Source organism: Comamonas sp. FG99 (genome assembly GCF_057808605.1).
Map to the genome: position 1 here is coordinate 1 of NZ_JBMDII010000003.1, position 55,743 is coordinate 55,743.

Below are 55,743 nucleotides of genomic sequence, written 5' to 3' on the forward strand. Positions count from 1 at the left end.
CTGGCGCTGGTGCTGCTGGGGCTGGGCGTGGGGCAGGCGCTGTCGATCACGCCGCAGTCGGCGCTGGTGGCCGATCTGGCCCGCAGCCTGCCGCCGCGCCAGGGCGCGGGCGTGCTGGGGCTGTTCCGGCTGACCGAGCGCAGCGGCAGCGCGCTCGGGCCGGCCGCGGCCGCGCTGCTGCTGCCGGCCATCGGCTTCGGCCCGGCGCTGGCGGCCATCGGCGCGCTGGCCGCGGGCGGCAGCCTGCTCTACGGCTGGAGCCTGCGCCGCGCCAGCACCTGAGGCAGGGTGATTTTCTGCGCCAAGGCCGCCAACTGTAAAAGATTGTGAGAGACTTGGGGGCTATGTCACGCCGCCGCTTTCTCCACCGTTGCCTGCAGGGCGCGAGCCTGCCGCTGCTGGGGCCGCTGGCCGCCCCCCGGGGTGTGGCGGCGGCGCCGGTGCTGCACCCCGAGGGGCGGCCGTTCCGGGTGCTGATGATCACCTTCCGCGGCGAAACCGATGTGGACCGCGGCTTTCGCGCCTACCTCGCCGATACCGGGCTGCGGGTGGACTACACCGTGCGCGATGCGCAGCAGGACGTGGCGCGCCTGCCCGCCATCGTGCAGGAGGCGCGCGCGCTGGCGCCCGACCTGATCTACGTCTGGGGCACGCCCGCCACGCTGGCCGTGGTGGGGCCGTACGACGATCCCGACACCGCGCAGCGCTACCTGCACGACATTCCGGTGGTGTTCGCGCTGGTGGCCGCGCCCCTGCAGTCGCGCATCGTGCCGCGCCTCGATGCGCCGGGGCGCAACGTGACGGGCGCGGTGCACGTGGTGCCGCCCGAGGTGCAGCTGCGGGTGATGCAGAACTACCGTCCTTTCCGCAAGCTGGGCGTGCTCTACAACGGCGCCGAGCCCAACTCCCGCGCCATCGTGGCGCAGGCCCGCACCTTCTGCGAGCGCCAGGGGGCCGAGCTGGTGGAGCGCACCTTCCGCACCGGCAGCCAGGGCCAGCCGGTGGGCGATGGCGTGGAGGAGCTGGTGGCGCAGATCCACGGCGCCGGCGCGCAGTGGCTGTACCTGCTGCCCGACACCTTCCTGGGCACGCTGTACCAGCGCATCGCGCCGGCCGCGCTGCAGCTGCAGCTGCCCTCGTTCGGCGCGGCCGAGCTGGCGGTGCGCTCGGGCGGTGCGCTGCTCGGGCTGATCAGCCGCTACTATTCGGTGGGCCAATTGGCCGGCGCCAAGGCGGTCGAGATCCTGGCCGGCGGCAAGCCGGCCGGCTCGCTGCCGGTGGAGACGCTCAAGCGCTTCGCGCTGCTGGTCAACATGCGCGTGGCCCACAGCCTGGGCATGTACCCGCCGATCGACATGCTCAACTACGCCGAAGTCATTGCCGTGGGCGACACGCCCGCCGCCGCCTCATGAAGCCGCGGCCCGACGCCAGCGCCCTGCAGTGGCGCCTGCTGCAGCCGCACGATCTGGCGGCCATGCACGCGCTGCACCTGCTCAGCATCGCCGGCATGGCCGCGCCCACGGTCAAGCCCGAGTCGCGCGAATTCCTGCACGGCCTGCTGCACGGCCGCGGCCGCGTCATCGGCGCCTGGCATGGCGCGGAGCTGGCGGCCTACGGCGTGCTGCAGCACGATTTGCTGGCGCACGACGACCCGCGCTCCATGCTGGGCCTGGACGCGGCGCATGCGCTGTGCAAGCTGGCCGGCGCCGCGGTGCTGCCGCAGTGGCGCGGCCTGGGCCTGCAGCGCAGCCTGATCCGCCGCCGCATGGCGCTGGCGGCCGAGCTGGCCGGCGAGGCCGCGGGCGGTGTGGCGCTGTTCGCCACCGCCGCGCCCGGCAACCTGCCGAGCTGGCACAACCTGCTGGCCTGCGGCTTTTGCGTGCGTGCGCTGCAATACCGCTACGGCGGCCATGCGCGCTACCTGCTGGTCCACCCGCCGCGCGAGGCCGGTACGGCGCAGGTGCCCGGCGGGCGCGAGCTGGGCCTGGGCGAGCTCGCGCGCCAGCAGGCCTGGCTGGCGCAGGGCTGGCGCGGCATGGCGCCGGGCGCCGCGCCCGGCAGCCTGTACCTGGTGCCGCCCGGAGGCGCCGCGCCATGAACCGCTGGCAGGTGGTGCACGACGGGCCGCGCCTGTGCGTCGACCTGGACGCGCTGGCGCACAACTGGCGCACGCTGCGCGGCGCCTGCCCGGGCGCCGCCGTGGGCGCGGTGCTCAAGCACGACGCCTATGGCCTGGGCATGGCGGCGGTGGCGCCCCGGCTGTGGCAGCTGGGCTGCCGCGACTTCTGGGTGGCCACGATGGACGAGGCGCTGGCGCTGCGCCAGCTGCTGCCGGCCGGGCAGGGGCGCATCCTGCTGCTGCATGGCATGGGCGGGCTGGCGGCGCGCGACTTTGCCGCCCAGGCCATCACGCCGGTGCTGGCCGGCGCGCACGAGCTGCCGGCGCTGGCCGGGCATGCCGCCAGCCATGGCCGGCCGCTGCCGGTGGCGCTGCACCTGGACACGGGGCTGACGCGCCTGGGCTTCGGCGCGCACGAGCTGCACGCGCTGCGGCCTGGCAGCAGCCTCTGGACAGATGCGCGGCCCGACATGTGGGTCTCGCACCTGGGGCGCTTTCACGACCCCGGCCTGCCGCAGTGCCAGCGCCAGCGCGAACGCTTCCTGCAGTGGAGCGCGCAGCTGCCGCGCGCCGAGCGCAGCATGGCCGCCTCGTCCGGCGCCTTTGCCGGGCCGCAATGGCATTTCGAGCATGTGCGCGCCGGCAGTGCCCTGTTCGGCGTTGCGGCCGGCGTGCACGACGCGGCGGCGCTGCGCCCGGTGGCCAGCCTGCATGCGCCGGTGCTGCGCGTGGCCGAGGTGGCGGCGGGCGCCGAGATCGGCTATGGCGGCTGCTACCGCACCGAGCGGCCCAGCCGCATCGCCACCATCGGCATCGGCTATGGCGACGGGCTGCCCGCCGGCCTCGTCAACCGGGGCAGCCTGCACCTGGCGGGGCGGGCGGCGCCCATCGTCGGCGGCATTGCCATGGGCATGGTGGCGCTCGATGTGAGCGGCTACGCGCCGGGCGAGATCCGGCCCGGCATGTGGGCCGAGGTCTACGGCCTGCGCCAGCCGCTGGCGGCGCTGGCGCAGGCCGCCGGCGTGGCGGCCAATGTGGTGCTGGCGCTGACGGCGCGGCTCGCGCGCCAGCGCTGCCTGGAGGCGCTGCAGCCATGATCGCCCGGCTCTGCGCCATCGTGCTCGCAGGCGTGCTGGCCATCGTGGCCGCGCTGCTGCTGCTGGAGCAGCAGGCCAGCCGGGCGCAGCAGCTGGAGATGGACATGCAGCGCGACGGCTACCTGCTGGACAGCCTGCGCACCGCCGCCGAAAACTACCTGGCCACCGGCCTGCAGCTGGAGCAGACGGCGGCGCTGCAGGGGCTGATCGAGCGCGAGCATGCGGGCTTTGCGCGCGTGATGGCCATCGACATCTTCTCCGCCGGCGGCACCGTGCTCTACAGCACCGATACCGACAGCCGCGGCAGCGCCGCGCCCCAGGCCTGGCGCCGGCACCTGGAGCAGGAGCAGCCCTGGCGCAGCGAGGCGCTGCTGCAGCGCCAGATCGGCCAGCGCTTCGACAACGACCTGGGGCAGGCCGCGGGCGGCATCGTCATCACCCTCTCCACCGCGCCTGCGCCCGAGACGCTGGCGCAGTGGCAGGCGCGCGGCCAGCAGGTGGTGCAGTGGCTGGCGCTGGCGGCGCTGGCGGCGCTGGCCGCGCTGGCCGGCATGCACTGGGGCATGCGGCGCCTGCTGCGCCCGTATGCCGAGATCGCGCGCATCCTGCGCGGCGGTGCGGCGCCGCCGCAGGGCGAGCTGGCGCAGGCCGCGGCGCGCCGGTGCGCCGGCTGGGATGGCACCCGGCAGCGCTGCCGGCAGGCCATGCAGCAGCTGGAGGCATTGGACCATGACGCCTGACCTGCGCTGGCGCACCGGGCTGCTGGCGGCGCTGCTGACCGCCGCCATCGGCGGCGCCTGCGCGCTGTTCACGCTGCAGCAGCTGCGCGACAGCGGCGCGCGCGCGGCCAGCGACGACAGCCGGGCCGTGGCCGAATCGGTGGCCCAGACGCTGGCGCAGCAGCTCGGCCGCGCGCTGCGGCTGGGCATACCGCTGGCGCAGCTGCCCGGCGTGCCGGCCTACCTGCAGTCGGCGCTGGAGCGCCAGCCCGCGCTGCGCTCGATCGCGGTGCTGCAGCCCGACGGCAGCGTGCTGTATGCGGCCCAGGCCCGCGGCACGGGCGATGTGGGCAGTGTGGGCAATGCGACTGGCGCGGGCGCCGGGGCCGACGGCGGCGGGTGGGTGGCGGTGCCCATAGCGGCACCCGCCGCCAGCGCTGCGGATGCCGCTGGCGGCAAGGTCGCGGTGGCCATTCTGGACAGCGCCGCCGCCGCGCCGGCCAGCCTGCTGCGGGCCGCATGGCTTGGCGCGGCGGCGGTGCTGGCGCTCGCCCTGGCCGCAGGCCTGGCGGCGGCATTCGGCCCGGGCGCGCGGCTGGAGCGCCAGCGCCGCGAGCTGCTGGCGCGGCTGCACCCGGGCCTGCGCCCGGATTCACATGCGGGCGCGCAGCCGGTGCCCCACACCGGCCTGGCGAGTGAGGACGGCCTGCGGCCCGCGCTGCAGGCGCTGGCGCAGGGCGATGCCGATGCGCAGGCCGCACGCGAGGCGGTGCAGGCCTATGCGCAGGAGCTGCTGGCGATAGATTTCGACGGCCAGATGCGCGCCGGCATCGAGCGCATCGTGCGGGACTGCTGACATGCTGCTGCGCTCCCGCATCACCCTCATGGCCGCCGCCGGCCTGCTGCTGACCGCGCTGGGCCTGGGCGGCGCCGGCCTGCTGCGCGAGCAGCTGCTGGCGCAGCGCCTGGCGGCCACGGCGCAGGCCGCCCAGGCCGCGCTCTGGGCCGAGGCGCTGGCGGCCGAAGACCGCGAGCTCGACCTGCAGATCGACCGGCTGGTGCTCGATGCGCCCTTCATGCAGGCGGTGCGGCGGGCCGATGAGAGGGCCATCGCGCAGGCCCTGGCGAAGGCCGGTCTGGCCCCCGGCGGCGGGGGGCCGCTGGCGGTGGTGGCCCTGCTGGGCGTGGGCAGCGCGCCCGTGGTGCTGGGCCAGCCCCTGGTGCGCCCGCTGCTGGATGCCGACAGCCTGGAGCGCGTGGCGGTCGCCGGCGAGCCGGTGGACGGCGGCCTGCGCCTGGGCGCGGCGGCCGGCGCGCTGGTGATCTCCACCCGGCGCCTGCCCGGCCTGGCCGAGCCGCTGGTGCTGGCGTTGGCCAGCGATGCCGGCCGCGCGCTGCGCCACATGGCGCAGAGCACCGGCGCCATGGTGGCGCTGCTCGACCTGCGCGGCCAGCCGCTGGCCACCACCGATGCCGCCCTGTGGCAGGCGGCGGCGCCGCAGGTGGCGCCGCGCAGCACGCAGCACGGCCAGCTCGTGCTGCAGGGGCGCAGCTATACGCTGATCAGCATGCCGGTCAGCGACCTGTCGGGGCGCACGGCGGGCACCCTGGTCACGCTGGCCGACCACACGCAGGATGCCGAGGCGCGCCAGTTCCTCGCGCGGCTGGCGCTGGGCGGCACCGCGCTGCTGCTGCTAGCGGTGCTGCTGGGGCTGAACTTCTACCTGCGCCGCAGCCTGCGGCCGCTGGAGGAGTCGATCAACGCGCTGCAGGCGCTGGCCCAGGGCGATGCCAGCGTGCGCCTGCCCTACACCGGCAACGACGAGATCGGCCGCATCGCGCAGGCGGTGGCGGCGTTTCGGCGCAATGCGCAGGAGCTGGCCGCCGCGCGCGGCCTGCGCGAGCGTGTGCGCCGCCGCCAGGAGCGCTTGCTGCGCAGCAAGCTGCAGCGGCTGGCCGATGCCACCCACCAGTACCTGCCGCTGCCGCCCGGCCACAGCGACGAGGAGCAGCTGCGCCAGCTGGCCAGCGTGATGAACGAGCTATCGGGCCGCCTGATCGACCAGCACCAGCGCCTGACCGGCATGGTGCAGGAGCTGCGCGAGGCGCTGGTCACCAAGACCCGCCTGGCCGGGCTGGAGCAGGAGCTGCAGATCGCCGCCCAGGTGCAGCTGAGCATCCTGCCGCGCCAGCAGCCGCAGGATGCGCGGGTGCAGCTGCACTGCCACATCACGCCGGCGCGCGAGGTGGGGGGCGACTTCTACGACTATTTCTTCATCGACGCCGACCGCCTGGGCTTCGTGATCGCCGACGTCTCGGGCAAGGGCGTGCCCGCGGCGCTGTTCATGACCATCACGCGCACGCTGCTCAAGGCCACCGCGCAGTTCATCGCCGAGCCCACGCAGTGCCTGGCGCAGCTCAACGACCTGCTGGCGGCCGAGAACGAGCAGATGATGTTCGTCACCCTGTTCTACGGCGTGCTGCACCTGGACAGCGGCGAGCTGCGCTATGTCAACGCGGGCCACAATCCGCCCTACCTGCTGCGCGGCGACGGTGGCGTGGCGCTGCTGCCGCGCACCGGCGGCATGGCGGTGGCGGTGAGCGAGGGCTTCGACTACCGCGCCGGCAGCGTGCAGCTGCGCGCCGGCGACCAGCTCTTTCTCTACACCGACGGCGTGACCGAGGCCTTCGACCCCGATGGGCAGGAATACGGCGAGGCGCGCCTGGCCCAGGCCCTGCGCGCCGCGCTGGCCGCCACCGACCACGCGCCCGCGCACATCGCCGCCCAGGTGCTGGCCGACGTGCATGCCTTCGAGCGCGGCGCCCCCCAGGCCGACGACATCACCTGCGTGGCGCTGCGCTACCTTGGATCTCAAAAATAGGAGCTGATCGCGCTTTGCTGGTCTTGTTTTTAGATATGAAAATATCTGAAACGACCATGTGAAGAGTGCTAGCAGCTCCTGTTTTTGATCAATTCTCGAAGGTCAGCCGCAGCACGCACAGCCCGTCGGCCTGGCGGCTGGCCCTGGCGTGGTGGGCCGAGCGGGCCACCAGGTAGCCGGCCATCTGCAGCTCGGCCTCGGTGCTGGCGATCAGCGCCTCGGCCGAGGGCGGCTGCTCGGCCAGCGGCAGCAGGCTGCCGGGGTAGCGCAGCACCAGGGTGAAGATGTACTCGTCGAAGCCGGTCTCGATCTCGATCTCGCCGGGCTGCGGCGAGACCAGGCGGTGGGCGGTGAGCGCCTCCACCACCTGCCAGCCCACCAGCTCGGCGCGGCGCACCGGCTCGTGGCGCGCGCCCCAGAGCTTGCCCTGGCTTTCGAGGAAGTCGGTCACGTCCTGCAGCGTGGTCTGCGCCAGCACGAAGCGCCGGCGCGTGCGCTTGCGCATGCCGAAGTGGAACAGCCAGGACAGCAGCACCGTCACGCACACGCCGGCGGCCAGGCCCGACAGCGCCACGTACTCCAGCGACGGCCACAGCTGCTGGATGGCCGGCTGGATCACCGGCATGCCGGTGCCCACCATCAGCCCCAGGCCCACCGCGAGCACGCGGCGGTTGTCCAGCATGCGCGAGGCGATCAGCTGCAGGCCGCTGAGCGTGGTGAAGGTGGCCAGGTACAGCAGCAGCGCGCCCATGACGGAGGCGGGCAGCAGCAGCCACAGGCCGATGAGCTTGGGCACCAGCGCGGCCAGCAGCAGCAGGCCCGCGGTCCAGTAGCCGAGGTAGCGGCTGGCGCTGCCCGAGGCCGCGGCCAGGCTCACCGCGCCGCCGCTGGCGGCCAGCGGCAAGCCGTTGACCAGGGCGGCGAACAGGTGGGCCAGGCCTTCGGCGCGCACGCCGCGCCCCAGCGCGCGCAGCGAGGGCCGCACCCAGTCGGCGTCGGCGCTGCGCTGCACGATGGTCTGCGTGCCCAGCGAGATCAGCGAGAGCACGAAGCCGGTGACCGCGTAGGGCACGATGGCGCTGGGCTCGAAGCGCCAGCCGAACACCGGCAGCTGCGGCAGCCGCACCCAGGCCAGCTGCTGCCAGGCCTGCATCTGCTCGGGCAGCAGCCCCAGCACCTGGCTCAGCGCCATGCCCACGAGCAGGCCGGCCAGCGGCGCCATGAGCTTGAGCAGGCCCCTGGCCCAGACGTTGCAGCCCACCATGGTGGCCAGCGCCGTCGCGCCGATGAACAGCGAGGCCGCCGACAGCGGCTGGCCGTGCATCTGGCGCGTGCCGGCGAACTGCTGCAGGCCGAGCGTGCCCAGGCCCAGGCCGATCAGCATCACCGCCACGCCCGAGACCTCGGCGGTGAAGATGTTGCGCATGCGCATGATCAGGAAGCTGAAGCCGATCTGCGTCAGCCCCACCACCCAGACCATGCCGAACGCGGCCTCGGGCCCGGCGCCGGGCAGGCTGCCCACCAGGTACATGCCGGGCAGCACCGCGCCGGTGGCCTGCAGCGGATAGTAGTAGCCCGCGCCCACATGGCGCCACACGCGCACCTGCAGCACGATGACCAGCGCCGACACCAGCAGCGTGGCCGAGGCAATGTTCAGGAAGCTGCTGTGCTCGTCCAGCCCGGCGGTGCGCACATAGATGTCGGGGATCACCATCAGCCCGCCCAGGAAGGCGAGCTGCTGCAGCGCCAGCCCCAGCGCCAGCCGCAGCGGCAGCGGGTCGTCGACGCCGAAGGCGATGTGGTCCGGGCGGCGCATCAGTCGAGCACGGGCATCAGTTGCGTGCCGCCCGGCTCGGTGGCCCAGAGGTCGCCCGTGTCCAGGTCGAACCACCAGCCGTGCAGCACCAGGCTGCCGGACTGCACCCGCTCGCGTACCCAGGGGTAGCTCATCAGGTTCTTCAGCGATCCGGCCACCGAGGCGCGCTCGACCAGGGCGGGGTTGCCCTTGAGGCGCTCCAGCGAGACCTGCACCGGCTGGCCCTGGGCATCCTTGTCCGACAGGTACAGCCGGCTCGCGTCCATGGCCATCGAGACCCAGTTGCCGATGAAGTCGCGCTGCGGCCACTGGCCGCCGGCCGCGCCCAGCATGGCCTTGATGCCGCCGCAGTGCGCATGGCCGAGCACGATGATGTGGTCCACCTTCAGGTCGCGCACCGCGTATTCGATCGCGGCGCCCGCGCCGTCGAAATGGTGGCCGGGGTCGTAGGGCGGCACCAGGTTGGCGACGTTGCGCACCACGAACAGCTGGCCCGGCTCGGCATCGGACAGCAGCGTGGGGTCCACCCGCGAGTCGCTGCACGAGATCACCAGCGCCGGCGGCGACTGGCCCTGGTCGACCAGCCGGTGCATCAGCTCGCGGTTGTCTTCGTAGAAGCGCTGGCGAAAGCGCCTGATGCCTTGCAGCAGGTGGCTGATGTCGCGGCATTCGCCGCCGTCGTGGGCATGTTCGTGGTGGGCCAAGGTGGTGTCTCCGGCAAAGGGGTGGGTGGAAAGGGAAGGCGGGGCCGCTGGGTTCAGGCGGGCAGGGGCAGCTCCAGCAGCAGCAGGTTGCGCCCGCCGTCGCGGCGGTACAGCATCTGGCGCAGGTAGTGGCGCATCAGGCGCAGGCCATGGCCGCCCGGGCGGGCCTCGTCCAGCGATGCGGCCAGCGCGGGCAGCTCCTGCGCGGTGGGGTCGAAGGGCGCGCCGTCGTCCTCGATGACCAGGGCCACGCCGTGCGCGGTGGGGCCGCATTCCAGCCGCAGGCGCAGCGCCTGGCCGGGGGCGCCCGGCCTGGCGTGGGCGGCGATGTTGGCCAGGGCCTCGTCGGCGCACAGCGTGAGCGCGAACTGCAGCCGGGCCGGCCAGGCGTGGCGCCCGGCCAGCGCTTCGAGCCAGCCCAGCGCATCCGCCACGCCCTGCGGGCCGGGCCCGGGCGAGAAGCGGTCCGCCGGGGCGGTCCAGGCAGGCCAGTCGGAAAGCGGAGCGGGGTTCATGGCGTGTGGCTTCTTCACGGTCAGTGCTCGAAGTGCAGCCGCAGCACGGCCTGGCCGTCGCTCTCGGCGGTGGCCACGCGGTCGGCCAGGTGGCGCAGCAAAAGGCCGGAGACATTGGCCAGCGCCGCATCGAGGGCGCTGTCGTCGCCGTCGAGCAGCGCCTGCGGCGCCGGCGCCACGGCGGCGGCCGACAGGGCCAGCGGCGCGCCGGTATGCAGCAGCTCTAGGTCAAGGTTGAATTCGTCGAAGCTGCCGCGCATGCCGGTGAGCCGGCGGCCCTGTGCGGCCACCGCCTCGGCCGCCTCCAGCGCCGCCATGGCCGCGCGCTGCACCACGGCGCGGCGCGCGCCCCAGGCCGCGCCCTGGGTCTCGACGAAGCCGGTGATGTCGGCATGCAGCGTGGCGCTGTCCGGTTGCAGCGCCTGTTCGGCGCGCCGCGAGGTGCCCAGCCGGAACAGCAGGTTGAGCGCGATCACCAGCAGGCCGGCCACCACGAAGCCGTCGCCCAGCAGGAAGCGCAGCTCCTCGGGCGCGTTCTGCGCCAGCTGCGGCATCTGCATCACCGCCACCCCGGCGCTGAGCGACAGCCCCACCGCGAAGATGGTCCGGCTGTCCATCGCGCGCGAGGTCGTCAGCTCCATGCCCGAGACGATCAGAAAGCCCGCCGCATACAGCCCGACCGCGCCCAGCACCGGCTCGGGGATCAGGGTCAGCGCCAGCGTCAGCTGCGGCAGGAAGGCCACCAGCGCCAGCAGGGCAGCGGTCGCCAGCCCGATGACGCGCGCCGTCGAGCGCGTGGCATAGGCCAGCGCGATGTTGGCCGAGCTGGTGCTGGTCGGAAAGCCGCCCAGCATGCCCATCAGCAGGTCGCCCAGGCCGTTGGCCTTGATGCCGCGGCCCACCGACAGCATGTTGGCGCGCTTCCAGTCCGCGTCGTCCATCTTGTCGAGCATGATGATGCTGCCCAGCGTATCGAGCTGGGTGAGTATCGCCACCAGCGCCACGGCCACCACCATGCCGGCGTCGATGCGAAAGACCGGCGCGGTGACATGCGGCAGCGCCACCAGCGGCACGTCGTGCAGCGCCTGCGTGCCTTCGAGCATGCCCTGGGCCGCGGCCACGGCCACGCCCGCCACCATGGCCGCCAGCAGCGCCATCAGGCGCAGCCGCCCGCCCCAGACCGAGAGCACCACGATGCAGCCCAGCGTGATGCCGGCGACCAGGGCGCTGGCGGCATCGATGCGCCACTGCCCGTCCACCCCCAGCGCATGGCGCAGCGAGGCCGGCACCAGCGCCAGGCCGCCCATGCAGATCACCACGCCCACGACCGGCGGCGGAAACAGCACCCGCAGGTGGCGCACCAGCGGCGCCATGGCCAGCGTCACCAGCGCATACACCAGCGCCGCGGCCGCCATGCCGCCCAGCCCGTGCGCCGACACCAGCGTCGCCACGAAGCCGATCATGAAGGGATTGGGCATGTGCACCAGCAGCGCGCCGCTGCCCCAGCGCCCGCCCCAGGCCTGCAGCGCGGTGCACAGCGCCATGCCCAGCAGCGTCATGGCCACCATGGACTGCGTGCCCCAGCGATCGAGCCCGGCCATGCGGGCCGCCACCAGCACATAGGCGATGAAGGCCATGGCGGTGGCCGCATGCTGCGCGCCCAGCACCAGCAGCGTGCCCGGCGGCGGCTGTTCGCCGGCCGCATACACCAGCTCGGGCGGGCGGCGGCGCTTGGGCAGTGCGGGCAGGCGAGGCAGGTGCAGTGGCATGTATGGTCGGCTTGGCGGGATGGGTGGGCAGCGCCGCATGGCAGCGCTGCGGCAGTTTACATTCTGCAATAATGCCACCGGCTTAGCTACGCAAGACCTTGACCATGACGATTGCCACCGAAATCACCGCCACCGCCACGATCATCCCGCTGCAGGGCCAAATCAACAGCGCCAACGCCGCCGCGATCGAAGCCGACGTGCTCGCGCTGGTGGATGGCGGCAGCCGCAACCTGGTGCTGGACTTCGCCACGCTTGACTACATCTCCAGCGCCGGGCTGCGCATGGTGCTGGTGGTGGCCAAGCGGCTCAAGCAGGAGGGCGGCCAGCTGGTGCTGTGCGGCATGCAGCCGCATGTGCGCGAGGTCTTCGACATCAGCGGCTTCCTGGCCATCCTGAACGTCGAGCCCACCCGCGCCGAGGCGCTGGCGCGCTTGTGATGCCGGGGCCTTCGGCGCCGTGCCGAAGGCCGGCCCCTATCGATATCGACATTGTTTCGGAGCACCGAGGAGACACCGGCATGCTGCTGACCCCCGACCAAGAAATGATACGCAGCGCCGTGCGCGAATTCGCCCAGGCCGAGCTGTGGCCGCATGCGGCGCAGTGGGACCGCGAGCACCATTTTCCGCAGGCCGCGCACCAGGGCCTGGCGCAGCTCGGCGCCTATGGCATATGCGTGCCCGAGGAGCTGGGCGGCGCGGGGCTGGACTATGTGAGCCTGGCGCTGGTGCTCGAGGAGATCGCCGCCGGCGACGGCGGCACCAGCACCGCGATCAGCGTGACCAACTGCCCGGTCAACGCCATCTTGATGCGCTACGGCAACGACGCGCAGAAGTCCCGGTGGCTGGCGCCGCTGGCGCGCGGCGAGATGCTGGGCGCCTTCTGCCTGACCGAGCCGCATGTGGGCTCGGATGCCTCCGCGCTGCGCACCACGGCGGCCAAGCAGGGCGACAGCTATGTGATCAACGGCGTCAAGCAATTCATCACCAGCGGCAAGAACGGCCAGGTGGCCATCGTCATCGCGGTCACCGACAAGGCGGCGGGCAAGAAGGGCATCAGCGCCTTCATCGTGCCCACCGGCACGCCCGGCTACCAGGTGGCGCGGCTGGAGGACAAGCTGGGCCAGCACAGCAGCGACACCGCGCAGATCAACTTCGACAACTGCGTGGTGCCGGCCGAGAACCTGATCGGCGCCGAGGGCGAGGGCTACCGGATCGCGCTGTCGGCGCTGGAGGGCGGGCGCATCGGCATCGCGGCGCAGAGCGTGGGCATGGCGCGCAGCGCCTTCGAGTTCGCGCTGCAGTACGCCAAGGAGCGCGAGAGCTTCGGCACCGCCATCATCAACCACCAGGCGGTGGGCTTTCGCCTGGCCGAGTGCGCCACGCAGATCGAGGCCGCGCGCCAGCTGATCTGGCATGCTGCCAGCCTGCGCGACGCCGGCCGCCCCTGCCTGCAGGAGGCGGCGATGGCCAAGCTCTTCGCCAGCGAGATGGCCGAGCGCGTGTGCAGCGCCGCGATCCAGACGCTGGGCGGCTACGGCGTGGTGCAGGATTTTCCGGTGGAGCGCATCTACCGCGACGTGCGCGTGTGCCAGATCTACGAAGGCACCAGCGACGTGCAGAAGATCATCATCCAGCGCGCTCTGTGAGCGGCGCCGGCCTCAGCTGCGGCCGTGGCCATACCCCAGCGCCGCGCGCCAGCGGCCGATGAAGTCGCGGTAGGCCGCATTGGCCAGCGGCGCCGCCAGCTCGGGGCCCAGGGCCATCGGGCGGGCGCGCTCGCCCAGCAGCTTGCGCAGCGCGGCGCCGGTGGTCTCGCCCTGCACGTCCTCGCGCAGCGCGTACAGGCGCGATGCGGTGGCCATCACCGTCTGGCCGCGGCGCGACAGCAGGTAATCCAGCCACAGGCGGGCCGCATTGGGATGGGCGGCGCGGCTGTTGATCAGCAGCACGCGCGAGCTGACCAGGGTGTAGTCCTCGGGGAAGATCACGCCCAGCGCCGGCAGGCGGCGCGCCTGCGCCACGGTGTAGGCGCCCAGCAGGTTCATGCCGAACTGCGCGCGGCCGTCGGCGATGCGGCGCACCATGGCGTCGGTGGTCAGCAGCAGCTGCGGCTGGCGCTGCCCCAGCGCCTGGGCGGTGGCCCAGAAGGTGTCGGCGCCGGCGGCCGCATCCTGCGTGGCCAGGAAGTAGCCGACGCCGGATTTCTGGATGTCGTAGCTCGCCACGCCACCCCGCGAGCTTGCCAGCCACTGCGCCAGCGCCGCGTGGCTGCGCGGCGCCTGGCTCTCGGGCAGCGAGGGCTTGTGGTGGGCGAACACCACCGGCTCGTAGGTCGTGGCCCAGAGCCGGTCCTGCCATTGCGCCCAGGCTGGCAGATGGGCCTTCTCGGGCGAGTCGTAGGCCAGCGCGTGGCCGGCGCCGGCCAGCGCCACCATCTGGTCCATGGCCGAGTTCCAGAGCACGTCGGCGGCCTCGCGGCCAAGCTGGTTCTCGGCGATGAAGCGGTGGTACAGCTCGGTGCTGCCCAGGTCTTCGTAGCTGACGCTGATGCGCGGGTACAGGCGCCGGAAGTCCGCCACCAGCGGCGCGGCCACGCGCTCGTCGGTGGTGGAGTGGATGCTGAGCTGGCCTTCGTCCTCGGCGGCGCGCACCGTGGTGGCATAGCCGGCCGGGTAGCCCGGGGGCGGGGCGGCGCGCACCGCATAGTCCAGCAGCTCGTCCTGCGCCCGGGCCGTGGCTGCCCAGGCGGCGAGGGCGCCCAGGGTGTGGCGGCGGCCGATCATGCTCCGCCCCCCACCAGCGGGATCACGCCGAGCACCAGCATGCTCGCCAGCATCACCAGCGCGGCGGACAGCGCCCACAGCAGCGTGAAGCGCTGGTGGTCGCCGAACTCCACCTTGGCCAGGCCCACGAGCAAGTAGGTCGATGCCACCAGCGGGCTGAGCAGGTGCACCTGCTGGCCGACCAGCGAGGCGCGCGCGATCTCGGCCGCGCCTATGCCGTAGACGGCGGCCGTCTTGGCCAGGATGGGCAGGATGCCGAAGTAGAACGCATCGTTGGAGATGAAGAAGGTGAACGGGATGCTCAGCACCGCGGTCACCACCGCCATGTAGGGGCCCATCCAGTCGGGCACCATCGCGATCACGCTGTTGGCGATGGCGTCCACCATCTTGGTGCCCGACAGGATGCCGACGAAGATGCCGGCCGCGAAGATCAGCGACACCACCGGCACGATGTTGGCCGCATGGGCCTCGATGCGTTCCTTTTGCTGCTGCGGGCGGGGGTAGTTGATCATCAGCGCGATGGCCGAGGCCGCCATGAACAGCACCTGCAGCGGGAAGATGTCCATGATCAGCACCACCATCAGCACCAGCGTGAGCAGGGCGTTGATCCACAGCAGCCCGGGGCGCGCCAGCGTGGGGTCGCCGCCGGTGACTTCGGCAATCGACTGGCTGCCGCCGTGCAGGTCCTCCATGCGGATCACGCCCAGGCGCCGGGCCTCGCGCCGCCCGAGGATGAAGGCGACGAAGGTGCACCAGGCGCCGGTGATCAGCATCGGCAGGATCATGGGCACGAACACCTCGCCCATCTCCACGTGCAGCGCGCTCACCGCGCGCGCCGTGGGTCCGCCCCAGGGCAGGATGTTCATCAGCTGGCCGGCCATCATCACCACGCAGGCCAGCACCAGGCGGTTGAGCCCCAGGCGGTGGTACAGCGGCAGCATGGCGGCGCAGGTGATCATGTAGGTGGTCGAGCCGTCGCCGTCCAGCGACACGCCGGCGGCCAGCAGGAAGGTGCCGACCACGATCTTGGTGGGGCTGCCGCCCACCAGGCGCAGCACCAGCTTGACCACCGGGTCGAACAGGCCGGCGTCGATCATCACGCCGAAGTACAGGATGGCGAACATCAGCATCACGCCGGTGGGCGCGAGCTTCTTGATGCCATCGAACATCATCGGGCCCAGCCCCATGCCGAAGCCGCCGAGCAGGCCGAAGACGATGGGCACCAGGATCAGCGCCACCATCGCCGAGAGGCGCTTGGTCATGATCAGCGCCATGAAGACGATGATCATGGTGTAGGCAAGTGCGGTCAACATGGCGGGGTCTCCTTCTCGCTTGTTATGGTTCAGGCCACGAAGCGGCACTGCGATGCCGGCGTTCGCGTGTCCATGTTGCGGCCGCGGTTGAGGTGGTCGTCCGCCTCGGCGGCGCAGCCCAGCATCCGAGGATACAGGAAGATGGTGAAGGCGGCGGTCTCCAGCTCGCGCTCGCCGATGCGGCCCTCGGCCAGCGGCTGCCACAGCATCTTCAGCAGCAGCGCGGCGATCACCGCGTCGATGTTGACGCAGTACACGTTGCGCGAGACGCCGGCGTCGAACAGCTGCTGCACCAGCGCGCGGTAGAACTGGTGGAACACGTTGGTCTCGCCGCGGGCCTCGAACAGCTGGGCGATGAACACCTCGCGCGGGTCGTGGTTCACCGGCTTGTCCTTGAACACCGGGTGGTTCACGCCGGGCAGCTTGGCGATGTCCAGGCTGCCGGCGCTCTTCTTCTGCGCCTTGTAGCTGGCGTACTGCTGCACCGCGCGCTCGGCCAGCGCCTGCAGGTCGACGCCGTGCGCGGCGGCGGCCGGGTCCTTGAGGCCGCTGCCCTTGAACTGCTCGCACAGGTAGGCGATGCCCTCGTAGCCGTTGCCGCCGTGCGCATAGCCGGTGTGGCTGAGAAAGCCCATCAAGGCCTTGTTGAGCTGCACGCGCTCGGGCTGCTCGGGCCCGTCGGAGGAAACCGCGCCCTTGGCGCCCTGGGCCGAGATCGCGCCGGGCCCGTTGGTGAGCAGCAGGCCCACCAGGGTCTGGAAGGCGAACAGGTCGCCTTCGCCAGGCAGCTGGCCCAGCAGCGCGGCAAACGCGATCTCGCCCAGGCTCAGCTCGCCCAGCAGCCGCGCATCGTCGATGCCGCAAAAGCGCCCGGCCTCATGCCTGGCCGCGTCTGCCGAGGCGCCGATCAGCGTGCCGAACAGCTGTAGCCACCAGGGGAAACTCTCGGCCGTGGCGCGCGAGATGCGCTTGCGCGACAGCGGCCCCCAGGCCAGCGTGGCGCAGATCGCGGCCAGCACCGCCGCCTCGGTGGGGTGGCCGGGCTGGCCCAGCAGCCAGCGCAGGAAGACCGAGCGCGCGCCGTGCGCCTTCACGCCGGCCAGCAGCCGCTCGGCCTGCGGGTCGGGGCTGGCGCTGCTCAGCACCGGCTGGCCGGCGGGGTCCACCGCGGCGATGTCGAAGCTTTCCGACAGCGAGGCGCCGAACTCGTTGCCCAGGCCCGCGGCATGAAAGCGCTCGATCATGAAGCGCAGCGCCGCGCGCGCCGCCTGCTGGCGCCTGGGGCCGACGATGGCCGCGGCCGCGGCCAGCACCGCATTGGGCGCGTTGCCGGCCTCGCGGCTGGCCTGGGCGGCGGCCAGCTCGGGCCGGCCGTGCAGGTTGACATAGGCGGCGATGGCGGGCGCGATCAGCCGGCGGTCGTTGTCGCCGCCCGCGTCGTGCAGCAGCGCCAGCGCCACGTTCGATTCCAGCGGCAGCGTCGCGGCCGCCAGCATGCTGGTGCCATGCAGGCTGCTGACCTGGGTCTTGGCATCCATCTGCGAGGCGCCGGAGGCGTCCTTCATGCCCTGGCGCGGCACCACGCCGCCGATCTGGGTGTTCAGGACCGCGATCTGCTCGCCGTAGGGCGCCACCGCCGGCACCACCGGAATGCGCAGCGCCTCGGGCAGCTGCAGGCCTTCGTCGGAGCCGAACCAGGGCTTGAGGGCCAGGCTGCCCTCGGGCGCGAAGTCGGGCATGGTGGCGTTGGCGCGCATCACCGCGGTGAGCGCGGCCGGGATGTGGGCGATATTGGTCACCACCGCGCCCTTGGCCGAGAACACCGGGTTCTCGGGCGAGAAGATGCCGTCCACGCCGAACTTCTCCATGAACCAGCGCTCCTTGGCCTGGGCATCGTCGTTGCCGCCGGCCATCGCGCCGGCATGGCCCACCGCGCGGGTGAGCTTGCTCTTCCAGCGGCCCACCACGCAGGCCACCACCGGCTTGGTGAATTGCGCGTCGTATTCGTAGTAGCCGCCGGGCTCGCAGTACAGCACCGCGGCCTTGCTGCGCGCATCGTTGGCCAGCGCGAAGGCGAACTCGGGCGCGGCATAGTGGATATAGACGTCCTTGCCGCTGGAGATCACCGTGGTGGTGCCCCAGCCGGCCATGCGCAGGTACTGCGCGATGGTGGTGGAAAAGCCGCCCGAGTTGGAGAAGATGGCGATGGAGCCGGGCTTGAGCGAGTCGCCGGGCTTGTCGCCGCCCAGCGCGCCGCCGATGCGCACCTGGTTCCACGAGTCGGCCACGCCCAGGCCGTTGGCGCCGAAGATGTCGATGCCGTTGTGCTGGCCCATGGCGCGGATCTCGCGCGCATCGTGCACCGCGATCTTCTCGGTGATGATGAAGATCTTGCGCAGCTCGGGGTTCACGCGGATCAGCTCGGCCACCCCGTCGCGCGCCGCCGACGGCGGCAGGTAGACCACGCCGCAGTTGAAGCGGTGGCCGGCGGCGAGCGCGTCGCGCACGTTGTTGTAGACCGGGATGTCGCCGATGGGGGTTTCGAGCACCGAGCCGCCCTTGCCGGGCGCGGTGCCGCAAACCACGTTGCCGCCCGAGTAGGCATGGCTCACCGGCGTGACCTCGCTGGACTCGCCGCCCAGGATGTTGAGCACGCAGACCCGGTCGTCGCGCGAGGCGACCTGGGTGAGCGAGCTGATGCCGGCGTAGTACTTGAAGTTGCCGACACTGCGCATCTGGATGTTGCTTGGCATGTTGTATGTCTCCTCAGGCTGCCGCGAGCGGCGCTTCGATTCCCAGGCGCTGCGCGATCTGCGCACGGCCGCCGGCCTGCATCCAGGCGTCCACGTCCTTGGCGAACTGGATCACTTCGCTCATGTCGGAGTCGAAGCCGAACAGGCGGTAGGGCAGGCCCAGCGCATCGCAGGTGTCGCGCAGCGCGCCCATGCCGCGCACCAGGTTGGGGCCGCCGCGGCCGAGCACCACGTACAGCGGCGTGGGGCCGTGCTTGCTGAAGTGCTCGCGCAGCGCGTCGGCCATGGCGCGCAGGGTCTCGAAGATGTCGGTGTTGTTGCTCTTGCCGCCGATGATGAACAGCACGTTGGCCTGCCTGAGCCAGTGCTTGAAGCAGATGCGCGCCACCTCCTTCATCTTCTCGTAGGGCGGGTTGCCGCCGAAGTCGGAGCTGATGATGGCCGCGTCGCCCAGCATCTCGGTCACCAGCGAGTTGGCGCCGCCGCCGAATGTGGGCGCCAGCACCGTGCCCTTGTCGTTGATCACGTAGACGTCGCTCTGGCCCTGGTGGGTGCGCAGGGTGTTGATCTCCTGCTCGAAGGCCGAGTAGTCGGCGGCGAACAGGTGCGGCGGCAGCTTCAGGCGCAGCCAGCGCGGATCGTCGCGGTCGAAGCCGCACTTGAAGTCGCAGGCCACCGGCGTGAGGCGCCCCTTCTTGTCGGGCCGCATGCGGATGGGGTTGAGCTCCAGCGTGGTCATGCCGAAGTTGTGGAACAGCTCCCACAGCTTGGGCAGGTGCTGCACCAGCGGCGAGATGATCTCCTTGGGCGCGCCGATCTCGGTCAGCGCATTGGCCACAACGAAGGATTTGAGGCCGGTGAGCGGATCGAAGGGCACCTGGGCCACATGCTGCTTGTCCAGCTCCTCGATGTCCATGCCGCCCATGTGCGTGAGCGTCATCGTGGGCGCGCGGAACTGGGTGGAGTCGGAGATCGAGAAATACACCTCGTGCTCGGCCGGCACGCCGGCCTCGAAGGTCACGCCGTTGGCCTTGGCCCGGGTGTGGCCGACCTGGTGCTCGGCGAAGTACAGGCGCTCCTTCTCGGCCAGCGCGGTCTGCAGGTCCCTGGCCTTGCCGAGCAGGCCGGCCTTGCCTTTCTTGCCGATGCCGCCCTTGAAGACGGGCTTGATGAAGATCAGCCCATGCTTGTCGAGCATGGCCTTGATCTCTTCCTCGCTGGCGCCGGGGCCAAGCACTTCGGTCACGGGAAAGCCCGCGAACTCGAGCAGGCGGGCGCCATGTAGCATGCCGGTGATTTGCATGGGTGCTGTCTCCTTGTCGATCCCCGTCTGGGTGGGGTGCGGCCGATGGTAGGAGCCAGGGGCTTTCACCCACCTTTCATCCAGCCCTCGTGGATTTCCCGCAGGGCCGCGGGTTCACTGCGCGAAGCGCACGCGCACCAGCAGGCCGCGCCCCGTGGGCGGCTCGCCCAGCTCGACCTGCGCGCCATGCCGCCCGGCGATCTGGCGCACGATGGCCAGGCCCAGGCCGCAGCCGTCGGCGCCGCTGCCGTGCAGGCGGTAAAAGCGCTCGAACACCGCCTCGCGCTCGCCGGCCGGAATGCCCGGGCCGTCGTCCTGCACCTCGATGCAGGCGTGGCCGGCCGCGTCGCGCAGCACCGCGACGGCGACCTGCCCGCCCGCCGGCGTGTAGCGGATGGCGTTGTCCACCAGGTTGGCCACCAGCTCGCGCAGCAGCAGCGGCAGGCCGGGCACGCAGACCGGCGCCTCGCCGTCGAAACCCAGCTCGATGCGCCGCGCCAGCGCCGGCGTCAGCAGGCCGAAGCAGACCGCCCGGGCCAGCTCCACCAGCTCCACCGCCTCGGCGGGCTCCTGCGCGGCGGCCGGGTCGCTGCGCGCCAGCGCCAGCAGCTGCTGCACCATGCGCGAGGTGGTGTCGGTGCTGTCGTGGATCTCCTGCACGATGCCGCGCATGGCCTGCGCGTCGCGCTGCGCCAGGGCCTGCGCGGCCTGGGCCTTGAGCACCGCCAGCGGCGTCTTGAGCTGGTGCGAGGCATCGGCGATGAACTGGCGGTGCGCCTCGTTCAGCCGCCGCTGGCGGTCGGTGTGCAGGTTGATGGCCTCGATCAGCGGCGCCACCTCGCGCGGCACCTGCTGCAGGTCGATGGGCGTGAGGTCGCTGCGCTCGCGCGCGCGGATTTCGTCGCGGATGCGCTTGAGCGGCAGCAGCCCGCGGTGCACGCCCAGCGCGATCAGCAGCGCCGCCACCGCGATCAGCGTGAGCTGCAGGGCGCCGGCATCCAGCAGCACGCGGCGCGACAGCGCCTGGCGTGCGCCCAGGGTCTCGCCCACCTGGATCAGCAGCGGGCTGCACAGGCGCTGCTCGTACAGCGGCCGCTGCAGCGCCACGAAGCGCGCCGGCTCGCCGCGGTAGCTGGCATCGAAGAAGACGGGCTGGCCCTCGGCGCTGCCCGCGCCGGGCGCCGCGGCCGGCGGTGGCGGCGGAGGTGTGGGCAGATCGTCGTAGCCGGTGACCGTGGACGGCGGCTCCAGGCAGCTGACCCGGTAGAAGATCCGGTCCTGGGCCGGCGATTCGAGCATGTCCAGCGCGGCGGCGGGCACATCGACGAAAAGCCGCCCGCCCTGCACCGACACCTGCTCGGCGATGGCCAGCGCCGAGCCCAGCAAGGTGCGGTCATAGGCCTCGTTGGCCAGCGCCAGCGTGCGCACGTAGTGGATGCGAAAGCCCACCGCCCAGAGCGCGACCAGCGGCACCAGCAGCCAGCGCAGCAGGTGGCTACGCAGGCGCATCGTCGGCGGTCTCCAGCCGGTAGCCCAGCCCGCGCAATGTGCGGATGGTGGCGCCGCTGCCCTCCAGGCGGCGGCGCAGCCGGTGCACATACAGCTCCAGCGCCTCGGGGCTGACGGCGTCGTCGAGCGAGCACAGCTGGTCGCTCATCTCGCGCTTGCTCACCGGCTGCCCCGAGCGGGTGATCAGCACTTCCAGCACGCCGTGCTCGCGCCGCGGCAGCGCCAGCGCCTCGCCATCGACGCAGAACTGCATGGCGACGCTGTCGTAGCTCAGCCGGCCCACCTGGAACAGCGCGTGCGCCCGGCCGCGGCGCCGGCGCGCGAGCGCGCGCAGGCGCGCCACCAGCTCGTGCAGGTCGAAGGGCTTGGGCAGGTAGTCGTCGGCGCCGGCATTGAGGCCGCGCACGCGGTCGGGCGGCTCGCCCGAGGCGGTCAGGATCAGCACCGGCACGTCATCGCCCCGCGCCCGCACGCGCTGCAGCACCTCGATGCCGCCCAGGCCGGGCAGGCCCAGGTCCAGGATCACCACGTCATAGCGCTCCAGCTGCAGCAGCCCGTCGGCATGCAGCCCGTCGGCCACGGTGTCGAGCACCATGCCGGCGGCGCGCAGCTCGGCCGCCAGGGCGTGCGCCAGTTTGGGGTTGTCTTCTATCAGCAGGGTTCGCATCGGTTCGGCGGGGCAGGATGGTTTCGCAGGGGGTGCAGCGTACGTGATAATGGGCCAGCGACAGGGGGAACAATGGCATTGCGAGCGTGGTTGGTTGCCTGTGTTGGGCTGTTGACGCTATCCGCGGCCCTGGCGGCGGCGCAAGAGGGTAATCCCCTGGAGCAGGCGGCCACCGTGGCCGCGGCCCGGCGCGAGGGCGAGGTCGTGGTCTATGCGTCGACCGACGAGCGGGTGGCGCGGCCGCTGATCGACGACTTCCAGGCGCTCCACCCGGGCATCGCGGTGCGCTACCACGAGGGCGATAGCAACGCGATCTACCAGCGCTTCCTGCAGGAGAGCCGGCAGGGCCTGCCCGGCGCCGACGTGGTGTGGAGCTCGGCGATGGACCTGCAGATGAAGCTGGTCAACGACGGGCATGCGCTGGCCTATGCCTCGCCCGAGCGCGGCGCGCTGCCGGACTGGGCGGTGTGGCGCAACGAAGCCTACGGCACCACGCTGGAGCCGGTGGTCTTTGCCTACCGCAAGCAGCAGCTGGCCGCGGCCGAGGTGCCGCGCACGCACCTGGACTTCATCCGGCTGCTGCAGTCGCAGCCCGAGCGCTTTCGCGGCCGGGTCGCGACCTACGACCTGGAGAATTCCGGGCTGGGCTTTCTGGTGGCCACGCAGGACGCCAGGGCCTCGGCCATGCTGTGGGACGTGGCGCGCGAGCTGGGGCGGCTGGCGGCGCGGCAGATGACGAGCACCGCGGCGATGCTCGACAGCATCGCCGCCGGCGAGACCCTGCTGGCCTACAACCTGCTCGGCGCCTATGCCGGCGAGAAGGTGCGCGCCAACCCGGCGATCGGCCTGGTCTATCCGAGCGACTACACGCTGGTGGGCTCGCGCATCGCCTTCATCCACCGCCGCGCGGCGCACCCGCATGCCGCCCGGCTGTGGCTGGACTACCTGCTGTCGCGGCGCGGCCAGGGCATCCTGGCCAGCCAGTCCGGCCTGTTCGCGCTGCGCAGCGACATCCGCGGGCCCGGCACCGCCGCCGCGCTGCGGCAGGAGGCCGGCGGCGACCTGCGGCCGATCGGCATAGGGCCGGGCCTGATCGCCTACCTCGACCGCAGCAAGCGGCAGGACTTCCTGCAGCGCTGGCAGCAGGCGCTGCCGGCAGCCGGCAACGAGCCCGCGCGCGGCGCGCCTTGAGAACCATCCCTGTCAAGGTCTTGAGTTGGATAAGCGCCCTGTACGCAGTGAAGAGGTTGAGCGTTGTGCGTTGTGCGTTTTGGGTTTTGCGGGTTTCACGCTCAACGCAAAACCCTCAACGCTCAACGGCCTGCAGCGCCATGGGCACTCACTACGGCACAGCACCTTGAAATGGATGGTTCTCAGGGCTCAGATGCCCTCGTCCTGGCTGCGCGCCGCGCTGTCGCGGTTGCGCAGCACGATGGTGATCTGGCCATTGGTCTCTATCGTGGCCTCGTCCACCTCGTAGGTGTGCAGGCAGCCGGCCGAGCGCAGCGCGGCCTTGAGGTCGTCGGGCGTGATCTTCTCGCGCTGCATCACGGCCTGGCGCAGCTGGCCGTCCGAGATCAGGCGCTCGGGCGCGCCGTCCACCAGCCGCGAAAAGCGCGGAAAGCGATAGCAGGCATGGGCCATGGCGGTGTGGCACAGGATCAGCGTCGCGGCCGAGACCAGGCCGCCGATCAGCGAGTTGTCGCCCGCGTTCATCGAGTTCTGCACCGCGTTCGACAGGATCAGCAGCAGCACCAGGTCGAACGGCGCGTACTGCCCGATCTGGCGCTTGCCGGTCAGGCGCAGAAAGATCAGCAGGAACGCATACACGGCAATGCCGCGCACCACGAATTCCCACCACGGAACAGCCATGGTCCACATTGACAACTCCTGTTTTTGTAGCTGGTTGGGTTGACGGATTCTGCGCTTCCTGCGGTTTTGGCACAATAGCGGCATGAAGCGCAACGCATCCCCCGAGACCCTCTGCCCCTGCGGCAGCGGCCAGGACTACGCGGCCTGCTGCGGCCGCTACATCGAGCACTGGGACGAGGCGCCCGCGCCCGACGCCGAGCGGCTGATGCGCTCGCGCTACACCGCCTTCGTGCGCGAGCGGCGCGACTACCTGCTGGCCAGCTGGCACCCCAGCACCCGTCCCGATGCGCTGGACTTCGAGCCCGGCTGCCGCTGGCTGGGGCTGGAGGTGCGCGAGGCGGTCGGCTACGCGGATGCGGCGGCCGACGTCGAGTTCGTCGCCCGCTACCGCGTGCAGGGGCGGGCGGTGCGGCTGCACGAGCGCAGCCATTTCGTGCTGGAGGATGGGCGCTGGTACTACGTGGATGGAGAGTGAAAATTGAAGCAGGAATTTGATGCGGTGCTGTTCGATTGCGACGGCGTGCTGGTGGACAGCGAGGCCATCACCAACCGCGTGCTGCGCGGCATGCTGGGCGAGGCCGGCTGGGCGCTGAGCAGCGAGGAGTGCATGCGCCTCTTTATCGGCAAGATGGTGCGCAGCCAGCAGGCGCTGATCGAGGCCAACACCGGCCAGCCGCTGACCGACGCCTGGATGCAGCGCTTCTACGCGCGCCGCAACGCCGCGCTGGAGCGCGACGTGGCGGCCATAGACGGCGCGCCGTCGGCCGTGCGGCAGCTGTTCGGCCGGCTGCAGGGGCGCATCGCCTGCGCCTCGGGCGCGGACCGCGCCAAGGTGGAGATGCAGCTGCGCATCACCGGCATGCTGCCGTATTTCGCGGGCCGCATCTTCAGCGGCCACGAGCTGCCGCGCACCAAGCCGCATCCGGACGTGTACCTGGCGGCGGCCGCGGCGCTCAAGGTCGATCCGGCGCGCTGCCTGGTCATCGAGGACAGCGTCACCGGCACCACCGCCGGCGTGGCCGCGGGCGCCACCGTCTGGGCCTACCACCCGCCGGCCCATGCGGCGAGCAGCGCCGAGGAGCTGCAGGCCGCGGGCGCGGCGCGGCTGTTCCCCCGCATGGCGCTGCTGGAGGAATGGCTGTAAATCGGAGTTTTTTGGCGGGCTGTGTACCGCACGGATGGCAGGGGTGGTGTTAGGCGCCCGATAGACTGTTCCCGCAATGACGTCGAAGGAGACAGCCTTGGAGCAGTACGACGCGGAGTTTGACTATGTCATCGTGGGCGCTGGCGCGGCCGGCTGCGTGCTGGCCAACCGGCTGAGCGCCGATGGCCGCCACAGCGTCTGCCTGCTGGAGGCCGGCCCGCCCGACCGCCATCCCTACATCCACATTCCCGCCGGCTTCATCAAGGTGGGCTACGACCCGCGCTACACCTGGCCGTTCCAGACCGAGCCCGCGCCCGCCATCGCCGGGCGCAGCGTGGTGATGCAGCTGGGGCGCACGCTCGGCGGCTCCAGCTCGATCAACGGCTTCAACTACACCCGCGGCCAGGCGCGGGACTATGACGACTGGGCCGCGCAGGGCGCGCCGGGCTGGAGCCATGCCGAGGTGCTGCCGTACTTCAAGCGCAGCGAGCAGCGCCTGGGGCAGGGCGATGCGGCGTTCGACCCGGCCTTTCGCGGCACCGCGGGCGAGCTGCCCATCACCGATTGCGACTGGCGCCACCCGCTGTGCGACGCCTTCATCGACGGCGCGCGCACGCTGGGCATTCCCACGGGCGTGGACTACAACGGCGCCGTGCAGCAGGGCGCGGGCTACTACCAGCGCTGGATCCTGCGCGGGCGGCGCGTGAGCGCGGCCAGGGCTTTTCTCGAGCCGGCGCGGCGCCGGCCCAACCTGCAGCTGCGCACCCGGGCGCAGGCGACGCGGCTGCTGTTCGACGGGCTGCGCGCGGTGGGCGCGGAATACGCCGCCGGCCCGGGCGGCGCGCCCCGGCGCCTGCGCGCGCGGCGCGAGGTGATCGTCGCCGGCGGCGCCATCAACTCGCCCAAGCTGCTGCAGCTGTCGGGCATTGGCGATGCGCTGCAGCTGCAGGCGCTGGGCATGCCGGTGCTGCGCCACCTGCCGGGCGTGGGCGCGGGCCTGCGCGACCACTGCATGGTGCGCTCGGTGGTGCGGGTCAAGGGCGTGGCCACGATCAATGCGCTGGCGCGGGGCTGGCGGCTGTGGGGGCAGGTGGGGCGCTGGCTGCTGGGGCGGCCCAGCGTGCTGGCGATCAGCCCCTCGGTGTGCTATGCGTTCACCGGCGCCGGGCAGCTTGCCGGGCAGGGAGCCTGGCAGGATGGTGGCCGCGCGGACTTCCAGTTCCATTTCTCGCCGGGCAGCTATGCCGCGGGCATTGCCGGGCGGCTCGACGATTTTGCCGGCATGACGCTGGGCTTCTACCAGCTGCGGCCCGAGAGCCGGGGCCAGGTGCGGCTGCGCTCGGCCAGCCCCTGGGAGCCGCCGGCGATCCAGCCCAACTACCTGGCGGCCGAGGCCGACCAGCGCATGGCGGTCGAGGGCCTGCGCCAGGCGCGGGCGCTGCTGCATACGGCCCCGCTGGCGCCGTATCTGGAGCGCGACGAGGCGCCGCCGGCCAGCGCGGCCAGCGATGCCGAGCTGCTGGACTTCGCGCGCCAGCGCGGCGGCACGGCCTGGCATTTCATGGGCACCTGCCGCATGGGCGATGCGCGCGATCCGCAGGCGGTGGTCGATGCGGCGCTGCGCGTGCACGGCATCGAGGGGCTGCGCGTGGCCGATGCGTCGGTGATGCCGGCCATGCCTTCGGGCAACACCGGCGCGCCCACGATGATGATCGCCGAGAAGGCGGCGGACATGATCCTAGGCACAACCCGGGATGGACCTGGGCCGGCAGCGCAGTAACATGCCCTGGTACTTTTTTTCATAGCCAGACGGGCCGGCAAGGCCCGCGCCCACCACTCTGTTTTTTCAAGGAGACCATCGATGCAGAAGTTCACATTCCGGCTGGTGCAGATCGCGGCGCTGACCGCCAGCGCGTTCGCGCTTTCGGCGCAGGCGCAGGACATCAAGATCGGCTACACGGCCGACCAGTCGGGCAGCGGCGTGGCCGAGCTGGGCATCGCCGGGCGCTGGGGCTTCGAGGCCGCGATCGAGGATATCAACAAGGCCGGCGGCATCCTGGGCCGCAAGGTGGTGGGCGTGATCCGCGACGACCAGGGCACGCCGCCCAAGGCCATCCAGACGGTGCAGGACCTGATCGACAGCGAGAAGGTGCAGGCCCTGGTCGGCCCGGCCAACTCGGGCAATGCGCTGGCCTGGCTGCACATTCCGCAGCAGAAGAAGATCCCCGTGGTGGTGCCGATCGGCACCGCCACCGAGATCACCACGCGCTATGCCAAGGAGCCGCAGAACTACCTGTTCCGCGTCTCGATGGTGGACCGCGAGCAGGTGGCGCTGCTGGCGGCCTATGCGGTCAAGGCATCGAAGGACAAGAAGATCGCGGTGCTGGCCGACTCCACCGGCTACGGCCAGGGCGGCATCAAGGATGCGACCGACATCCTGGCGCTGCACGGCGTCAAGCCGGTGGCGGTCGAGAAGTACGGCCCCAAGGACACGGACATGACCTCGCAGCTCAACAAGATCAAGGCCGCGGGGGCCGACACCGTGATCATCTACGGCATTGCCGACGGCGCCGCGCAGGTGGTGCGCAGCATGGAGAAGATCAACTACCTGCCCACCACGCTGGGCACCTGGGGCAACCTGAGTTCGCTGTTCCCGAAGATGACCGGCCCCAAGCTGGCCGAGCACCTGATCATGGCCGCGTCCACCACCGAGGACAGCTCCGACAAGACCAAGGCGCTGGGCGAGCGGGTGCGCAAGAACTTCCCGACGCTGACCACCTTCCCCTGTGCCGCGCAGGCCTACGACTCGGTGATGCTGCTGGCCGCGGCGATGAAGCAGGCGAACAGCACCGACGGCGAGAAGGTGGCCGCGGCGCTGGAGAACCTGAACGGCGTGCAGGGCGTGATCAAGACCTACAACAAGCCCTTCAGCAAGACCATGCACGAGGGCCTGCATGTGGGCGACTTCTACCTGGCGCGCTGGAAGGGCAGCGACGTGGTGCGCTTCCAGGACGATATCTACAAGTCCATCACGCCCGCAGACCTGAAGCAGTGAGCGTGCTGCTCATCTGAAAAAATGAGAGCTTCTGGCGCTTATCCAGCAACGTTTTTGAATATGAATGTATTTGAAAACGTTGTGGGGTAAGCGGTGAAAGCTCACTTTTTTATGTCTCCAGCGACAATGGAAGGCGGCGCATGGCCGAATCGATACTCCAGGCGATCTTCAGCGGCCTGGCCCTGGGCAGCATCTATGCGCTCGTGGCCGTGGGCTTCAACATCACCTTCAACACCACCAAGACGCTGAACTTCGGCCAGGGCGAGTTCCTGGTGGCCGGGGCCTTCGTGGCGGTCTCGGTGCTGCTGTTGCTGGCGGGCAAGCAGATGACCGATGCGCTGCTGCCCGCCGAGGTGACGCTGGCGCGCTACCTGGCGAGCCTGGTCGCCACGATGGCGGTGCTGGCGCTGCTGGGCGTGCTGCTGTACTACACCGCGGTGCGGCCCTTCGTGGGGCAGGGCGGCATGGCCTGGGTGATGAGCACCATCGGCTTCGGCATCATCGTGCAGAACACCGCGCTGGCGGTCTGGGGGCCGTCGCCGCTGGTCATGCCCTCGCCGCTGGGCAGCGACGTGATTCGCATCGGCGGCGCGGGCGTGCTGCCGCAGGAGCTGCTGGTGCTGGCGGCCAGCGTGGCCGTGCTGCTGGCGCTGGACTGGGTGATGCGCGCCACCAAGATCGGCAAGGCCGTGCGCGCCGTGGCGCAGAACGGCAGCGCCGCCACGCTGATGGGCATCAACGTCGGCGCCATCGTGGTGCTGGCCTTCGTCGTCAGCTCCAGCCTCGCGGGGCTGGCCGGGCTGCTGATCGCGCCGATCACCACCGCGTCGGTGTTCATGGGCATGACGCTGGCGCTCAAGGCCTTCTCGTCGGCCATTCTCGGCGGCTTGACCAGCCCGCGCGGCTGCATGCTGGGCGGCTTCATCCTCGGCGTGATCGAGGCGCTGGTGGGCCTGTGGCATGCCGAGCTGCGCGAGATCAGCATCTTCGTGCTCATCATCGTGGTGCTGGTGGTGCGCCCGCAGGGGCTGCTGGGCCAGCGCATCGTGGAGAAGGTGTGATGGCCGGCGACCGCAAGCACTACCTGTGGCTCGCCATCGTGGCCGCGCTGGCGGCGGCGGTGCCGCTGCTGACCGACAACGACTTCTACCTGCGGGTGCTGTTCCTGATCGGCGTCAACTACATCGCCGCCGCCGGCATGAACGTGCTGGTGGGCTACACCGGGCAGAAGTCGCTCGGCCATGCCGGGCTGTTCGCGGTGGGCGCCTACACCGTGGCGCTGCTCACCGCGCGCTGGGGCTGGAACCCGTGGCCGGCCTTCATCGCCGCGGGTGTGATGGCGGGGCTGTTCGGCATCGTGATCGCGCTGCCGGCGCTGCGCGTCAAGGGCCCGGCGCTGGCCATGGTGACCATAGGCTTCGGCATCGTGGTGGAGAAGATCGTCTCCGAATGGCAGGATGTGTTCGCCGGCCAGCAGGGCATCTACGGCGTGGTGCCGCTGTCGCTGGGCGGCACCATGTTCAGCTCCAGGCACTGGGTCTGGTTCGTGCTGCTGCTGGGCGTGGCCCTGCATGTGATGCTGCGCCTGCTGCTGCGCGGGCGCTTCGGGCGCGCCTTCATGGCCGTCAACACCGCCGAGGTGGCGGCCGAGAGCGTGGGCATCAGCGTCTACCGCTTCAAGGTGCTGGCCTTCGTGATCAGCGCGGTCACCTGCGGGCTGGCGGGCGCGCTGATCGCGCAGCAGAACCAGTACATCAACTCCGACTTCATCACCTTCAACCTGTCGATCTTCATTCTGCTGATGGTGCTGTTCGGCGGGCATTCGGTGTACGGGCCGCTGCTGGGCGCGGTGGTGTTGACGCTGCTCGACTCCTTTTTGTCGCGCTGGCCGGGCGTGCAGCACTTCACCTATGGCGCGCTGCTGCTGTTTGCGCTCTACGCCATGCCCGACGGGCTGGCCGGCTTCGTCAAGCAGATGGCCCGCAAGTGGGCGCCGGGCCTGCTGCCCGCCGAGCCGCTGCCACAGCAGCTCGCGCCCTGGCGCCCGCGCGCCAGCGCCGGTGGCCAGGCCGGCGCCGAAGAGATGCTGCTCGAAGCCCGGGGCCTGTACAAGGCCTACGGCGGCGTGGTGCCCACGAACGAGGTGGACATCCGCATCCGCGCCGGCCATGTGCATTCGCTGATCGGGCCCAACGGCGCGGGCAAGACCACGCTGCTCAACATCCTCTCGGGCATCGTGCCGCCGGACCGCGGCAGCATCCGCTTCGGCGGGCGCGAGGCCGCCGGCCTGCCGCCCTACCGCATCGCCCGTGCCGGCCTGGGGCGCACCTTCCAGAACCTCAAGCTGTTCGCCGGCATGTCGGTGCTCGACAACGTCAAGCTCGGCCTGCACGCGCATGTGCCCACCGGCTTTTTCGGCAGCCTGCTGGGCCTGGGCGGTGCGGCCGAGCGCGCCGCGCGCGACGAGGCGCTGCAGATCCTCGATTTTCTGGGCCTGCAGGGCAAGGCGCAGGAGATCGCCGGCAGCCTGCCCTATGGCGTGCAGCGCCGGCTCGAGCTGGCGCGGGCACTTGCTACGCACCCGCGGCTGCTGCTGCTCGACGAGCCCGCCGCCGGCCTGAACCCGCAGGAGACGCAGGAGCTGGCGCAGGTGATCCTGCGCATCCGCGAGCTGGGCATCACCGTGCTGCTGATCGAGCACCACATGGACCTGGTGATGGCCGTATCCGACCATGTGATCGTGCTCGACTACGGCCAGAAGATCGCCGAGGGCGCGCCCGCCCAGGTGCAGAACGACCCGCGCGTGATCGCCGCCTACCTGGGCAGCGACGAGGGGCTGGATGAAGAGGCGTACGAGGAAGGTGGTGCCCATGTCCGATGAACTGCTGCGCATCGACGATCTGCAGGTGCACTACGGCGCGGTGCAGGCCTTGAAGGGCGTATCGCTGCAGGTGCGCGCGGGCGAGGTGGTCACCATCATCGGCGGCAACGGCGCGGGCAAGAGCACGCTGATGAAGGCGGTGTCGGGGCTGGTGCCGGCGGCCGCCGGCCGCATCGCCTTCGCGGGCCGCGACATCACCGGCGTGGCCGGCCACCTGCGCGTGCCGCTGGGCATTGCGCAATCGCCCGAGGGGCGGCAGGTGTTCGCCGACCAGAGCGTACTCGACAACCTGATGCTCGGCGCCTACCACCGCAAGGCGGGCGCGGCCGAGCTGGCAGCCGACATCGAGGCGCAGTTCGCGCTGTTTCCGCGGCTGCGCGAGCGCCAGCACCAGATGGCGGGCACCATGTCGGGCGGCGAGCAGCAGATGCTGGCGATCGCGCGCGCGCTGATGGCCAAGCCCCAGCTGCTGCTGCTGGACGAGCCCTCGCTGGGCCTGGCGCCGCTGATCGTCAAGGAGATCTTCGCCATCATCCGCCAGCTGCGCGCCGGCGGCGTCACCATCTTGCTGGTGGAGCAGATGGCCAACCAGGCGCTGGCGATTGCCGACCGCGCCTATGTGCTGGAGACCGGCCGCATCACGCTGGCGGGCAGCGGCCGCGAGCTGCGCCGCGACCCCAAGGTGCGCGCCGCCTACCTGGGAGCGCACGGATGAGCCGCGGCCCCGCCGACGAGACCTACGACTACGTGGTCGTGGGCAGCGGCGCCGCCGGCGCCATCGTGGCCGCGCGGCTGGCCGAGGACGCGGGCGTTTCCGTCTGCGTGCTCGAGGCCGGCCCGCCCGATACGCATCCCTACCTGCACCTGCCCGCCGGCTTCATCAAGGTGATCTTCAACCCGCGGCTGGCCTGGCAGTTCGGCTCGGTGCCCACCGCGCGCACCGGCGGGCGGCGCATTCCGCTGCCCCAGGGCAAGACCTACGGCGGCTCCACCTCGATCAACGGCCTGGTCTACAACCGCGGCCAGCGCGAGGACTTCGACGGCTGGGCCGCGCAGGGCAACCCGGGCTGGAGCCATGCCGAGGTGCTGCCGTACTTCCGCAAGACCGAAACCTACCTGGGCGGCGGCGATCCCGCGCTGCGCGGCAGCGCGGGGCCGCTGCCGGTCAGCGGCATCGACTGGATTCACCCGATCTGCGAGGCCTTTCTCGACGGCGCGGCCGAGCTGGGCATGCCGCGCAACCCCGACTACAACGGCGCCGCGCAGCAGGGCGTGGGCTATTTCCAGCGCACCATCGCCAACGGCCGGCGCATGAGCACCGCCAAGACCTTTCTGCGCCCGGCGATGCGCCGCCCCAACCTGCGGGTGATCGCCCATGCCCAGGCCACGCGCATCGTCTGCGAAGGGCGCCGCGCGGTGGGCGTGGAGTTCGCCCGCGGCCCGGGCGCGCCCAGTCGCCAGGTGCGCGCGCGTCGCGAGGTGCTGGTGTGCGCCGGCGCGATCAACACGCCCAAGCTGTTGATGCTGTCGGGCCTGGGCGACGGCGGGCGGCTGCAGCAGCTGGGCATCGAGGTGGTGCAGCACCTGCCGGGCGTGGGCGCGCAGCTGAAAGACCATTTCTCGATCCGCCTGGTGGCCCGGGTGCGCGATGCGCTCACCATCAACGAGCTGGCGCGCGCGCCGCGCCTGTGGGGCCAGGCCTGGAGCTGGCTGCGCGGCCAGCCGAACATATTGGCGCTGAGCCCGTCGCTGGTGCACTGGTTCTGGCAGTCGCGGCCGGGGCTTGCGCGCGCCGACCTGCAGGGCGTGTTCTCGCCGGCCAGCTACCGCGAGGGCTATGTGGGCATGCTCGACGTCTTTCCCGGCATGACCTGCGGCGTGTGGCAGCACCGGCCGCGCAGCAGCGGCAGCGTGGCGCTGGCCTCGCGCAGCCCGTTCGACGACCCCATCGTGCAGCCCAACTACCTCGATGACGAGGACGACCGCCACACCCTGGTGCGCGGCGTGCGCCTGGCGCGGCAGCTGCTGCACACCCAGGCGCTGGCGCGCTGGCGCGACGCCGAGGTGATGCCCGGCCCGCAGGTGCGCAGCGACGACGAGATCCTCGACTTCATCAGCCGCTACGGCGTCTCGTCCTACCACCTGAACGGCACGGCGCGCATGGGGCCGGCGGGCGATGCGGCGGCCGTGGTCGATGCCCGGCTGCGGGTGCATGGCATGGCGGGGCTGCGGGTGATCGATGCGTCTGTCATGCCCGAGATCACCTCGGCCAATACCTGCGCGGCGACCATGATGATCGGGGAGAAGGGGGCGGATATGGTGCGGGTGGATCGGGGGGCGTGAGCTTGCGCCAGCGGGTCAGGCCTTATGGGCCAGGCGGCCACTGGCGGGCGGCATGCAGCACGCGCAGCACGCGTACTCTGTCGCCAGCCACGTCGTAGACCAGGAGGTAGTTGGGGTGCGCCACCAGCTCGCGCGTGCCGGGCTCGCGGCCTTTGCGGCCCATATGCGGGTGATCGAGCAGCCGGCCCGCCTTTTCCTCGAAAAGCTCATCCAGTGCGAGCGCCGCAAAGGGGTTGTCGGCCTCGATATAGTCATAGATCGAGCTTCGATCCGCAACAGCCTCCGGCGTCCAATACAGCTGCATCACTCGCCTGCGGCTTCGAGCCTGCGGCGTGTGGCTGCGCGGCGCGCTGCGAACCGGGCTTCGACGTCAGCTGCAGGAAGCAGCCTGCCGGCGTCGGCGGATTCGACGCCGGCCTGCACCTGGCGGCGAAACCATGCATCGTGCCCCGCTGCGTCATGCTGCTGCTGCACGAACTCGCGCATGAAATCGCGCAGCAGCTGCGCGCCGGTGCGGTCGCAGGCCTTGGCGGCGTTCGCAAAATCGCTCTTCAGGGTTTCGTCCAGCCGGAATGTGAAAGTTGCTTCGCCCATGGCATTCCCTCTATGTGTTACACAATGCGTACAGGGTAGCACATTGGCCGGCCGGATGCATCCGGCCCACCGGGCGCCAAGGTCGTGGCGCTACTTCTGCGGCCACTGGAACGGCGCCGGCTCCTTGTCCAGAAAGCGGCGCACCGCCTCGCGGTGCTCGGCCGTGCCCATGGCCAGCGCCTGGGCATTGGCCTCTTGCTCCAGCAGCGAGGGCAGGTCGTTCGCGGCCAGCGCCAGCGAGCGCTTGATCAGGCTCAGCGCCACCGGCGAGGCGCCGACGAAGCTGCGTGCAATCGCCTGGGCGCGCTGCTGCAGCGCCTCGGGCTCGGCCAGTTCGGTGGCGATGCCCAGCTGCAGCGCCTCCTCGGCCGAGACTTCGCGGCCCGACAGCATCAGCTCGCGCGCCCGCTGCACGCCGACCACGCGCGGCAGCGTGTAGAAGGCCGCGCAGTCGGGCACCACGCCGACGCGGATGAAGGACATGGCAAAGCGCGCCCGCGTGCTGGCGATGATGAAGTCCGCCGCCAGCGCCAGGCTGAAGCCGGCGCCGTAGGCCGCGCCGTCCACCGCGGCCACCACCGGCTTGTCGAGCAGCATCAGGTCCTTGAGCCAGTGGTGCAGGCTGGACAGGCGCTGGCGCCAGCCGGCATTGTCCAGGCCCGAGGCGGCGATATTGCCCAGGTCGCCGCCCGAGCAGAAGTGCGGGCCCGCGCCGGTCAGCACCAGCGCGCGGATCGCGCCGTCGGTGGCCACGCGCTCCACCGCCTCGGCCATCTCCAGCCGCATCGCCGGGTCGAAGGCGTTGCGCTTGGCGGGGTTGTTGAAGGTCAGCGTGGCGACGCCGTCCTGCACCTCGAAGGCGATGCGTTCGTAGGCCTGGCTCATGCGGCGCCCCTTGGCACGTAGGACGAGCGCATGTCGCGGCCGCCGCGCAGCGCGGCACCGCCATCCACCGGCAGCACCGCGCCGGTGATGTAGCCGGCCTGCGGCGAGGCCAGGAACAGCGCCGCGTTCGCCACGTCGTCCAGCGTGCCCATGCGCTGCAGCGGCACGGTCTCGGTGGCGCGGCGCAGCGCCTCGGGCGAGGGCGCGAGGCGGCGCATGCCCTCGGTGTCGGCAATCGGCCCGGGCGAGATGGCGTTCACGCGCACGCCCGCTTCGCCCCATTCCATGGCCATCACGCGCGTCATCATCTCGATGCCGGCCTTGGCGGCGCAGGCATGCACCTGGTACATGGTGGGGTTGACGGCCTGCGGCGCCGAGATGTTGATGATGCTGGCGCCAGGCTTCTTCAGCATGGGATAGGCGAGGCGCAGCACGTGGAAGGTGCCGTTGAGGTCGATGTCGACCACGGTCTTGAAGCCGTTGGGCGAGAGCTCGGCCGCGGGCGCGATGAAGTTGCCGGCCGCGCCGGAGATGAGCACGTCGATGTCGCCGAAGCGCTCTTGCGCCTGGCGCAGCGCGGCCTCCACGGCCGCCGGCTCGCGCACGTCGGCGCTCAGCCCCAGGGCCTTCGCGCCCAGCGCCTGCAGGCCCTCGGCCGCCTGCTGCACCTTCTCGGGCGAGCGGCTGAGCACCGCCACGTTGGCGCCGGCGCGCGCGAAGGCCTGGGCGATGCCCAGGTTGATGCCGCTGCTGCCGCCGGCGACGAAGACGTGGCGGCCGGCAAAGCTTGGGTTGGACATAATGCGTTCTCTCTGCTGGTTGGAATCAAGTTAGCTATGGCGCTGCGTACCGTCCGCTCGAAGCCCGTGAAACCGGCACTGCGGAATGCGCGGGCACCGAGGAAGGGCCGCCCCGCACCGAGGGTGCTGTCCCCCTCCCGAAGGAGAGGGGGAAGGAGCGCAGCGACATAGGGGGTGCTTCATGCTTTTGCCGATTCCTGCAGCGCGCGCCACTGGATCTTGCCGGTGGCCGACTTGGGCAGGCACGCGGCGAACTCCACCTCGCGCGGCACCTTGTAGGCGGCCATGCGCTCGCGGCTCCAGGCGATGATCTCGCCGGCCGTGGCCTTGGCGCCGGGCTTGAGCACGACGACGGCCTTGACGCTTTCGCCGCGCCTGGCGTCGGGCACGCCGATCACGCAGGCCTCGAGCACCGCGGGGTGGGCGTAGAGCAGGTTCTCCACCTCGGCGGGCCAGACCTTGTAGCCCGAGGCGTTGATCATGCGTTTCAGGCGGTCGCGCATGAAGTAGTAGCCTTGCGCGTCGACCGCGGCCAGGTCGCCGGTGCGAAAGTAGCGCCGGCCGTGGCGCTCGAAGAAGGCCTGGCGGTTGGCCTCGTCGTTGCGCCAGTAGCCCAGCATCACCTGCGGGCCGCTGGTCACCAGCTCGCCGACCTCGCCCTGCGGCAGCTCCTGCAGGGTCTCGGGGTCGACGATCATCGAGTGCACGCCCTGCGTGGCCATGCCCAGGCATTGGCGCTTGCCGTGCTGCATGGGGTTGGCATGCAGGAAGGCGGCGGTCTCGGACAGGCCGTAGGCCTCGTTGTAGCTCAGGCCGAAGCGCTCGGCCAGCATGGCCGACACGGCCTCGGGCATGGCCGCGCCGCCGCCGGTGAGCACCGCCAGGCTGGAGAGGTCGAGCCGGTGCTCCTGCGCCTGCGCGAACAGCTCGATCACCATGCTGGGCGGCGCGGACCAGACGCTCACGCGGTGGCGCTCGATCAGCCGCGCGGCCTGCAGCGCGTCCCAGCGCGGCATCATCACCACGGTGGCGCCGGTGACGATGGGGGTATTCATGCCGGCCTGCATGCCGAGCATATGGAACATGGGCGCGACCGCCAGGCACACGGCATCGGCCTGCAGGCCGCGCCAGATCTGCCCCGCCACCACCGGCGCCTGCAGCGTGCCGTGCGTGTGCATGCAGCCCTTGGGGTGGCCGGTGGTACCCGAGGTGTAGGGGATCACGGCGAGATCATCGGGGCCTATGCGGAGCGCCGTGCGCGCGCCGGGCGCCAGGCCCTGGGCAATCGCGTCGGCAAAGCCGTGGTAGTTGCCCGCGGGCAAGGGCGCGCGCGGCGCGGTCACCGCCTCGGGCAGCGCATCCGGTGGCTCGGCCGCCAGCATGTCGCTGTAGGCATGCACCAGCGCGGCATCGAGCAGGCCTTCGTCCAGCGCGGGCCGCACCGCGGCCAGCAGCTCCTGCGCGACGATGGCCACGCGCGCGCCGCTGTCGCCGGCGTAGTAGCGCAGCTCGTGCGCCGTGGTCATGGCGCTCACCGGCACCACCACCGCACCGATGCGAAACAGCGCATAGCAGGCCACCACGAACTGCGGGCAGTTCTGGCTTTGCAGCAGCACGCGCTCGCCCGGCGCGATGCCCAGCCGCTGCTGGCAGTAGCCCGCCAGCGCCTCGACCTGGGCCAGCAGCTGCGCATAGCTGATGGCGCTACCGCCGAAGATGATGGCGCTCTTGTCGGGAAAGCGCCGGGCCGCGACATAGAGATAGTCGTCCAGCGTGACGCGCGGCACGCGCAGTTCGCGGGCAACGCCCTTGGGCCAATACGGTGTGGATGAGGGCTGTGCGGGTTCGGTCATGGTGTCAGTCGAGCTGCAGTTTCTGGCTGCGGATCAGTTCGCCCCAGTCCTTGCGGTCGCGCTCCACCAGCTGCGCGAACTGCTCGGTGGGCATGCCGCCGGGGCGGCCGCCCAGGTCGCGGTAGCGCTTGACCACGGCGGGGTCGTGCAGCACGGCGATCAGGGCATCGGTGAGCTTGCGCACGATCTCGGGCGGGGTCTTGGCCGGCAGGAAGAAGCCCATCCAGCCGACCTTGTCGAAATCCTTCATGCCCAGCTCGGTCATCGTTGGCACCTCGGGCAGCTCGGGCTCGCGGCTGGCGCCGGTCACCGCCAGCGGGCGCAGCTTGCCGTCCTTGATGTGGGCCAGCGAGGCGGTGAGGTTGTCGAACATGAACTGCGTCTCGCCGCTGACGATGGCCATGGTGGCCGGCGCCGAGCCCTTGTAGGGCACATGCACCACGTCGGTGCCGGTGCGTTCGCGGAACAGCTCGCCCATCAGGTGCGTGGTCTGGCCCACGCCGGCCGACGAGAACGACAGCTTGCCGGGCTGCTGGCGGGCGGTGGCGATCAGCTCGTTCAGGCTCTTGATCGGCGACCTGGCCGGCACCACCAGCACGTTGGCGAACGAGATCATGTCCGTCAGCGCGATGAAGTCGCTGCTCTTGTAGCTGAGCTTCTGGTAGGCGGTGTAGTTGATCGCGTTGGAGCCGGTATTGCCCACCAGCACGGTGTAGCCGTCGGGCTGGGCGCGCGCCACCAGGCCGGTGCCGAGCGCACCGCCCGCGCCGGGCTTGTTGTCCACCACGATGGGCTGGCCCAGGCGCTCGCCCAGCCTTTGCGCCATGAAGCGCGCCGGCGTGTCGGTGGAGCCCCCGGCCGCGCCGGGAATGATGAAGGTGATCGGGCGCGTGGGCCAGCTGCCGTCGGCCCAGGCGGGCAAGGCTACGGGCAGGGTGGCCATGCCCAGCAGGGCGGCGCCCGCGAGCTGGAGCGCGCGGCGGCGGTTGTGGATGTGCATCTCTGTCTCCTGGATCGGTGGGCGGCTCTGCGGCCGCTTGAAGATTGCCTGCTTCTGGAAAGATGGCTGTCAGCGCTTGGTTGGGCTTAAGCGCCCTTCCACACCGGCTTGCGTTTTTCGGCAAAGGCGGCGGCGCCTTCGCGCGCATCCTGCGAGCTGAATACCGGCGCGGTGATGGCGGCCTGGCGCTCGAACATCTCGGCCTGGGGCCAGTCGGCCGACTCCTGCGCCACGCGCTTGCTGGCGATCAGCGCCAGCGGGCCGTTGGCGGCCACGGCCTGGGCCAGCTGCAGCGCCACGTCCAGCGCCTGGCCGGGTTCGGTCAGGCGGTTGACCAGGCCATGCGCATGGGCGCGCTCGGCGCTGAGCATGTCGCCGGTGAGGATGCATTCCATCGCGATGTGGTAGGGCAGGCGCTTGGGCAGGCGCAGCAGGCCACCGGCTGCGGCGGCCAGGCCGCGCTTGACTTCGGGCAGGCCGAACTTGGCGCTGTTGGCGGCCACGATCAGGTCGCAGGCCAGCACCATCTCGCAGCCGCCGGCCAGCGCGTAGCCCTCGACCGCGGCGATCAGCGGCTTTTGCGGCGGCTTTTGCGTGAGGCCGCAAAAGCCCCGGCCCGGGATGCTGGGGCGCTTGCCCTGCAGGAAGCCCTTGAGGTCCATGCCGGCGCAGAAGGTGCCGCCCGCGCCGGTGATGATGCCGGCCTGCAGCGCCGGGTTGCGGTCCAGCTCGTCCAGCGCTGCAACCATGGCCTCGGCCATCTCCAGCGTCGCGGCGTTGCGCGCCTCGGGGTTGCTGAGGGTCATGATCTGCACGTTGTCGCGCACTTCGACCAGTACGGTGGATGCCATGGAATGCCTTTCGGGAAATGGGGAAGCGTTCCCTCTCCCGCGTGCGGGAGAGGAGAGGACATCAGCGAGGCTGCATGCGGATGGCGCCATCCAGGCGGATGGTCTCGCCGTTGAGCATCGGGTTCTCGAGGATGTGCAGCGCGGTCAGCGCGTATTCCGACGGGCGGCCCAGGCGCGAGGGATTGGGCACCGAGGCGCCGAGCGACTGGCGCACGTTCTCGGGCAGGCGCATCAAGAGCGGCGTCTCGAACAGGCCGGGGGCGATGGTGCAGACGCGGATCATCTTGGTGGCCAGGTCGCGCGCGGCGACGATGGTCATGCCGATCACGCCGGCCTTGGACGAGGCATACGGGATCTGGCCGATCTGGCCCTCGTAGCCTGCCACCGAGGCGGTGAGCACGCAGGCGCCGCGCTCGCCGTCGACGGGTTCGTTCCTGGCCATGGCCACCGCCGACAGGCGCAGCACGTTGAAGCTGCCGATCAGGTTGACGCGGATGATGTTGGTGTATTTTTCCAGCGAGCCGGCGCTGCCGTCCTTCTCGATCAGGCGCAGCGGTCCGCCGATGCCGGCGCAGTGCACCAGCGCGCGGAAGTTGCCGAAGGACTCGGCCACCGCGATGGCCTCGGCCACCTGCGCTTCATCGGACACGTCGGCCTTCACGTAGCGCAGCTGGCCCTGGTATTTCTGCTCCATCGCCGTGCCGCGCTCGTCGTTCAGGTCGATGGCCACCACGTTCAGGCCGCGCTCCAGCAGCGAGACGGCCGTGGCTTCGCCCAGGCCCGATACGCCGCCGGTCACGATGGCGGTCATTCCTTTTTGCAATTGCATGATGCTTCCTTGTCTTGAATCCGTGGTTACAGGCGTTCGATGATCGTGGCGTTGGCCATGCCGCCGGCCTCGCACATCGACTGCAGGCCGTAGCGCTCGCCGCTGTCCTCCAGCGCGTGCAGCATGGTGGTCATCAGGCGGATGCCCGAGGCGCCCAGCGGGTGGCCCAGCGCGATCGCGCCGCCGCGCGGATTCAGGCGCTCGCCGTCGGCGCCCAGCTCCTTCTGCCAGGCCATGGGCACCGAGGCGAAGGCTTCGTTGATCTCGTAGTGGGCGATGTCGTCCAGCTTCATGCCGGCCTTGGCCAGCACGCGCTGCGACGCGGGGATGGGCGCGGTCAGCATGTACAGCGGGTCGTCGCCGCAGACGTCGAAGGCCACGAAGCGGGCGCGCGGGCGCAGGCCCAGCTGCTGGGCGCGCTTTTCGCTCATGATCAGCATGGCGCTGGCGCCATCGGTCATCTGCGAGGCATTGCCGGCGGTGGTGCTCCAGCCGATCTGCGGAAAGCGCGCCGACAGCTCGTCGCTCTGGAACACGGCCTTGAGGCCGGCGAGCTTCTCGGCCGTGGTGCTGGCGCGGATGGTTTCGTCGGCCACAAATCGGCTCTCGCGGCCGTTCGGCGTATCGATGCCGACGATCTCGCGCTCGAAGCGGCCGGCCGACTGCGCGGCATGGGCGCGCTGGTGCGAGCGGGCGGCGTAGGTGTCGAGCTCGGTGCGCGACAGGCCCCACTTGGCGGCCACCAGGTCGGCCGATACGCCCTGGCCCACCAGGCCGGGCGCGTAGCGGGCATCGAAGCGCGCGCCGGTGGTGTTGTGGCCCATGCGCGAGGTGCCCATGGGCACGCGGCTCATCGACTCGACGCCGCAGGCGATCACGATGTCCTGCGTGCCGGCCATGATGGCCTGGGCCGCGAAATGCACCGCCTGCTGGCTGGAGCCGCACTTGCGGTCGATGGTGGTGGAGGGCACGTGCGCGGGCAGTCCGGCGGCCAGCCAGGCCAGGCGGCCGGGCGTTCCGGCCTGCTCGCTCACCTGGCTGACGCAGCCGCAGATCACGTCGTCCACGGAGCCGGGATCGAGCTGGTTGCGTGCCACCAGCTGCTCCAGCACCTGCGAGAGCAGGTCCACCGGATGCACCTGGGCGAGCGCGCCGTCGGGTTTGGCCCTTGCCATGGGGCTGCGGATGGCGTCGACGATGACAGGAATGTTCATGATTGCTCCATGTGTTTTATGAGACAGATGATCCATTAAATTTCAGTCTACCCTGTTCGTTTGTGTTTAACACCGTGTTTGCACTATGATTTTTAGCAGGCATGTCTGAAAGAATTCATTTGAGAAAATTTATTTTGAGACAATGATCTCGTAATTTTGAAACCCCAGGAGTGATGGTGACGGGTACGCAAGATTTTTTCGGCCGCGCGGCAGCGGCTCCCGAAAGCGTGGTGCTGACCATGGCCGACAGCGGCCGGCAGTACACGGCCGGCGAGGTGGCCGGCCATGCCGCTCAGGCGGCGCAGTGGCTGGCGGCCCAGGGCCTGCAGGCGGGCGATACCTTCGCGGTGCTGCTGGAAAACCGTATCGAGATCCTGGAGATCGTGCTTGCCGCCAAGCTGGCGGGCCTGTATGCCGCGGTGCTCAGCACCCACCTGACGCCGGCCGAGGTGGCCTATATCGTGCAGGACAGCGGCGCCCGGCTGGTGGTGGCTTCCGGCAAGACCCTGCCGCTGCTCGCCGGGCTGCAGGGCCTGCCGCGCTTCACGGTGGACGATGCCGAGCCCGGCGCGCCCTCGTTCCAGGCGGCGGTGCAGGCGCAGGCCGGTGCCGCGGTGGACTTCGGCGACCGGCCCGTGGGGCGCGACCTGCTGTATTCGTCGGGCACCACCGGGCGGCCCAAGGGCGTGCGCAAGCCGATGTGGCCCAGCGAATGGCGCAACCGGCTCGATCCCGAGGTGCAGGTGACCGCGCGCCACATGCAGATGGATGCCGGCACCGTCTACCTGTCGCCGGCGCCGCTGTACCACGCCGCGCCGCTGCGCTACACGCTGCGCGCGCTGGACCTGGGCGGGCAGGCGGTGATCATGGGCCGCTTCGACGCCGAGCGGGCGCTGGCGCTGATCGAGCGCTACCGCGTGACGCACAGCCAGTGGGTGCCGACCATGCTGAGCCGCCTGCAGCAGCTGCCGGCCGAGGTGAAGCAACGCCACGACCTGTCGAGCCACCGCGTTGCCATCCATGCGGCGGCGCCATGCCCGGTGCCGCTCAAGCAGGCCATGCTCGACTGGTGGGGCGACATCCTGCTGGAGTACTACGCCGGCTCGGAAGGCTGCGGCACCACGCTGATCAATTCAGCGGAGTGGCGCGAGCGCCCCGGCTCGGTGGGGCGGGCGATCTCGGGCCAGATCCGCATCGTCGGCGACGACGGCCAGGAACTGCCGCCCGGCGAGGTCGGCCAGGTGTATTTCTCGGGTGGCGGCCAGTTCAGCTACCTGAACGACGAGGCCAAGACGCGCCAGGCCATCAACGAGCAGGGCTGGGCCACCTACGGGGACATCGGCCATGTGGACGCGGCCGGCTACCTCTTCTTGAGCGACCGGCGCGCGGACCTGATCCTGTCGGGCGGCGTGAACCTCTACCCGCAGGAGATCGAGAACGCGCTGTCGCGCCACCCGGCCGTGTACGAGGTGGCGGTGGTCGGCGTGCCGCATGCCGATTTCGGCGAGCAGCCGATCGCGGTGGTGGTGCTGCAGCGCGGCACGCCCGCCACGCCGGAGACCGCGCAGGCGATTGCCGCGCAGGCGGGCGAGGTGCTCGGCAAGATCAAGCGCCCGCAGCGCATGGTCTTCGTGGACGGCCTGCCCAAGCTGGAGACCGGCAAGCTGCTGCGGCGGGTGCTCAAGGAGCGCTACCGGGCCGAGCCGGAGGCCGGTTTTGCGCTGCGCTGAAATTCAAGAATCATGGCTTTTGGCGCTTGCCGCATAAGCGTTAGAGGCCCATTTGAGCAAATCTTTAGGAGTCACCATGCAAGACCTGATCCAACGCACCGTCTACCGCGAAGACCACGAGCAATTCCGCGAGCAGGTGCGCCGCTTCTTTGAAAAAGAGGTCGTCCCCTTCCATGCCGAATGGGAGCGCCAGGGCATCGTGCCCAAGGAGGTCTGGCGCAAGGCCGGCCGCGAAGGCCTGCTCAACACCATGCTGCCCGAGCCCTACGGCGGCGGCGGCGACTTCGGCCATGCCGCGGTGCTGATCGAGGAGGTTGCCCGCACTGGCGCCAGCGGCCTGGGCTTTCCGCTGCACTCGGACATCGTCGCGCCCTACATCAATGCCTATGGCAGCAAGGCGCAGAAGGATCGCTGGCTGCCCAAGATGGCGGCGGGCGAGCTGATCGGCGCGATCGCAATGACCGAGCCCGGCGCGGGCAGCGACCTGAAATCGGTGCGCACCACCGCCAAGCGCGATGGCGAGCATTACGTCATCAACGGCGCCAAGACCTTCATCACCAACGGCATCAACTCCGAGATCGTCATCGTGGTCTGCAAGACCGCGCCCGAGCTGGGCGCCAAGGGCGTGTCGCTGATCGTGGTCGAGGACGGCGCGCCGGGTTTCAGCAAGGGCCGCAAGCTCGAGAAGATCGGCCTGATGGCGCAGGACACCTCCGAGCTGTTCTTCGACAACGTGCGCGTGCCGGTGGATAACCTGCTGGGCGAAGAGAACCAGGGCTTCAAGTACCTGATGCACGAGCTGGCCCAGGAGCGCCTGGTGGTGGCGGTGCGCGCGGCCATGTCCATCGAGGCTTTCCTGAGCAAGACCATCGCCTACACCCGCGAGCGCAAGGCCTTCGGCCAGGCGGTGTTCGAGTTCCAGAACACCCGCTTCAAGCTGGCCGAGGCCAAGGCCCAGGCGACGATGCTGCGCGTCTTCGTCGACGACTGCATCGCGCTGCACCTGCAGCGCGCGCTCACGCCCGAGCGCGCCGCCATGGTCAAGCTCAACGCCACCGCGCTGCAAAACCGCCTGCTCGACGAATTCCTGCAGCTGCACGGCGGCTACGGCTACATGACTGAATACCAGATCGGCCGCGCCTGGACCGATGCGCGCATCGGCCGCATCTACGGCGGCAGCGACGAGATCATGAAGGAAATCATTGCTCGCACTTTGTGAGCAAGCTCATAGAAGGAGACATCACCATGCCACTGAACCGACGCAAGGCCCTGCTGGGCCTATCGCTGCCGAGATGGCTGCCCCTCATCGCGCTGGCCGCTGCCGCCTGCGGCATGGGCGGCGCACAGGCTGAAGGCAACTACCCGAGCAAGCCCATCCGCATCATCGTGCCCTACCCGGCGGGTGGCGGCACCGACACCATCGCGCGCCTGATCGGCACGCAGCTCACCAACCGCTGGGGCCAGCCGGTGATCGTCGAGAATAAGCCCGGCGCCAGCGGCATCCTGGGCAACGACACGGTCGCCAAGGCGCCGGGCGACGGCTACACCATGCTGCTGGGCATCACCACGCTGGTGCAGATCCCGTGGCTGTACAAGAAGGTGCCCTACAAGCTGAGCGAGCTGGCCCCGGTGTCGCAGATCGCCAAGTCGGCCGACCTGTTCATGGTGCCGCGCAGCTCGGGCATCAAGACGCTGCAGGAATTCGTGGCCCAGGCCAAGGCCGACCCGCAGAAATTCAACTTCGGCAGCTATGGCAACGCCACCTCGTCGCACATGAACGGCGAGCGCTTCAAGCAGCAGGCCGGCATCGACATCGTGCATGTGCCCTACCAGGGCTCGGGCCCCGAGATGGCGGCCCTGCTCGGCGGGCAGCTGACCCTGGCGCTGGTGGATGCCACCGCGGCCTATCCGCACATCAAGTCGGACAAGCTCAACGTGCTGGCGGTCACCGGCGCCCAGCGCCACCCCGCGCTGCCGCAGGTGCCGACCATGACCGAAGCCGGCTACCCCGGCCTCGAGGCCAACGGCTGGTTCGGCATGCTCCTGCCGGCCAGCACGCCCCAGGCCATCGTGGACAAGGTGGGCGCCGAGGTCGCGGCCATCGTCAAGTCGCCCGAGCTCAACAAGCGGCTGCAGGACATGGGCCTGATTCCCGTGGGCTCGCTGCCTGCCGACTTCAAGCGCCAGATGGAGCAGGATGCGGCACACTGGAAGGGCGTGGTCGAGGCGGCGAAAATCACGCTGAACTGAGCTTCCACCGATCCGCAGACCAGAAAACCCAGGAGACAAGCCATGACCGCGACTGCACCCAAGACGGCCTTGAGCCGCCGCCAACTGCTGGCCCTGGGGGCCGGCGCCGCCGCCGCGCCGCTGGCGGCCCAGGCCCAGGCCAGCTTCGCCACCCGCCCGGTGCGGGTGGTGGTGCCGTTCGCGGCCGGCGGCGCCACCGATGTGATCGCGCGCACCCTGGGCGAGCGCATGGGCGTGGGCCTGGGCCAGCCGGTGGTGGTGGACAACAAGCCCGGCGCGGCCGGCCTGATCGCGGGCGAGTCGGTGGTGAAGTCGGCCCCCGACGGGCTGACCGTGCTGCTGGGCACGACCTCGTCGATGCTCACCAACAAGTACCTGTACAAGAAGACCTCCTACGATCCGCTGACCGAGCTGATGCCGCTGGTGCGCGTGTGCACCGCGCCCATCGCGCTGGTGGTGACCGCCGACGTGCCGGCGGCGAACCTGCAGGAATTCCTGGCATGGATCAAGGCCAACCCGGGCAAGCTTTCGTACGGTTCGTACGGCATAGGCTCGCACGGCCAGCTGGCCTGCGCCACGCTCAGCGAGGCGGCCGGCGCCGACATGTCGCACGCGGCCTACCGCGGCGAGGCGCCGATGGTGCAGGACATGCTGGGCGGGCAGGTCAAGATCGGCATGGGCAGCATGATCACGCTAAAGCCGCACATCGATGCCGGCAGGCTGCGTGCGCTGGCGGTGACCGGCCCGCGCCGCGTGCCGCTGCTGCCCGAGGTGCCGACCTTTGCCGAGGCCGGCCTGCGCAGGGAGGCGCTCGAACTGGTGGGCTGGCTGGCCATCGCCGGCCCCAAGGGGCTGGCGCCCCAGGTGGCGCGCCAGTGGGGCGAGACCGCCAACCGCGCGGTGGCCAGCCGCGAAGGCACGGCGCGCATCATCGCCGCCGGCTTCGTGCCCATGGACGACGACACGCCCGCGCGCTTCGCCCAGGCCTGGGCCCACGAGGGGCCGGTGTGGGGGCGGCTGCTGCAGGCGGCGGGCGTCAAGCCGACCTGATTTGGCGCGGTAGTGGGGGCGGCGGCATTTTCGCAAGTGCGCCGATCGTGGCAGACTCCGGTGCATGTCCGTCCCCACGCTCCTGGTCGCCGACGACCACCCGCTGTTCCGTGCCGCCCTGATCCAGGTGCTGCATGTGCGCTTTCCGAGGTTCCAGGCGCTGGAGGCCGCGAGCGCCGCCACGCTGGACAAGGCGCTGCAAGAGCACCCCGAGGTGGAGCTGGTGCTGCTGGACCTGGCCATGCCCGGCGCGCGCGGCTTCTCCTCGCTGCTGCATGTGCGCGGCGGCTATCCGGAGATTCCGGTGGTGGTGGTCTCGTCCAACGAGCATCCGCGGGTGATCCGCCGGGCCCAGCAGTTCGGCGCGGCGGGCTTCATCCCGAAGTCGGCGCCGGCCGAGGACATGGCGGCGGCGATCGAGGCGGTGCTGGCGGGCGACAGCTGGTTTCCGCCGATGGCGGCCGAGCGCTCCGAGTCCGACGCGGCCCTGGCCGCCAGGCTGGCCCAGCTCACGCCGCAGCAGTTCCGCGTGCTGCTGTACATGGCCGACGGCCTGCTCAACAAGCAGATCGCCCATGAGCTGGGGCTGGCGGAAAACACGGTCAAGGTGCACGTGACCGCGATCCTGAAGAAGCTCGAATGCTACAGCCGCACCCAGGCGGCGGTGCTGGTCAAGGGGCTGGAGCCGGAGAGCCAAGCTTAGTCAGCCGGCCGGAGCCAGCCGGTGGATGGCCCGGCCCTGGCTGTCTACCGCCACGGTGACCGGAAAATCCCGCAGCTCGAATTCGTGGATGGCTTCCATGCCCAGATCCTCGAATGCCAGCACGCGCGCGGCGCGGATGGCCTTGGACAGCAGGTAGGCTGCGCCGCCCGTGGCGCTGAGATAGGCGCCGCCATGGCGGGCGATGGCGGCGATCGCATCGGGGCCGCGCTCGGCCTTGCCGATCATAGCGAGCAGGCCTGTTTGCGACATCAATGGTTCGACGAAGCGGTCCATGCGGGTGGCTGTGGTGGGGCCGGCAGGCCCCACGGCTTCGTCGCCCACGGCATCGACCGGCCCCACGTAGTAGACGACCCGGCCGCGCAGGTCCACGGGCAGCGGCTCGCCGCGCGCGAGCATGTCCACCAGGCGCTTGTGCGCCGCGTCCCGTGCGGTCAGCACGCGGCCCGACAGCAGCAGCGTCTGGCCGAGGCGCCAGCCGCGCACCTGCCCGGCGTCCAGGCAGTCCAGGTCCACGCGCGTGGCATCGGGCATATCGAAGCGGTCGGCAATACCGTCCCACAGGCTGGCGGGCGGCTCCTCGATGCCGGCTGGCCCCGAGCCGTCGAGCGAAAAGCGCAGGTAGCGCGTGGCCGAGCAGTTCGGTATCAGCGCCACGGGAATGGTCGCTGCGTGGCACGGGGCGGTGCGTACCTTCACATCAAGCACTGCGGAGCTTCCGCCGAGCCCTTGTGCTCCGATGCCCAGCGCGTTGGCGCGCTCATATACCTGCAGCCGCAAGGTGTCCTCGGCGCTGGCGGCGCCGCGGGCCTGCAGCAGGTCGATGTCGATGGGGTCGAACAGCGATAGCTTGGCCAGCAGCATGGCCTGCTCCGGCGTGCCGCCTATGCCTATGCCCAGCGTTCCAGGCGGGCACCAGCCGGCGCCCATGCCGGGCAATTGCGTGATGACCCAGTCGGCCACATCGTCGCTGGGCTCCAGGGTGGCGAAGCGCGCCTTGACGTCGCCGCCGCCGCCCTTGGCCACCACCAGGGCCTCCAGCCCATCGCCGGCCACGATCTCGCAATGGACGATGGCGGGGGTGTTGTCCCGGGTGTTGGCCCGCCGGCCCAGCGGGTCGGAGACCATGGTGGCGCGCAGCGGATTGACGGGGTCGCGGAAGCTGCGCCGCACGGCTGCATCGCATACTGCCTGCAGGCTCCAGGGCAGGCCGCCATCGTGGCGAAAGAGCTGTACGCCGCAGCCTATGCGCAGAAACACCTGGCCGACGCCGGTGTCCTGGCACAGGGGACGGCGCCCCAGCGCTGCCAGGCGGCTGTTGACCAGCAGCTGTTCGATGGCGGCCCGCGCCGGCAGGTGCGTCTCGGCCGCCAGCGCGCGGCGCAGGGCGCGGATGAAATCCGGCGGGTGGTGGTGGCTGACGAACTGGAAGGCGTTTGCCAGACTCTCGGCCAGGTCTTCCTGTGCAATGCGCGTCATTGGCGGTGCCTGCTTTCAGTCGAGCTGGATCTTGGCATCGGTCACCACCTTCTGCCAGCGCTGGATTTCCGCCGCGGTGAATTGGGCGAATGCCTCGGGCGCATACTGGGCCTGCGGCAGCAGCTGGATGCCCTGGCTGGCCATGCGTTCGGTCCAGGATTTGTCGGCCAGCGCCTTCAGGTAGGCCTGGTGCATCTTCTGCACGATGTCGCCGGACGTGCCCTTGGGCGCATACAGGCCGTACCAGGTGGCGGCCTCGAAGCCGGGCAGGGTCTTTTGCGCCAGCGCAGCCACGCCCGGGTACTGCTGGGGCATGGGTTCGAGCGAAGTCAGCGCAATGGCCTTGAGCCGGCCGCCCTGCACCTGGGGTAGCGCGGTATTGCTTTGGTCGAACATCGCGTCTACCTGCCCGCCGATCAGGTCGTTGATGGCGGGCCCCGCGCCCTTGTAGGCGATCTGGGTGACCGAGATGCCGGCCCGGGAGCTGAACAGCGCTGCGATGAGGTGCGAGGTGGAGCCCACGCCGGCATTGCTGAAGTTGATCTTGCCGGGCTCCGCCTTGGCCGCTGCGATCAGCTCGCCTGCGCTCTGGTAGGGGGAGTTCTTGCCCACCAGCAGCACCAGCGGCGTGTCGGGGAAGCGGAACACCGCTGCGAAATCCTTCACCGGGCTGTAGCTCAGCTTCTTGTACAGGGCCGGGCCGGCGCCCATGTAGCCCATGTGACCGACCAGGAAGGTGTAGCCGTCGGGGCTGGCCTTGGAGGCCTTGGTGGCTCCGATGGTGCCGCCCGCGCCTGCCACGTTTTCGATGACGATGGGCTGCCCGATCTGCCGGGATACCTTGTCTGCGATGTCCCGCGCCATCGCGTCCGTGGGGCCGCCGGCGGCAAACGGAACGACCCAGGTTAGGCTCTTGGTGGGCCAGGCCTGTGCATGGGCGAATTGGGCGGCGGCGAGCAGCGCGATCGCGCCAGCGGCTTTGCGAAGTTGCATGGGAGTCTCCTTGGTGGTTGCTGCGAGAGGGGGGAAGTGGATCGGGTCGCCGATCAGCCGAGCTGCGCGGAATTGGCGATGGCGCGGTCCACCATCGCGGGGGCCAGCCCCAGGTAGTTGGCCGGGTCGGTCAGGCGCTCGATGGCGGCGCGGTCGAAGTGCGCGATGACGGCGGGCAGCGCGGCCAGGGCTTCGGCCAGCGTGCCGCCCTGCTCGTTGACGGTGCGGCAGGCGTCGTAGACCAGGTCGTGCGCCTGCTGGCGGCCGATGGCAGGGGCCAGGCCCATCATCACTGCCTCGGCCACGATAAGGCCCCGGCTCAGTCCCAGGTTGCGGCGCATCTGCGCGGTGTCCACGATCAGCCCGCCCAGCGCGAATCTGGCCTGGTGCAGTGCGCCGGCCGTGAGGATGAAGCTCTCGGGAATGGCGATCCACTCCGCGTGCCAGGGGCCGGTGGCGCGCTCGAAGTCCTGGACCATGGCGTCCACCATGAGCCCGGCGTGCTGGCGCACGCCCTTGGCGGCGGCCAGCATCAGCTCGCTGGAGATGGGGTTGCGCTTTTGCGGCATCGTGCTGCTGGCACCCCGGCCCTTGACAAAGGGCTCGTACACCTCGGCGAACTCGGTCGAGGCCATGATCATGATGTCCAGTGCGATCTTGCCCAGCGAGCCAGTCACCAGTGCCAGCAGGTTGACGGCTTCGGCGAAGCCGTCGCGGGCGACATGCCAGGTGGTGCTGGGTACTGCCAGGCCCAGTTCCTCGGCCAGCGCTTGCTGCACCTGCAGCCCCTGGTCGCCGAGCGAAGCCAGGGTGCCGGCCGCCCCGGCGAATTCCACGCACAGCACCCGCTGGCGCAGTTGCGCCAGCCGTTCCTGGTGGCGGTCGAACATGGCCAGCCAGATGGCGACCTTGTAGCCGAAGGTCACGGGCAGGGCCTGCTGCAGGTGGGTGCGGCCGGCCATGGGGGTGTCGCGGTGCTTTCGGGCCAGATCGGCCAGGGTGGCGCGCAGGGCGCGGATATCCGCATCCACGATGTCCAGTGCTGCGCGTACCTGCAGCACGTTGGCCGTGTCCATGATGTCCTGCGTGGTGGCACCCCAGTGCACATAGCGGCCGGCTTCCCCGCACATCGCCACCAGCTGGTGCACCAACGGCAGGATGGGGTAGCCGACGATGTCGGTTTCGTGGCGCATGTGGTCGAAGTCGATTTTTTCGAGACTGGACTCGCGGGCAATGGCCTCGGCCGCCTCCGGCGGAATCACGCCGCAGCGCGCCTCGGCCCGGGCCAGTGCGACTTCTACTTCGATGTAGCGTGCAATCAGGCTGCGGTCCGAGAACACCTCGCGCATGGCCGCAGTGCCGAAGGCATCGCGGAACAGGATGGAATCGATGACGGTGCTGGAGCTTGGCGCGAAGGGCATGGCGATGTGCTTAGAATATGTTGATAAAAATCGAACATATCAATATGTTCGAACATATTTATTATTTGATATGTTCGAACAAAATAAATCAGCATTAACCCTTGCTGCGTACTGCTTTGCCATGACCAAGACCTCTCCCATCGACCTGGCCCGTTTCCTGGCCGAGGCTATTGCCGACGGCACCCATCCGGTAGGCTCCCTGCTGCCCACGGAGTTCGAGCTGTGCGAGGCCCATGGCCTGAGCCGTTATGCAGTGCGCAAGGCGCTGGACGAGCTGCAGGAGCTGGGGTTGATTTCGCGGCGCAAGAATGTGGGCACGCGCGTCGAGTCGGCGCGGCCGGCGGGTGGGTTCACGCAATCCATCGCCACCCTGGACGAGCTGGCTCAGTTCGGTGCCCAGCATGTGCGTGTGATCCGTTCGGCCGTGCCGGTGGTGGCGGACCTGGCGCTTGCCAAGGAGCTCGACTGCGAAGGCGGAACGCGCTGGCTGCAAATCTCCAGCCTGCGCATGGATGCAGGCCCCAAGGCACGTCCGATCTGCTGGACGGATGTGTATGTCGATGCCGCATTCAGCGGCATCGACGAGCTGGTGCGGGCCGCGCCCGAGGTCTTGATCAGCAGCCTGATCGAGGAGCACTACGGCCGGGCCATTGTCCGCCTGCGGCAGGAGGTGGAGGCCATGCTCATGCCTGCGCGCCTGGCTAGGGAGCTGCAGTCCGAGGAGGGGGCGGCGGCGCTGCGCATCACCCGGCGGTACTACGATGCGGCGGGGGCGCTGCTGGAGATCTCCAGGACCGTCCATCCCGCGAGCCGCTTCACCTTCGCCATGGAGATGAGCCGCAACAGGTAGCGTGCATGCTGCGCCGTGCAGCCCGGCGGTCAGCCATTGCCGGCTTCGCCGCCGCGCAGCAGCATCTGGCTGACCAGGGCGCGCAGCGCGGCGGGCCGCACCGGCTTGAGCAAGAAGCCCCAGCCCTTTTCGGCGGCCTGGCGGCGCAGCGCGACATGGCTCTCGGCGGTGACCAGGATGACCTGGGGCGAATGCTGCCAGCGCCCGCACAGTTGCAGGTACAGCTCGGGGCCGTCGAGCTTGCCCATGCGCACGTCGAGCAGCACGAGCTGCGGCGCGGTGTGCGGGCTTGCCGCCGCGAGCGCGGCCTGCGGACCGCCGGCAAAGGGCACGGCGCAGCCCCAGCGCCGCAGCAGGGCGGCGGTGGCCGCGCAGCTGGGCGCGTCGTCGTCGATGTACCAGGCGCTGGCGCCCTGCAGCGGGGTGGCCAGGCCGGCCTCGTGCACCAGGGCAGCCGTGCTCGGCCTGGCTTGTGGCGCGGCCTGGGCCAGCGGCACGCAGACCCAGAACACGCTGCCGCGGCCCAGCTCCGAGCGCAGGCCGATCTCGTGGCCCAGCAGCCGGCCCAGCCGCTCGACAATGGCCAGGCCCAGCCCGGCGCCGCGGTCGTCGTCGTGCCCTTCGTTCAGGCGGCGGAACTCCTCGAAGATCTCGCGCTGCAGGCTTTCGGGAATGCCGGGGCCCTGGTCATGGACCTCGATGCGCAGCTGCGCGCCCTGGCGCCTGCAGCCAACCAGCACGCGGCCCCGGGGCGTGTAGCGCAGGGCGTTGGACAGCAGGTTCTGCAGGATGCGCCGCAGCAGCGCCTCGTCGCTGCGCACGGTGCAGCGCGAGTCCAGCACGCTCAGCTTCAGGCCCCGGCTGTCGGCGATGATGCCGAAGTTGTGGCGCATGACCTGCAGCACCGGCCCGAGCGCGAAGTCGCCGACATGCACCTCCAGCTGGCCCGATTCCATGCGCGAGATGTCGAGCAGGCTGTTGAGTATGCCGTCCTGGGCGGCGAGGGCCCCGTCTATGCTGTCGGCCACGCCGCGCGCGGCCGCGTCGTGCAGGTGGCCGCGCAGCAGCGAGCCGAACATGCGCGCCGCGTTCAGCGGCTGCAGCAGGTCGTGCACGGCCGCGGCCACGAAGCGGGTCTTGTAGCGGTTGGCCTCCTCGGCCTCGCGCTTGGCCTGGTCCAGGTCGCGGGTGCGCTCGGCGATGCGCCGCTCCAGCGCATCGGCCAGCGAGCGCAGCTCGCGCGCGGCGTTCTTGTAGCTGGTGATGTCGGCATAGCTGGTCACGAAGCCGCCGTCGGGCAGCGGGTTGCCGCGGATCTCCAGCACCGTGCCGTCGCTCTTGGAGCTTTCGTGCAGGTGGGCGGTGCCCTGGCGCAGGTGCTCCAGCCGCCGCTCGATGGCGGCCTCGACGCTGCCGGGCCCGAGCAGGCCGCGCCTGGCGTTGTGGCGTATCAGGTCTTCGATGGGCTGGCCCACCCGCATGAGGCTGGAGGGAAAGCGAAACAGCTCCACGTAGCGCGAATTCCAGGCCACGAGGCGCAGCTCGGCATCGACCACCACCACGCCCTGGGGCAGGTGCTGCAGGCTGCGCGACAGGCCGGTGTCGGCCTGCCTGGCGGCCTGCACGATACCGTCCTGGGCGGTGCGCAACTCCTGCGCGTGCTGGCGCAGCACGGCCTCCAGCTCCTCGCGGCTGCGCTGGCGCAGCGCGGCCAGGCGCTGGCGCTGGCGGATGAACAGCACCAGCAGGGCCAGCGCCAGCCACAGCCCGGCCGCGGCCAGCGCGGCCCAGCGGCTGGCCGTGGTGCTGGCCTGCGTGTCATGCAGCAGGTGCAGCTGCCAGCCGGTGTCGGGCAGGGGCAGGCTTTGCCACAGCATGCGGCCGGGCAGGGCGGGCTCGTCGATGCGGGCGACGGATGCGAGCTCCGCCGCATGCCGGCTCAGGCGGTAGCGCAGGGGGGTGAGCGGCTGGTCGGCATATTGGCGCGTGTCCTCCAGCTCCTTGGTGCCCTGCGCCGACAGCGGCGCGAGCAGGCGGTAGCGCCAGGCGTCGCGGCTGGCCAGGAAGACCACGCCATGCGAGTCCGAGGCGAGCACGATGTCCGGGGACTGCTGCCATTCGCTCTCCAGCTCCTGCAGCGCGATCTTGATGACGATCAGCCCCATGGCGGCGCCGGCATCGTCGCGTAGGGCGCGCGAGAGGAAGTAGCCGGGCTGGCCGGTGGTCATGCCTATGCCGTAGAAGCGTCCGCGGCCGGTGGCCAGGGCCTGCTGCACGTAGGGGCGGAAGCTGTAGTCCTCGCCCACGTTGCTGTGGCTGTCGCGCCAGTTGCTGGCGGCCAGGGCCTTGCCGTGGCGGTCGATCAGCGTGAGCGTGGAGGACTGGCTGGCGCCGTTGGCCTGCTCCAGCTTGCGGTTGAGCGCCTCGACCTCGGCCGCCGATACCGGATGGCCGAGCGCGGCATGCAGCTGCGGATCGAGCGCCAGCACCTCGGGCAGCGTGCGGTAGCGGTCTATGCGCTGGCTCAGCGCCTGGGCATACAGCGCGAGCTGGCGCTGCACGGTCTGGCTCTCCTCGCGCAGGCTGCGCTCCAGCACCAGCTCGCGGGCCAGCAGCATGCAGCCGAGCATGCCGGCTCCCAGGAGCAGCACGGTCCAGACCAGGCGGCGGCGCGATGGAGTCATGGTGGTGAGGCGGGTTGGAGAGGGTCTTGACCTAGGAGTTTCCCTTGGTTTTCGCATTTCCCGCAACAGAAACAACCCCCTCTAATACCAATAGGTTATCGGCTTGAAAAAGCCCGCGCAGTACAAACCGGAACCAGCGGCGCACCGAACAGGTGCGACTCTTTTCCTGACCTCCGGAATTTCACCATGCAAGCCATACCCCAAGCTGCCAGCAGGCCACATGTGCACCTGCCTTTCTATCGCCAACTGTATTTCCAGGTGGTCATCGCCATCGTCATCGGCGCGCTGCTGGGCCATTTCGAGCCCGAGCTGGCGGCCAAGTTCAAGCCCCTGGGCGATGCCTTCATCAAGCTGGTGAAGATGATCATCGCGCCGGTGATCTTCCTGACCATCGTCACCGGCATCGCCGGCATGACGCATCTGCGCACCGTGGGCCGGGTGTTCGTCAAGGCCATGGCGTACTTCCTGTTCTTCTCCACGCTGGCGCTGGTCGTCGGCATGGTGGTGGCCCATGTGGTGCAGCCCGGCGCGGGCATGCACATCAATCCGGCCGACCTGGACCAGGAGGCGGTGAAGTCCTATGTGGCCAAGTCGCACGAGCTGACGCTGACCGGCTTTGCGATGGACATCATCCCCAAGACGCTGATGAGCCCCTTCGTGGGCGACAACATCCTGCAGGTGCTGTTCGTCGCGGTGCTGTTCGGCATCTCGCTGGCCATTGTGGGCGACGCCGGCAAGCCCGTGCTCACCTTCCTCGAAGGGCTGACGGCACCGGTGTTCAAGCTGGTCGGCATCCTGATGAAGGCCGCTCCGCTGGGGGCCTTCGGCGCGATCGCCTTCACCATCGGCAAGTTCGGCCTGGGTTCGCTGGTGAACCTGGCCTGGCTGGTGGGCTCGTTCTACATCACCGCCCTGCTGTTCGTGCTGGTCATCCTGGGCCTGGTGGCGCGCCTGTGCGGTTTCTCGGTGATCAAGCTGATCCGCTACCTCAAGGCCGAGCTGCTGCTGGTGCTGGGCACCTCCTCGTCCGAGTCGGCCCTGCCTTCGCTGATGGAGAAGATGGAGAAGGCCGGCTGCAGCAAGTCCGTGGTGGGCCTGGTCGTGCCCACCGGCTATTCGTTCAACCTGGACGGCACCAATATCTACATGACGCTGGCGGCGCTGTTCATCGCCCAGGCCACCGACACCCACCTGACGCTGGGGCACCAGATCGCCTTGCTGCTGGTGGCCATGCTCAGCTCCAAGGGGGCCGCGGGCGTGACGGGCGCGGGCTTCATCACGCTGGCCGCGACGCTG

The 55,743-nt window shown here is 70.4% G+C and carries 48 protein-coding genes and 1 pseudogene (1 of these 49 only partly in view); 25 read left to right on the forward strand and 24 right to left on the reverse strand.

Annotated elements, in window-relative coordinates; genetic code table 11:
• The 7 genes and pseudogenes from ACODRX_RS02755 to ACODRX_RS02785 form a co-directional block, all read left to right on the forward strand.
• Window positions 1–282, forward strand: a pseudogene (locus ACODRX_RS02755) (hypothetical protein); the annotation flags it as partial.
• A gap of 62 nt (window positions 283–344) precedes the next feature.
• Window positions 345–1,412, forward strand: coding sequence for an ABC transporter substrate-binding protein (locus ACODRX_RS02760; RefSeq protein WP_488869512.1), 1,068 nt, complete (start codon window positions 345–347; stop codon window positions 1,410–1,412).
• Window positions 1,409–2,098, forward strand: coding sequence for a GNAT family protein (locus ACODRX_RS02765; protein ID WP_488869513.1), 690 nt, complete (start codon window positions 1,409–1,411; stop codon window positions 2,096–2,098). Before ACODRX_RS02760 ends, ACODRX_RS02765 begins: the two co-directional genes overlap by 4 nt.
• Window positions 2,095–3,216 (forward strand): alanine racemase, encoded by a 1,122-nt coding sequence (gene alr / locus ACODRX_RS02770; RefSeq protein WP_488869514.1) that lies wholly within the window; start codon window positions 2,095–2,097, stop codon window positions 3,214–3,216. Before ACODRX_RS02765 ends, alr begins: the two co-directional genes overlap by 4 nt.
• Complete coding sequence (locus tag ACODRX_RS02775) at window positions 3,213–3,956, forward strand: hypothetical protein (RefSeq protein WP_488869515.1); 744 nt, start codon at window positions 3,213–3,215, stop codon at window positions 3,954–3,956. The genes alr and ACODRX_RS02775 overlap by 4 nt, the downstream gene beginning before the upstream one ends.
• Window positions 3,946–4,791: a hypothetical protein gene (locus ACODRX_RS02780; RefSeq protein WP_488869516.1), complete on the forward strand. Its 846-nt coding sequence runs from the start codon at window positions 3,946–3,948 to the stop codon at window positions 4,789–4,791. The genes ACODRX_RS02775 and ACODRX_RS02780 overlap by 11 nt, the downstream gene beginning before the upstream one ends.
• Before the next feature lies 1 nt (window position 4,792).
• Complete coding sequence (locus ACODRX_RS02785) at window positions 4,793–6,817, forward strand: SpoIIE family protein phosphatase (RefSeq protein WP_488869517.1); 2,025 nt, start codon at window positions 4,793–4,795, stop codon at window positions 6,815–6,817.
• Window positions 6,818–6,905: 88 nt separating this feature from the next.
• On the opposite strand, the gene ACODRX_RS02790 is transcribed toward ACODRX_RS02785, so the two are convergent.
• From ACODRX_RS02790 to ACODRX_RS02805, 4 genes are read right to left on the reverse strand one after another with little or no spacing between them, the layout of a single operon-like run.
• Window positions 6,906–8,633, reverse strand: a complete 1,728-nt coding sequence (locus ACODRX_RS02790; protein WP_488869518.1) for a solute carrier family 23 protein — start codon at window positions 8,631–8,633, stop codon at window positions 6,906–6,908.
• On the reverse strand, window positions 8,633–9,337 hold the full coding sequence (locus tag ACODRX_RS02795) for a carbonic anhydrase (RefSeq protein WP_488869519.1): 705 nt from the start codon (window positions 9,335–9,337) through the stop codon (window positions 8,633–8,635). Before ACODRX_RS02795 ends, ACODRX_RS02790 begins: the two co-directional genes overlap by 1 nt.
• A 53-nt stretch (window positions 9,338–9,390) precedes the next feature.
• Window positions 9,391–9,852 (reverse strand): ATP-binding protein, encoded by a 462-nt coding sequence (locus tag ACODRX_RS02800; RefSeq protein ID WP_488869520.1) that lies wholly within the window; start codon window positions 9,850–9,852, stop codon window positions 9,391–9,393.
• Window positions 9,853–9,872: 20 nt separating this feature from the next.
• Window positions 9,873–11,621 carry a solute carrier family 23 protein gene (locus tag ACODRX_RS02805; RefSeq protein ID WP_488869521.1) on the reverse strand — a complete coding sequence of 583 codons (1,749 nt, stop codon included), beginning with the start codon at window positions 11,619–11,621 and terminating at the stop codon, window positions 9,873–9,875.
• Between the two features lie 104 nt (window positions 11,622–11,725).
• Between ACODRX_RS02805 and ACODRX_RS02810 the strand changes: the two genes are divergently transcribed.
• Entirely contained in the window at window positions 11,726–12,058 is a 333-nt protein-coding gene (locus ACODRX_RS02810; RefSeq protein WP_488869522.1) for an STAS domain-containing protein, read from the forward strand.
• Window positions 12,059–12,138: 80 nt separating this feature from the next.
• Window positions 12,139–13,266 (forward strand): acyl-CoA dehydrogenase family protein, encoded by a 1,128-nt coding sequence (locus ACODRX_RS02815; RefSeq protein ID WP_488869523.1) that lies wholly within the window; start codon window positions 12,139–12,141, stop codon window positions 13,264–13,266.
• A 12-nt stretch (window positions 13,267–13,278) separates the two neighbouring features.
• Here ACODRX_RS02815 and ACODRX_RS02820 read toward each other — a convergent pair whose 3' ends face one another.
• The 6 genes from ACODRX_RS02820 to ACODRX_RS02845 form a co-directional block, all read right to left on the reverse strand.
• The gene (locus tag ACODRX_RS02820; protein WP_488869524.1) at window positions 13,279–14,403 is read right to left on the reverse strand and encodes an ABC transporter substrate-binding protein; all 1,125 of its coding nucleotides are present in this window, start codon (window positions 14,401–14,403) and stop codon (window positions 13,279–13,281) included.
• Window positions 14,400–15,716: a CitMHS family transporter gene (locus tag ACODRX_RS02825; RefSeq protein ID WP_488869525.1), complete on the reverse strand. Its 1,317-nt coding sequence runs from the start codon at window positions 15,714–15,716 to the stop codon at window positions 14,400–14,402. The genes ACODRX_RS02820 and ACODRX_RS02825 overlap by 4 nt, the downstream gene beginning before the upstream one ends.
• 29 nt (window positions 15,717–15,745) lie before the next feature.
• Window positions 15,746–18,469, reverse strand: coding sequence for a CoA-binding protein (locus tag ACODRX_RS02830; RefSeq protein WP_488869526.1), 2,724 nt, complete (start codon window positions 18,467–18,469; stop codon window positions 15,746–15,748).
• A 13-nt stretch (window positions 18,470–18,482) separates the two neighbouring features.
• On the reverse strand, window positions 18,483–19,772 hold the full coding sequence (locus ACODRX_RS02835; RefSeq protein ID WP_488869527.1) for an ATP citrate lyase citrate-binding domain-containing protein: 1,290 nt from the start codon (window positions 19,770–19,772) through the stop codon (window positions 18,483–18,485).
• A gap of 114 nt (window positions 19,773–19,886) precedes the next feature.
• On the reverse strand, window positions 19,887–21,281 hold the full coding sequence (locus ACODRX_RS02840; RefSeq protein WP_488869528.1) for a sensor histidine kinase: 1,395 nt from the start codon (window positions 21,279–21,281) through the stop codon (window positions 19,887–19,889).
• Entirely contained in the window at window positions 21,268–21,948 is a 681-nt protein-coding gene (locus ACODRX_RS02845; RefSeq protein ID WP_488869529.1) for a response regulator, read from the reverse strand. Before ACODRX_RS02845 ends, ACODRX_RS02840 begins: the two co-directional genes overlap by 14 nt.
• A 111-nt stretch (window positions 21,949–22,059) precedes the next feature.
• Here ACODRX_RS02845 and ACODRX_RS02850 point away from each other — a divergent pair, with 111 nt between their 5' ends.
• Window positions 22,060–23,139, forward strand: coding sequence for an ABC transporter substrate-binding protein (locus tag ACODRX_RS02850; protein WP_488869530.1), 1,080 nt, complete (start codon window positions 22,060–22,062; stop codon window positions 23,137–23,139).
• A 189-nt stretch (window positions 23,140–23,328) separates the two neighbouring features.
• Here ACODRX_RS02850 and ACODRX_RS02855 read toward each other — a convergent pair whose 3' ends face one another.
• On the reverse strand, window positions 23,329–23,829 hold the full coding sequence (locus tag ACODRX_RS02855; RefSeq protein WP_488869531.1) for a DUF421 domain-containing protein: 501 nt from the start codon (window positions 23,827–23,829) through the stop codon (window positions 23,329–23,331).
• Between the two features lie 73 nt (window positions 23,830–23,902).
• Here ACODRX_RS02855 and ACODRX_RS02860 point away from each other — a divergent pair, with 73 nt between their 5' ends.
• From ACODRX_RS02860 to ACODRX_RS02895, 8 genes are all read left to right on the forward strand, one after another.
• A complete protein-coding gene (locus ACODRX_RS02860) occupies window positions 23,903–24,295 on the forward strand; it encodes a YchJ family protein (protein ID WP_488869532.1) in 393 nt (130 codons plus the stop codon).
• 3 nt (window positions 24,296–24,298) lie between these two features.
• Window positions 24,299–24,964 carry an HAD family hydrolase gene (locus ACODRX_RS02865; protein ID WP_488869533.1) on the forward strand — a complete coding sequence of 222 codons (666 nt, stop codon included), beginning with the start codon at window positions 24,299–24,301 and terminating at the stop codon, window positions 24,962–24,964.
• Between the two features lie 76 nt (window positions 24,965–25,040).
• Window positions 25,041–26,744 (forward strand): GMC family oxidoreductase, encoded by a 1,704-nt coding sequence (locus ACODRX_RS02870; protein WP_488869534.1) that lies wholly within the window; start codon window positions 25,041–25,043, stop codon window positions 26,742–26,744.
• 81 nt (window positions 26,745–26,825) lie between these two features.
• Window positions 26,826–28,019, forward strand: coding sequence for an ABC transporter substrate-binding protein (locus ACODRX_RS02875; protein WP_488869535.1), 1,194 nt, complete (start codon window positions 26,826–26,828; stop codon window positions 28,017–28,019).
• 140 nt (window positions 28,020–28,159) lie between these two features.
• Window positions 28,160–29,080: a branched-chain amino acid ABC transporter permease gene (locus ACODRX_RS02880; RefSeq protein WP_488869536.1), complete on the forward strand. Its 921-nt coding sequence runs from the start codon at window positions 28,160–28,162 to the stop codon at window positions 29,078–29,080.
• The gene (locus tag ACODRX_RS02885) at window positions 29,080–30,900 is read left to right on the forward strand and encodes a branched-chain amino acid ABC transporter ATP-binding protein/permease (RefSeq protein ID WP_488869537.1); all 1,821 of its coding nucleotides are present in this window, start codon (window positions 29,080–29,082) and stop codon (window positions 30,898–30,900) included. Before ACODRX_RS02880 ends, ACODRX_RS02885 begins: the two co-directional genes overlap by 1 nt.
• A complete protein-coding gene (locus ACODRX_RS02890) occupies window positions 30,890–31,615 on the forward strand; it encodes an ABC transporter ATP-binding protein (RefSeq protein ID WP_488869538.1) in 726 nt (241 codons plus the stop codon). The genes ACODRX_RS02885 and ACODRX_RS02890 overlap by 11 nt, the downstream gene beginning before the upstream one ends.
• Window positions 31,612–33,243: a GMC family oxidoreductase gene (locus tag ACODRX_RS02895; RefSeq protein ID WP_488869539.1), complete on the forward strand. Its 1,632-nt coding sequence runs from the start codon at window positions 31,612–31,614 to the stop codon at window positions 33,241–33,243. The genes ACODRX_RS02890 and ACODRX_RS02895 overlap by 4 nt, the downstream gene beginning before the upstream one ends.
• Window positions 33,244–33,265: 22 nt before the next feature.
• On the opposite strand, the gene ACODRX_RS02900 is transcribed toward ACODRX_RS02895, so the two are convergent.
• The 9 genes from ACODRX_RS02900 to ACODRX_RS02940 form a co-directional block, all read right to left on the reverse strand.
• Window positions 33,266–33,547 (reverse strand): type II toxin-antitoxin system RelE/ParE family toxin, encoded by a 282-nt coding sequence (locus ACODRX_RS02900; protein WP_488869540.1) that lies wholly within the window; start codon window positions 33,545–33,547, stop codon window positions 33,266–33,268.
• Window positions 33,547–33,837: a CopG family ribbon-helix-helix protein gene (locus ACODRX_RS02905; RefSeq protein WP_488869541.1), complete on the reverse strand. Its 291-nt coding sequence runs from the start codon at window positions 33,835–33,837 to the stop codon at window positions 33,547–33,549. Before ACODRX_RS02905 ends, ACODRX_RS02900 begins: the two co-directional genes overlap by 1 nt.
• Before the next feature lie 90 nt (window positions 33,838–33,927).
• The gene (locus ACODRX_RS02910; protein ID WP_488869542.1) at window positions 33,928–34,722 is read right to left on the reverse strand and encodes an enoyl-CoA hydratase/isomerase family protein; all 795 of its coding nucleotides are present in this window, start codon (window positions 34,720–34,722) and stop codon (window positions 33,928–33,930) included.
• Window positions 34,719–35,522 carry an SDR family oxidoreductase gene (locus tag ACODRX_RS02915; RefSeq protein WP_488869543.1) on the reverse strand — a complete coding sequence of 268 codons (804 nt, stop codon included), beginning with the start codon at window positions 35,520–35,522 and terminating at the stop codon, window positions 34,719–34,721. The genes ACODRX_RS02910 and ACODRX_RS02915 overlap by 4 nt, the downstream gene beginning before the upstream one ends.
• A gap of 179 nt (window positions 35,523–35,701) precedes the next feature.
• Window positions 35,702–37,375, reverse strand: a complete 1,674-nt coding sequence (locus ACODRX_RS02920) for a long-chain-fatty-acid--CoA ligase (protein ID WP_488869544.1) — start codon at window positions 37,373–37,375, stop codon at window positions 35,702–35,704.
• Window positions 37,376–37,379: 4 nt separating this feature from the next.
• Window positions 37,380–38,375 (reverse strand): Bug family tripartite tricarboxylate transporter substrate binding protein, encoded by a 996-nt coding sequence (locus tag ACODRX_RS02925; protein ID WP_488869545.1) that lies wholly within the window; start codon window positions 38,373–38,375, stop codon window positions 37,380–37,382.
• Between the two features lie 86 nt (window positions 38,376–38,461).
• Complete coding sequence (locus tag ACODRX_RS02930; protein WP_488869546.1) at window positions 38,462–39,226, reverse strand: crotonase/enoyl-CoA hydratase family protein; 765 nt, start codon at window positions 39,224–39,226, stop codon at window positions 38,462–38,464.
• A gap of 61 nt (window positions 39,227–39,287) precedes the next feature.
• Complete coding sequence (locus ACODRX_RS02935; protein ID WP_488869547.1) at window positions 39,288–40,055, reverse strand: SDR family NAD(P)-dependent oxidoreductase; 768 nt, start codon at window positions 40,053–40,055, stop codon at window positions 39,288–39,290.
• A gap of 26 nt (window positions 40,056–40,081) precedes the next feature.
• Window positions 40,082–41,269, reverse strand: coding sequence for a thiolase family protein (locus tag ACODRX_RS02940; RefSeq protein WP_488869548.1), 1,188 nt, complete (start codon window positions 41,267–41,269; stop codon window positions 40,082–40,084).
• Window positions 41,270–41,445: 176 nt separating this feature from the next.
• Between ACODRX_RS02940 and ACODRX_RS02945 the strand changes: the two genes are divergently transcribed.
• From ACODRX_RS02945 to ACODRX_RS02965, 5 genes are all read left to right on the forward strand, one after another.
• The gene (locus ACODRX_RS02945; protein WP_488869549.1) at window positions 41,446–42,999 is read left to right on the forward strand and encodes an AMP-binding protein; all 1,554 of its coding nucleotides are present in this window, start codon (window positions 41,446–41,448) and stop codon (window positions 42,997–42,999) included.
• Window positions 43,000–43,075: 76 nt separating this feature from the next.
• A complete protein-coding gene (locus tag ACODRX_RS02950; RefSeq protein ID WP_488869550.1) occupies window positions 43,076–44,218 on the forward strand; it encodes an acyl-CoA dehydrogenase family protein in 1,143 nt (380 codons plus the stop codon).
• 26 nt (window positions 44,219–44,244) lie between these two features.
• The gene (locus ACODRX_RS02955; protein ID WP_488869551.1) at window positions 44,245–45,249 is read left to right on the forward strand and encodes a Bug family tripartite tricarboxylate transporter substrate binding protein; all 1,005 of its coding nucleotides are present in this window, start codon (window positions 44,245–44,247) and stop codon (window positions 45,247–45,249) included.
• Window positions 45,250–45,291: 42 nt separating this feature from the next.
• Window positions 45,292–46,299, forward strand: coding sequence for a tripartite tricarboxylate transporter substrate binding protein (locus tag ACODRX_RS02960; protein ID WP_488869552.1), 1,008 nt, complete (start codon window positions 45,292–45,294; stop codon window positions 46,297–46,299).
• 64 nt (window positions 46,300–46,363) lie between these two features.
• Window positions 46,364–47,002 (forward strand): LuxR C-terminal-related transcriptional regulator, encoded by a 639-nt coding sequence (locus tag ACODRX_RS02965; RefSeq protein ID WP_488869553.1) that lies wholly within the window; start codon window positions 46,364–46,366, stop codon window positions 47,000–47,002.
• Here ACODRX_RS02965 and ACODRX_RS02970 read toward each other — a convergent pair whose 3' ends face one another.
• From ACODRX_RS02970 to pcaB, 3 genes are read right to left on the reverse strand one after another with little or no spacing between them, the layout of a single operon-like run.
• Window positions 47,003–48,499, reverse strand: coding sequence for a fumarate hydratase (locus ACODRX_RS02970; protein WP_488869554.1), 1,497 nt, complete (start codon window positions 48,497–48,499; stop codon window positions 47,003–47,005).
• 15 nt (window positions 48,500–48,514) lie between these two features.
• Window positions 48,515–49,492, reverse strand: coding sequence for a Bug family tripartite tricarboxylate transporter substrate binding protein (locus ACODRX_RS02975; RefSeq protein WP_488869555.1), 978 nt, complete (start codon window positions 49,490–49,492; stop codon window positions 48,515–48,517).
• Between the two features lie 53 nt (window positions 49,493–49,545).
• On the reverse strand, window positions 49,546–50,913 hold the full coding sequence (pcaB, locus tag ACODRX_RS02980) for a 3-carboxy-cis,cis-muconate cycloisomerase (protein WP_488869556.1): 1,368 nt from the start codon (window positions 50,911–50,913) through the stop codon (window positions 49,546–49,548).
• Between the two features lie 121 nt (window positions 50,914–51,034).
• Between pcaB and ACODRX_RS02985 the strand changes: the two genes are divergently transcribed.
• Entirely contained in the window at window positions 51,035–51,763 is a 729-nt protein-coding gene (locus tag ACODRX_RS02985) for a GntR family transcriptional regulator (protein WP_488869557.1), read from the forward strand.
• A 29-nt stretch (window positions 51,764–51,792) separates the two neighbouring features.
• Here ACODRX_RS02985 and ACODRX_RS02990 read toward each other — a convergent pair whose 3' ends face one another.
• Complete coding sequence (locus ACODRX_RS02990; protein WP_488869558.1) at window positions 51,793–54,447, reverse strand: PAS-domain containing protein; 2,655 nt, start codon at window positions 54,445–54,447, stop codon at window positions 51,793–51,795.
• Window positions 54,448–54,633: 186 nt separating this feature from the next.
• On the opposite strand from ACODRX_RS02990, the gene ACODRX_RS02995 reads away from it, so the two are divergent.
• Window positions 54,634–55,743 carry the 5' portion of a dicarboxylate/amino acid:cation symporter gene (locus ACODRX_RS02995; protein ID WP_488869559.1) on the forward strand. The gene runs 204 nt beyond the window's last position, so only the first 1,110 of its 1,314 coding nucleotides appear in the window; the start codon lies at window positions 54,634–54,636; the stop codon falls past the right edge of the window.

What these genes read in the sequence shown, in the direction of transcription:
- ACODRX_RS02935 (WP_488869547.1), bottom strand. Translation starts at nt 40,055, where the DNA reads ATGCAATTGCAAAAAGGAATGACCGCCATCGTGACCGGCGGCGTATCG.
- ACODRX_RS02835 (WP_488869527.1), bottom strand. Translation starts at nt 19,772, where the DNA reads ATGCAAATCACCGGCATGCTACATGGCGCCCGCCTGCTCGAGTTCGCG.
- ACODRX_RS02910 (WP_488869542.1), bottom strand. Translation starts at nt 34,722, where the DNA reads ATGAGCCAGGCCTACGAACGCATCGCCTTCGAGGTGCAGGACGGCGTC.
- ACODRX_RS02840 (WP_488869528.1), bottom strand. Translation starts at nt 21,281, where the DNA reads ATGCGCCTGCGTAGCCACCTGCTGCGCTGGCTGCTGGTGCCGCTGGTC.
- ACODRX_RS02990 (WP_488869558.1), bottom strand. Translation starts at nt 54,447, where the DNA reads ATGACTCCATCGCGCCGCCGCCTGGTCTGGACCGTGCTGCTCCTGGGA.
- ACODRX_RS02825 (WP_488869525.1), bottom strand. Translation starts at nt 15,716, where the DNA reads ATGTTGACCGCACTTGCCTACACCATGATCATCGTCTTCATGGCGCTG.
- ACODRX_RS02775 (WP_488869515.1), top strand. Translation starts at nt 3,213, where the DNA reads ATGATCGCCCGGCTCTGCGCCATCGTGCTCGCAGGCGTGCTGGCCATC.
- ACODRX_RS02870 (WP_488869534.1), top strand. Translation starts at nt 25,041, where the DNA reads ATGACGTCGAAGGAGACAGCCTTGGAGCAGTACGACGCGGAGTTTGAC.
- ACODRX_RS02885 (WP_488869537.1), top strand. Translation starts at nt 29,080, where the DNA reads ATGGCCGGCGACCGCAAGCACTACCTGTGGCTCGCCATCGTGGCCGCG.
- ACODRX_RS02810 (WP_488869522.1), top strand. Translation starts at nt 11,726, where the DNA reads ATGACGATTGCCACCGAAATCACCGCCACCGCCACGATCATCCCGCTG.
- ACODRX_RS02805 (WP_488869521.1), bottom strand. Translation starts at nt 11,621, where the DNA reads ATGCCACTGCACCTGCCTCGCCTGCCCGCACTGCCCAAGCGCCGCCGC.
- ACODRX_RS02920 (WP_488869544.1), bottom strand. Translation starts at nt 37,375, where the DNA reads ATGACCGAACCCGCACAGCCCTCATCCACACCGTATTGGCCCAAGGGC.
- ACODRX_RS02830 (WP_488869526.1), bottom strand. Translation starts at nt 18,469, where the DNA reads ATGCCAAGCAACATCCAGATGCGCAGTGTCGGCAACTTCAAGTACTAC.
- ACODRX_RS02800 (WP_488869520.1), bottom strand. Translation starts at nt 9,852, where the DNA reads ATGAACCCCGCTCCGCTTTCCGACTGGCCTGCCTGGACCGCCCCGGCG.
- ACODRX_RS02930 (WP_488869546.1), bottom strand. Translation starts at nt 39,226, where the DNA reads ATGGCATCCACCGTACTGGTCGAAGTGCGCGACAACGTGCAGATCATG.
- ACODRX_RS02975 (WP_488869555.1), bottom strand. Translation starts at nt 49,492, where the DNA reads ATGCAACTTCGCAAAGCCGCTGGCGCGATCGCGCTGCTCGCCGCCGCC.
- ACODRX_RS02900 (WP_488869540.1), bottom strand. Translation starts at nt 33,547, where the DNA reads ATGCAGCTGTATTGGACGCCGGAGGCTGTTGCGGATCGAAGCTCGATC.
- ACODRX_RS02760 (WP_488869512.1), top strand. Translation starts at nt 345, where the DNA reads ATGTCACGCCGCCGCTTTCTCCACCGTTGCCTGCAGGGCGCGAGCCTG.
- ACODRX_RS02855 (WP_488869531.1), bottom strand. Translation starts at nt 23,829, where the DNA reads ATGTGGACCATGGCTGTTCCGTGGTGGGAATTCGTGGTGCGCGGCATT.
- ACODRX_RS02970 (WP_488869554.1), bottom strand. Translation starts at nt 48,499, where the DNA reads ATGACGCGCATTGCACAGGAAGACCTGGCCGAGAGTCTGGCAAACGCC.
- ACODRX_RS02955 (WP_488869551.1), top strand. Translation starts at nt 44,245, where the DNA reads ATGCCACTGAACCGACGCAAGGCCCTGCTGGGCCTATCGCTGCCGAGA.
- ACODRX_RS02950 (WP_488869550.1), top strand. Translation starts at nt 43,076, where the DNA reads ATGCAAGACCTGATCCAACGCACCGTCTACCGCGAAGACCACGAGCAA.
- ACODRX_RS02780 (WP_488869516.1), top strand. Translation starts at nt 3,946, where the DNA reads ATGACGCCTGACCTGCGCTGGCGCACCGGGCTGCTGGCGGCGCTGCTG.
- ACODRX_RS02815 (WP_488869523.1), top strand. Translation starts at nt 12,139, where the DNA reads ATGCTGCTGACCCCCGACCAAGAAATGATACGCAGCGCCGTGCGCGAA.
- ACODRX_RS02915 (WP_488869543.1), bottom strand. Translation starts at nt 35,522, where the DNA reads ATGTCCAACCCAAGCTTTGCCGGCCGCCACGTCTTCGTCGCCGGCGGC.
- ACODRX_RS02960 (WP_488869552.1), top strand. Translation starts at nt 45,292, where the DNA reads ATGACCGCGACTGCACCCAAGACGGCCTTGAGCCGCCGCCAACTGCTG.
- ACODRX_RS02860 (WP_488869532.1), top strand. Translation starts at nt 23,903, where the DNA reads ATGAAGCGCAACGCATCCCCCGAGACCCTCTGCCCCTGCGGCAGCGGC.
- ACODRX_RS02785 (WP_488869517.1), top strand. Translation starts at nt 4,793, where the DNA reads ATGCTGCTGCGCTCCCGCATCACCCTCATGGCCGCCGCCGGCCTGCTG.
- ACODRX_RS02765 (WP_488869513.1), top strand. Translation starts at nt 1,409, where the DNA reads ATGAAGCCGCGGCCCGACGCCAGCGCCCTGCAGTGGCGCCTGCTGCAG.
- ACODRX_RS02905 (WP_488869541.1), bottom strand. Translation starts at nt 33,837, where the DNA reads ATGGGCGAAGCAACTTTCACATTCCGGCTGGACGAAACCCTGAAGAGC.
- ACODRX_RS02925 (WP_488869545.1), bottom strand. Translation starts at nt 38,375, where the DNA reads ATGCACATCCACAACCGCCGCCGCGCGCTCCAGCTCGCGGGCGCCGCC.
- ACODRX_RS02875 (WP_488869535.1), top strand. Translation starts at nt 26,826, where the DNA reads ATGCAGAAGTTCACATTCCGGCTGGTGCAGATCGCGGCGCTGACCGCC.
- ACODRX_RS02985 (WP_488869557.1), top strand. Translation starts at nt 51,035, where the DNA reads ATGACCAAGACCTCTCCCATCGACCTGGCCCGTTTCCTGGCCGAGGCT.
- ACODRX_RS02890 (WP_488869538.1), top strand. Translation starts at nt 30,890, where the DNA reads ATGTCCGATGAACTGCTGCGCATCGACGATCTGCAGGTGCACTACGGC.
- ACODRX_RS02895 (WP_488869539.1), top strand. Translation starts at nt 31,612, where the DNA reads ATGAGCCGCGGCCCCGCCGACGAGACCTACGACTACGTGGTCGTGGGC.
- ACODRX_RS02965 (WP_488869553.1), top strand. Translation starts at nt 46,364, where the DNA reads ATGTCCGTCCCCACGCTCCTGGTCGCCGACGACCACCCGCTGTTCCGT.
- ACODRX_RS02845 (WP_488869529.1), bottom strand. Translation starts at nt 21,948, where the DNA reads ATGCGAACCCTGCTGATAGAAGACAACCCCAAACTGGCGCACGCCCTG.
- ACODRX_RS02820 (WP_488869524.1), bottom strand. Translation starts at nt 14,403, where the DNA reads ATGATCGGCCGCCGCCACACCCTGGGCGCCCTCGCCGCCTGGGCAGCC.
- ACODRX_RS02790 (WP_488869518.1), bottom strand. Translation starts at nt 8,633, where the DNA reads ATGCGCCGCCCGGACCACATCGCCTTCGGCGTCGACGACCCGCTGCCG.
- pcaB (WP_488869556.1), bottom strand. Translation starts at nt 50,913, where the DNA reads ATGCCCTTCGCGCCAAGCTCCAGCACCGTCATCGATTCCATCCTGTTC.
- alr (WP_488869514.1), top strand. Translation starts at nt 2,095, where the DNA reads ATGAACCGCTGGCAGGTGGTGCACGACGGGCCGCGCCTGTGCGTCGAC.
- ACODRX_RS02880 (WP_488869536.1), top strand. Translation starts at nt 28,160, where the DNA reads ATGGCCGAATCGATACTCCAGGCGATCTTCAGCGGCCTGGCCCTGGGC.
- ACODRX_RS02940 (WP_488869548.1), bottom strand. Translation starts at nt 41,269, where the DNA reads ATGAACATTCCTGTCATCGTCGACGCCATCCGCAGCCCCATGGCAAGG.